The organism is Nonomuraea monospora (genome assembly GCF_039531895.1).
Classification (GTDB): domain Bacteria; phylum Actinomycetota; class Actinomycetes; order Streptosporangiales; family Streptosporangiaceae; genus Nonomuraea; species Nonomuraea monospora.
In genome coordinates this window covers 1-57,667 of record NZ_BAAAQX010000013.1, presented here as the reverse complement: position 1 = coordinate 57,667, position 57,667 = coordinate 1, and the positions used below count along the sequence as shown (strand labels likewise).

49 protein-coding genes are annotated in these 57,667 nt (G+C 72.6%); 28 read left to right on the top strand and 21 right to left on the bottom strand.

All coding sequences use genetic code 11. From position 1 onward, the window contains the following. Together ABD331_RS25265 and ABD331_RS25260 are read right to left on the bottom strand one after the other, a co-directional pair. Nucleotides 1-1,977, bottom strand: a 1,977-nt coding sequence (locus ABD331_RS25265) for a hypothetical protein (protein ID WP_425566039.1), incomplete at its 3' end; no start/stop codon positions are given. 118 nt (nt 1,978-2,095) lie between these two features. Then, entirely contained in the window at nt 2,096-3,145 is a 1,050-nt protein-coding gene (locus ABD331_RS25260) for a LacI family DNA-binding transcriptional regulator (RefSeq protein ID WP_344479251.1), read from the bottom strand. A 207-nt stretch (nt 3,146-3,352) separates the two neighbouring features. On the opposite strand from ABD331_RS25260, the gene ABD331_RS25255 reads away from it, so the two are divergent. Genes ABD331_RS25255 through ABD331_RS25240 form a run of 4 tightly spaced genes read left to right on the top strand, consistent with a single transcriptional unit; the run spans nt 3,353 to nt 7,694 of the window. Then, nucleotides 3,353-4,291, top strand: a complete 939-nt coding sequence (locus ABD331_RS25255; RefSeq protein ID WP_344479248.1) for a carbohydrate ABC transporter permease — start codon at nt 3,353-3,355, stop codon at nt 4,289-4,291. Nucleotides 4,292-4,345: 54 nt separating this feature from the next. Then, nucleotides 4,346-5,170, top strand: coding sequence for a carbohydrate ABC transporter permease (locus ABD331_RS25250; protein ID WP_344479246.1), 825 nt, complete (start codon nt 4,346-4,348; stop codon nt 5,168-5,170). 14 nt (nt 5,171-5,184) lie between these two features. After that, nucleotides 5,185-6,453 carry an ABC transporter substrate-binding protein gene (locus tag ABD331_RS25245; RefSeq protein WP_344479245.1) on the top strand — a complete coding sequence of 423 codons (1,269 nt, stop codon included), beginning with the start codon at nt 5,185-5,187 and terminating at the stop codon, nt 6,451-6,453. Then, nucleotides 6,450-7,694 carry a hypothetical protein gene (locus ABD331_RS25240; protein ID WP_344479244.1) on the top strand — a complete coding sequence of 415 codons (1,245 nt, stop codon included), beginning with the start codon at nt 6,450-6,452 and terminating at the stop codon, nt 7,692-7,694. Before ABD331_RS25245 ends, ABD331_RS25240 begins: the two co-directional genes overlap by 4 nt. Here ABD331_RS25240 and ABD331_RS25235 read toward each other — a convergent pair. Together ABD331_RS25235 and ABD331_RS25230 are read right to left on the bottom strand one after the other, a co-directional pair. Further along, nucleotides 7,649-9,283 (bottom strand): S1 family peptidase, encoded by a 1,635-nt coding sequence (locus ABD331_RS25235; RefSeq protein ID WP_344479241.1) that lies wholly within the window; start codon nt 9,281-9,283, stop codon nt 7,649-7,651. The two genes, ABD331_RS25240 and ABD331_RS25235, sit on opposite strands and share 46 nt — an antisense overlap. Before the next feature lie 179 nt (nt 9,284-9,462). Further along, nucleotides 9,463-11,400: a protein kinase domain-containing protein gene (locus tag ABD331_RS25230; protein ID WP_344479237.1), complete on the bottom strand. Its 1,938-nt coding sequence runs from the start codon at nt 11,398-11,400 to the stop codon at nt 9,463-9,465. A gap of 220 nt (nt 11,401-11,620) precedes the next feature. Between ABD331_RS25230 and ABD331_RS25225 the strand changes: the two genes are divergently transcribed. The 8 genes from ABD331_RS25225 to ABD331_RS25190 all read left to right on the top strand — a co-directional run bounded on the left by ABD331_RS25225 (nt 11,621) and on the right by ABD331_RS25190 (nt 20,760). Next, entirely contained in the window at nt 11,621-14,413 is a 2,793-nt protein-coding gene (locus ABD331_RS25225) for a helix-turn-helix transcriptional regulator (protein ID WP_344479235.1), read from the top strand. A gap of 79 nt (nt 14,414-14,492) precedes the next feature. After that, a complete protein-coding gene (locus ABD331_RS25220; protein ID WP_344479232.1) occupies nt 14,493-15,740 on the top strand; it encodes a M24 family metallopeptidase in 1,248 nt (415 codons plus the stop codon). Continuing rightward, nucleotides 15,737-16,159, top strand: a complete 423-nt coding sequence (locus ABD331_RS25215; RefSeq protein WP_344479229.1) for an SRPBCC family protein — start codon at nt 15,737-15,739, stop codon at nt 16,157-16,159. The genes ABD331_RS25220 and ABD331_RS25215 overlap by 4 nt, the downstream gene beginning before the upstream one ends. After that, nucleotides 16,159-17,148 carry an MBL fold metallo-hydrolase gene (locus tag ABD331_RS25210; protein ID WP_344479226.1) on the top strand — a complete coding sequence of 330 codons (990 nt, stop codon included), beginning with the start codon at nt 16,159-16,161 and terminating at the stop codon, nt 17,146-17,148. The genes ABD331_RS25215 and ABD331_RS25210 overlap by 1 nt, the downstream gene beginning before the upstream one ends. Before the next feature lie 73 nt (nt 17,149-17,221). Then, nucleotides 17,222-18,391, top strand: coding sequence for a glycoside hydrolase family 1 protein (locus tag ABD331_RS25205; protein WP_344479223.1), 1,170 nt, complete (start codon nt 17,222-17,224; stop codon nt 18,389-18,391). Nucleotides 18,392-18,449: 58 nt separating this feature from the next. Further along, nucleotides 18,450-18,842 carry a GntR family transcriptional regulator gene (locus ABD331_RS25200; RefSeq protein ID WP_344479222.1) on the top strand — a complete coding sequence of 131 codons (393 nt, stop codon included), beginning with the start codon at nt 18,450-18,452 and terminating at the stop codon, nt 18,840-18,842. Beyond that, the gene (locus tag ABD331_RS25195; protein WP_344479220.1) at nt 18,839-19,801 is read left to right on the top strand and encodes an ABC transporter ATP-binding protein; all 963 of its coding nucleotides are present in this window, start codon (nt 18,839-18,841) and stop codon (nt 19,799-19,801) included. Before ABD331_RS25200 ends, ABD331_RS25195 begins: the two co-directional genes overlap by 4 nt. Then, a complete protein-coding gene (locus tag ABD331_RS25190) occupies nt 19,798-20,760 on the top strand; it encodes an ABC transporter permease (RefSeq protein ID WP_344479217.1) in 963 nt (320 codons plus the stop codon). Before ABD331_RS25195 ends, ABD331_RS25190 begins: the two co-directional genes overlap by 4 nt. A gap of 66 nt (nt 20,761-20,826) precedes the next feature. On the opposite strand, the gene ABD331_RS25185 is transcribed toward ABD331_RS25190, so the two are convergent. Then, entirely contained in the window at nt 20,827-23,022 is a 2,196-nt protein-coding gene (locus ABD331_RS25185) for a glycoside hydrolase family 3 C-terminal domain-containing protein (protein ID WP_344479214.1), read from the bottom strand. 12 nt (nt 23,023-23,034) lie between these two features. Next, nucleotides 23,035-23,643, bottom strand: coding sequence for a TetR/AcrR family transcriptional regulator (locus ABD331_RS25180; protein ID WP_344479211.1), 609 nt, complete (start codon nt 23,641-23,643; stop codon nt 23,035-23,037). A 120-nt stretch (nt 23,644-23,763) separates the two neighbouring features. On the opposite strand from ABD331_RS25180, the gene ABD331_RS25175 reads away from it, so the two are divergent. The 4 genes from ABD331_RS25175 to ABD331_RS25160 are packed head-to-tail and all read left to right on the top strand — an operon-like array spanning nt 23,764 to nt 28,785. Continuing rightward, nucleotides 23,764-25,290 (top strand): ABC transporter substrate-binding protein, encoded by a 1,527-nt coding sequence (locus ABD331_RS25175; RefSeq protein ID WP_344479208.1) that lies wholly within the window; start codon nt 23,764-23,766, stop codon nt 25,288-25,290. Further along, on the top strand, nt 25,290-26,231 hold the full coding sequence (locus ABD331_RS25170) for an ABC transporter permease (protein WP_344479205.1): 942 nt from the start codon (nt 25,290-25,292) through the stop codon (nt 26,229-26,231). The genes ABD331_RS25175 and ABD331_RS25170 overlap by 1 nt, the downstream gene beginning before the upstream one ends. Beyond that, entirely contained in the window at nt 26,228-27,958 is a 1,731-nt protein-coding gene (locus ABD331_RS25165; protein WP_344479203.1) for a dipeptide/oligopeptide/nickel ABC transporter permease/ATP-binding protein, read from the top strand. The genes ABD331_RS25170 and ABD331_RS25165 overlap by 4 nt, the downstream gene beginning before the upstream one ends. Further along, nucleotides 27,955-28,785, top strand: a complete 831-nt coding sequence (locus tag ABD331_RS25160) for an ABC transporter ATP-binding protein (protein ID WP_344479200.1) — start codon at nt 27,955-27,957, stop codon at nt 28,783-28,785. The genes ABD331_RS25165 and ABD331_RS25160 overlap by 4 nt, the downstream gene beginning before the upstream one ends. On the opposite strand, the gene ABD331_RS25155 is transcribed toward ABD331_RS25160, so the two are convergent. Further along, nucleotides 28,758-30,227 carry a family 20 glycosylhydrolase gene (locus ABD331_RS25155; protein ID WP_344479197.1) on the bottom strand — a complete coding sequence of 490 codons (1,470 nt, stop codon included), beginning with the start codon at nt 30,225-30,227 and terminating at the stop codon, nt 28,758-28,760. The genes ABD331_RS25160 and ABD331_RS25155 overlap by 28 nt on opposite strands. 75 nt (nt 30,228-30,302) lie before the next feature. Between ABD331_RS25155 and ABD331_RS25150 the strand changes: the two genes are divergently transcribed. Together ABD331_RS25150 and ABD331_RS25145 are read left to right on the top strand one after the other, a co-directional pair. Then, nucleotides 30,303-31,067: a protein kinase family protein gene (locus ABD331_RS25150; protein WP_344479194.1), complete on the top strand. Its 765-nt coding sequence runs from the start codon at nt 30,303-30,305 to the stop codon at nt 31,065-31,067. Nucleotides 31,068-31,313: 246 nt separating this feature from the next. Then, nucleotides 31,314-32,438, top strand: a complete 1,125-nt coding sequence (locus tag ABD331_RS25145; RefSeq protein WP_344479189.1) for a HesA/MoeB/ThiF family protein — start codon at nt 31,314-31,316, stop codon at nt 32,436-32,438. A 46-nt stretch (nt 32,439-32,484) separates the two neighbouring features. Here ABD331_RS25145 and ABD331_RS25140 read toward each other — a convergent pair whose 3' ends face one another. Then, nucleotides 32,485-32,814: a hypothetical protein gene (locus ABD331_RS25140; protein ID WP_344479185.1), complete on the bottom strand. Its 330-nt coding sequence runs from the start codon at nt 32,812-32,814 to the stop codon at nt 32,485-32,487. Between the two features lie 62 nt (nt 32,815-32,876). Between ABD331_RS25140 and ABD331_RS25135 the strand changes: the two genes are divergently transcribed. From ABD331_RS25135 to ABD331_RS25110, 6 genes are all read left to right on the top strand, one after another. Further along, nucleotides 32,877-33,662 (top strand): SDR family NAD(P)-dependent oxidoreductase, encoded by a 786-nt coding sequence (locus ABD331_RS25135; RefSeq protein ID WP_344479181.1) that lies wholly within the window; start codon nt 32,877-32,879, stop codon nt 33,660-33,662. Nucleotides 33,663-33,736: 74 nt separating this feature from the next. Next, nucleotides 33,737-34,528, top strand: coding sequence for a S1C family serine protease (locus tag ABD331_RS25130; RefSeq protein WP_344479177.1), 792 nt, complete (start codon nt 33,737-33,739; stop codon nt 34,526-34,528). A gap of 44 nt (nt 34,529-34,572) precedes the next feature. Beyond that, nucleotides 34,573-35,562, top strand: a complete 990-nt coding sequence (locus ABD331_RS25125; protein WP_344479173.1) for an AAA family ATPase — start codon at nt 34,573-34,575, stop codon at nt 35,560-35,562. Between the two features lie 7 nt (nt 35,563-35,569). Next, on the top strand, nt 35,570-36,454 hold the full coding sequence (locus tag ABD331_RS25120) for a DUF58 domain-containing protein (RefSeq protein ID WP_344479169.1): 885 nt from the start codon (nt 35,570-35,572) through the stop codon (nt 36,452-36,454). Continuing rightward, nucleotides 36,451-37,434, top strand: coding sequence for a VWA domain-containing protein (locus ABD331_RS25115; protein WP_344479164.1), 984 nt, complete (start codon nt 36,451-36,453; stop codon nt 37,432-37,434). The genes ABD331_RS25120 and ABD331_RS25115 overlap by 4 nt, the downstream gene beginning before the upstream one ends. Then, complete coding sequence (locus ABD331_RS25110; protein WP_344479161.1) at nt 37,435-38,493, top strand: VWA domain-containing protein; 1,059 nt, start codon at nt 37,435-37,437, stop codon at nt 38,491-38,493. Here ABD331_RS25110 and ABD331_RS25105 read toward each other — a convergent pair. From ABD331_RS25105 to ABD331_RS25090, 4 genes are all read right to left on the bottom strand, one after another. Then, nucleotides 38,453-39,868 (bottom strand): cytochrome b, encoded by a 1,416-nt coding sequence (locus ABD331_RS25105; RefSeq protein ID WP_344479158.1) that lies wholly within the window; start codon nt 39,866-39,868, stop codon nt 38,453-38,455. The genes ABD331_RS25110 and ABD331_RS25105 overlap by 41 nt on opposite strands. 81 nt (nt 39,869-39,949) lie before the next feature. Beyond that, entirely contained in the window at nt 39,950-41,101 is a 1,152-nt protein-coding gene (locus tag ABD331_RS25100; RefSeq protein ID WP_344479155.1) for a hypothetical protein, read from the bottom strand. Then, nucleotides 41,101-41,613, bottom strand: coding sequence for an RNA polymerase sigma factor (locus ABD331_RS25095; RefSeq protein ID WP_148441796.1), 513 nt, complete (start codon nt 41,611-41,613; stop codon nt 41,101-41,103). Before ABD331_RS25095 ends, ABD331_RS25100 begins: the two co-directional genes overlap by 1 nt. Nucleotides 41,614-41,680: 67 nt before the next feature. Then, a complete protein-coding gene (locus ABD331_RS25090) occupies nt 41,681-42,052 on the bottom strand; it encodes an RNA-binding S4 domain-containing protein (RefSeq protein ID WP_344479702.1) in 372 nt (123 codons plus the stop codon). Between the two features lie 119 nt (nt 42,053-42,171). Here ABD331_RS25090 and ABD331_RS25085 point away from each other — a divergent pair, with 119 nt between their 5' ends. After that, nucleotides 42,172-43,791 (top strand): FG-GAP-like repeat-containing protein, encoded by a 1,620-nt coding sequence (locus ABD331_RS25085; RefSeq protein ID WP_344479147.1) that lies wholly within the window; start codon nt 42,172-42,174, stop codon nt 43,789-43,791. Between the two features lie 42 nt (nt 43,792-43,833). Here ABD331_RS25085 and ABD331_RS25080 read toward each other — a convergent pair whose 3' ends face one another. Further along, entirely contained in the window at nt 43,834-45,756 is a 1,923-nt protein-coding gene (locus ABD331_RS25080; RefSeq protein WP_344479144.1) for an FG-GAP-like repeat-containing protein, read from the bottom strand. A 143-nt stretch (nt 45,757-45,899) separates the two neighbouring features. Between ABD331_RS25080 and ABD331_RS25075 the strand changes: the two genes are divergently transcribed. Beyond that, nucleotides 45,900-48,677 (top strand): AfsR/SARP family transcriptional regulator, encoded by a 2,778-nt coding sequence (locus ABD331_RS25075; RefSeq protein ID WP_344479141.1) that lies wholly within the window; start codon nt 45,900-45,902, stop codon nt 48,675-48,677. A gap of 27 nt (nt 48,678-48,704) precedes the next feature. Further along, the gene (locus ABD331_RS25070) at nt 48,705-50,267 is read left to right on the top strand and encodes a hypothetical protein (RefSeq protein WP_344479138.1); all 1,563 of its coding nucleotides are present in this window, start codon (nt 48,705-48,707) and stop codon (nt 50,265-50,267) included. Between the two features lie 31 nt (nt 50,268-50,298). On the opposite strand, the gene ABD331_RS25065 is transcribed toward ABD331_RS25070, so the two are convergent. The 5 genes from ABD331_RS25065 to ABD331_RS25045 all read right to left on the bottom strand — a co-directional run bounded on the left by ABD331_RS25065 (nt 50,299) and on the right by ABD331_RS25045 (nt 54,785). Next, nucleotides 50,299-50,874 (bottom strand): DinB family protein, encoded by a 576-nt coding sequence (locus ABD331_RS25065; RefSeq protein ID WP_344479135.1) that lies wholly within the window; start codon nt 50,872-50,874, stop codon nt 50,299-50,301. 89 nt (nt 50,875-50,963) lie between these two features. Beyond that, the gene (locus ABD331_RS25060) at nt 50,964-51,866 is read right to left on the bottom strand and encodes a diacylglycerol/lipid kinase family protein (RefSeq protein WP_344479132.1); all 903 of its coding nucleotides are present in this window, start codon (nt 51,864-51,866) and stop codon (nt 50,964-50,966) included. A gap of 101 nt (nt 51,867-51,967) precedes the next feature. Then, the gene (locus ABD331_RS25055) at nt 51,968-52,732 is read right to left on the bottom strand and encodes an isocitrate lyase/PEP mutase family protein (protein ID WP_344479129.1); all 765 of its coding nucleotides are present in this window, start codon (nt 52,730-52,732) and stop codon (nt 51,968-51,970) included. 21 nt (nt 52,733-52,753) lie between these two features. Continuing rightward, nucleotides 52,754-53,773 (bottom strand): sigma-70 family RNA polymerase sigma factor, encoded by a 1,020-nt coding sequence (locus tag ABD331_RS25050; protein ID WP_344479126.1) that lies wholly within the window; start codon nt 53,771-53,773, stop codon nt 52,754-52,756. Between the two features lie 100 nt (nt 53,774-53,873). Next, on the bottom strand, nt 53,874-54,785 hold the full coding sequence (locus ABD331_RS25045; RefSeq protein ID WP_344479122.1) for a LysR family transcriptional regulator: 912 nt from the start codon (nt 54,783-54,785) through the stop codon (nt 53,874-53,876). A gap of 72 nt (nt 54,786-54,857) precedes the next feature. On the opposite strand from ABD331_RS25045, the gene ABD331_RS25040 reads away from it, so the two are divergent. Next, nucleotides 54,858-55,226 (top strand): cupin domain-containing protein, encoded by a 369-nt coding sequence (locus tag ABD331_RS25040; protein ID WP_344479119.1) that lies wholly within the window; start codon nt 54,858-54,860, stop codon nt 55,224-55,226. A 5-nt stretch (nt 55,227-55,231) separates the two neighbouring features. Here the strand turns inward: ABD331_RS25040 and prfH are convergent, their stop codons facing one another. The 3 genes from prfH to ABD331_RS25025 all read right to left on the bottom strand — a co-directional run. Further along, nucleotides 55,232-55,852: a peptide chain release factor H gene (prfH, locus tag ABD331_RS25035; RefSeq protein WP_344479116.1), complete on the bottom strand. Its 621-nt coding sequence runs from the start codon at nt 55,850-55,852 to the stop codon at nt 55,232-55,234. Then, nucleotides 55,849-56,991 carry an RNA ligase RtcB family protein gene (locus tag ABD331_RS25030; RefSeq protein WP_344479113.1) on the bottom strand — a complete coding sequence of 381 codons (1,143 nt, stop codon included), beginning with the start codon at nt 56,989-56,991 and terminating at the stop codon, nt 55,849-55,851. Before ABD331_RS25030 ends, prfH begins: the two co-directional genes overlap by 4 nt. Nucleotides 56,992-57,090: 99 nt before the next feature. Then, a partial coding sequence (locus ABD331_RS25025) for a serine hydrolase domain-containing protein (RefSeq protein WP_344479110.1) occupies nt 57,091-57,667 on the bottom strand: 577 nt, incomplete at its 5' end.

Genomic DNA, 57,667 nt, shown 5'->3' with positions numbered 1-57,667 from the left:
GCCTGCGTCCGGCGCGCCTGCGTCCGGCGTGCCTGCGCCCGATGTGCCTGCGCCTGGCGCGCCTGCGCCCGATGTGCCTGCGCCTGGCGCGCCTGCGCTCGGAGCGCTGGCGCCCGGTGCGCCTGGAGCGCCTGAAGCGCCTGCACCCGGCGTGCCTGCGTCCGGCGTGCCTGCGCCCAGCGTGCTTGCGTCCGGCGTGCTTGCGTCTGGCGTGCCTTCGCTCGGAGCGTCGGCCCCGGACGGGGCAGGCTCGTTGGTGAGCCAGCGCACGGTGTCGCCCTGCTCCAGCACGAGCGGGATGCGTTCGAAGAACGGCGTGGCGGCGCCGTCGATCCGCACCCGCAGCCGATCGCCCAGGGTCACCGACTTGGTGCCGCCCGCCGCCACGTACCGGATCTCCAGGTCGTCGAGGTCGCCCACCGCGTCCGGGTCCACGGGGGCGCCGTCGCGGAAGAAGGCGGGCACGGGCTGGTCGTAGGAGTCGAAGTGCACGCCGTCCGCCGCCGTCCAGCCGGTGCCCCACGACAGCTCGGCGTCCACCGGCCGGGTGCGCGGCGCGCCGGTCTGGGGCGCGTTCTGTCCTTGGACGACCACGCCGAGCCGGGGGTCGTACAGGTAGCTGAGCCCGAAGCGCTGGTTGTCCCAGAAGCCGTACTGGGTGTTGACGTGCTTGCCGAAGCCCAGCCCTGCCACGTAGCCGGGCCGCTTGGCGAAGACGAACCGCTGCCCGGTGACGGAGTCGGAGCGGTGCTCGGTGTACGCGGTCGCGGCGTAGGGGCGCAGCGTCTTGACGGCGGCCCGGCGTTCGGCCTCGGTGGGGTGGTACTCCTCGCCCAGCGCCACGTCGCGGATGACGGCCGGATCGAGGTAGGCCCAGGTCGGGGCGATGAGCGGGGCGACGGAGGTCTGCCAGCCGGCGCGGGCGAACGCGGCGCGGCGCTCCTCGGTCTCCTCCCGGGTGGCCGCGTAGGCGCGGGCCTGCGGGATGACCGCGCCCCAGAGGTTGTTGGAGCCGATCGGCAGCTCGCCGGCGTAGTTCCAGCCGCGGTGCCGGGAGTCGATGGCCGTGTTGATGAAGTAGCCGTCGAGCGCCTGGTCGTAGAGGAGGTTGTACTGGGCCCAGTCCAGGTAGCGGGCCTGCATCCGGTCGATGACCGGCCGGGTGGCGGGGTCGGCCCAGCCGGCCAGGTCCTCGGTCTCGACCTCGATGCTGTAGCGGTGGGCGACCGTCCCGTCCCTGAAGAAGCCGGCCTCGCTCTGGGAGACCCGCTCGTGCTCGGCCAGCCGTTCCTCGAACCGGGGGCGCAGCTCGGGGAAGCGGCCGAGCAGGCGGGAGATGCCGACCAGCCCGCCGGCGACCTGGTTGGCGAACTGCGCGCCGCGCGGCCCCCACACCTCCTCGTCCTCCAGGAACCAGGTGCTCGCCGCCTTCATGGCCGCGCTCACCTCCGCGACCAGGGCCGGGTCGAGCGTGCCGTCGGCGTCGAGCAGCTCCAGCATGATCGCGTACAGCTCCAGCGCGAACCCGGTGGCGGCGCGCGAGTGCAGGTCGCCGGAGCCCTGCGGGAACGAGCCGTCGGCGTTCTGGGTGCCGAGCAGGAAGCGCAGCGCCGCCTCCAGCCGGCCGCGCAGGGCCGCGTCGCGGTGGTACGGGTTCCATGGACGGTCGGCGGTGTAGAAGTAGGCGAGCGTCAGGACGTTCTCCATGACGCGGGCGTCGTTCGTCCCCTGGCCGGTGCGCCAGCAGTCGCAGGTGATGAAGCCGCGGGAGTCCACGCTGTTGGCCAGGCGGGCCAGGTTGCCCAGGTAGGGCGCGATCTGCTGTTCGAGCCCGGTGAAGCCGGCGAGGTCGATCGCGCCGGGGTCGAGGGCGGCGACCTCCGGCAGCGCCGAGGCCGTCGCGGCGGTGGCGGGTGATCCGGCGGTCAGCGCGAGCGCCGCGGTGACGGCCACCGAGGCGATCCGTTTCGAGCTCATGATGGTGCCTTCCGGGGGTGCCAGCGCGTCGTGACCTGCGCTGATGGGGCGACCATGATCGTGAATCGATTCACGACGAGGCGATACGGCGGAGCCTACGAGCGGCGTCACAGCCGTGTCAACAGCCGGTTTCGTCCACGGGGAACGACGTCTCGCGGACGACCAGCTCGGGCTCGAAACGCCCCAGCGAGTCGCGCTCGCTCTCGATGCCCAGCAGGATCCGCACGGCATGGGCCCCGAGCGCCGCCGACGGATGGCGGATGGTCGTCAGCGGCACGATGGCGAAGTCGGCGAACTCTATGTCGTCGTAGCCGACCAGCGACAGATCACCGGGCACCCGGACGCCGCCCATCATCAGCCCGTGCAGCAGGCCCAGCGCGAGCAGGTCGTTGCCCGCCACGATGCCGTCGGGGAAGCCGCCGGCCGGGCGTCGCAGCAACGTCCGCGCGACCGCCTCGCCGACCTTCGCGGTCTGCACCTGGATCCGGATGATCTCCAGCGAGGCGGGCTCCGCGAACTCGTCCACCGCCCGCTTGGCTCCCGCGAGCCGCAGGTCCACGTGCGGGTGCTGGCCGCCGATGAAGATCAGCCGCCGCCGCCCCTGGGCGAGCAGGTGGGTGGCCGCCAGGTGGCCGCCGCGCTCGTTGTCGCCGGAGATCGCCGGATAGGTGTGCGGCCCCGTCGCGGTGCCGACCAGGACGAACGGCGTGCCCCTGCGGCCGAGCCCGAGCAACTCCTCCGGCACGTCGCCGACGGGGGCCGCGAGGATGCCGCTCACCTGCTGCGACTCGAAGAAGCCCAGGTAGGCCCGCTCGCGCTCCGGGCTCTCGTCGCTGTTGGCGACGAGGATGAAGCGGCCGTGCGCGGCGGCCTCCGCCTCCGCGCCCGCCGCGAGCTCGGCGTAGACGGGGTTGCCGATGTTGGACACCAGCAGCCCCAGGGCCAGGCTGTGCCCCACGCGGAGCCGGCGCGCGGCCTCGTTGCCCACGTAACCCAGCTCGTCGGCGGCCTCGATGACCCGGCGCCGCAGATCGGGCGAGACCCGGGCGGGCTGGGTGAAGGTGTAGGAGACGGTCGCCCGCGAGACCCCGGCGCGGGCCGCGACGTCGGCCACCGTGGGGGCGGAAACCTCGGCCTTCGACTGCTTCGGCGCCGATCCAGCGGGCATCGGGCTCCTCACTCGCTCGTCCTGGGGTTCCTCAGCCTAGCGGACTCGTGAATGGATTCACGAAAATGTCCCGAAGGCCCGTGACGTCATTGACACCCGCGAGATCGCCCCCGTAATCTGCCCGAAACGTCGTGAATCGATTCACGACGCGTTGCCTCCGTCCAGCAGACCACGGGCCCCCATGGTCATCCGCGAGAGGAGCCACACGTGGCTGCCACTCCCGCGACGACGACACCGCCAGCCCTCCACCGCCCCGCCGAACAGGCGCCCGCCAGGCGCCGCCGCGTCGGGGTCCGGGCGCCCTGGTGGTTCGTCGTGCCCGCGATCTCGATCTACCTGTTCATCGTCGTCGTCCCCAGCGCCAACGGCGCGCTGTTCTCGTTCACCGACTGGAACGGCATGCGCCCCGACTGGTCGTTCGTCGGCCTGGACAACTTCACCTCCGTCTTCTCCGACCGCACGGCGCTAGACGCCCTGGTCAACACGCTCGTCCTAGCGGCGTCCGCCACGGTCGTGCAGAACGTCGCAGGGCTGCTCCTGGCGCTCGGCGTGAACAGCATGGTCAAGAGCCGCTACGTGCTCCGCGTCGTCTTCTTCGCGCCCGTCGTCCTCACACCCCTGGTCGCCGGGTACGTGTGGAGCTTCCTGCTGTCGCCCAACGGCGCCGTGAACGACGCCCTGCGCGCCGTCGGCCTGGGCTCGCTGGCCCACGACTGGCTCGGCGACCCGGACACGGCCCTGTACGCCGTCGTCCTGGAGATCGTCTGGCAGTTCTCCGGCTACTCCATGGTCATCTACCTCGCCGGTCTCCAGGCCATCCCCGCCGAGGTGCTGGAGGCGGCCACCATCGACGGGGCCGGCCCGTGGAACAAGTTCCGCCGGGTCGTCCTGCCGCTGCTCAACGGCGCCGTGGTGATCAACGTGATGCTCTGTCTCATCGGCGGGCTCAAGCAGTTCGACCAGGTCATGGCCATGACCGGCGGCGGGCCCGGCACCGCGACGGAGACGATCTCGACGGCCATCTACAAGAGCGCGTTCTCGCTCGGCGACTTCCCTTTCTCGATCGCGCTCGCGGTCGTGATGACCGTCGTCATCGCGGTCCTCGCGACCGTGCAGTTCCGCCTGACGCAGAGAAAAAGCCTCTGATGCAGAGAAAGAGCCTCGGATGCAGCTCCGCCTGACGCAGAGGAAGAGCCTCTGATGCACTCCCGATACACCTGGCGCACGCTGGTGCGCGAGCTGAGCCTGATCCTGCTCGCGCTGGCGTTCCTGGTGCCGCTCGTCGGCCTGCTCAACGTCTCGCTCAAACCGCAGGACAGCCAGACCGGCGCACTGGCCTTCGCCTTCCCGCCCACCCTGGACAACTACGCGCAGGCCTGGAACCAGGCCAGTCTCGGCGCGGCGCTGGCCAACAGCTTCCTCATCACGGCCGTCAGCGTCGTCCTGATCATCGCGTTCGCGTCGATGGCCGCCTACCCGCTGGCCCGCGTAACCAGGGGCTGGTCGCGATACACGTTCTACTTCGTCATCGGCGGCCTGCTCGTGCCCGGCCAGCTCGCCCTGCTCCCGCTCTACGCCACCATGCGGGACCTCGATCTGCTCGGCTCGCTCTGGTCGGTGATCCTGATCAACGTCGGGCAGCAGATCCCGTTCTCGGTCTTCCTCTACACGATGTTCCTGCGGGAGCTGCCGCTCGACTACGAGGAGGCGGCGCTGCTCGACGGCTGCGGGCCGCTGCGCTCGTTCGTCTCGGTGGTCTTCCCGCTGCTGCGGCCGGTCACCGGCACGGTCGTGATCCTCAACGCCGTCGGCATCTGGAACGAGTTCTTCACCCCGCTGCTGTATCTCGGCGGCAGCGACAACACCACGGCCCCGGTGGCGATCTACGGCTTCGTCAGCCAGTACGTCTCCCAGTGGCCCCTCATCTTCGCCGGCCTCGTGATCAGCGTGATCCCGATCCTCGTCGTCTACTTCGCGCTGCAGAAACACATCATCAAGGGCTTCGCCGGCGGCCTCAAAGGCTGATCTGGAGTACCGCAATGAAGATCGCTACAACGTTCGTCTCCGTCTGCTGCCTCACCGTCGCGGCGGGCGCCTGCTCGACCTCGGGCAGCCAGACCACCGCCACCCCCGGCGAGCAGGTGCTCACCCTCGCCGCCGCGGGGCAGGGCCCGGCCCAGGCCGCCGTGGACGCGTTCCAGAAGGCCAACCCGGGCGTCGTCGTCAAGACCACGTTCACCGAGGACGACGCCTCCTACCAGCAGCAGCTCCGCACCCAGCTCTCCTCGGGGACTGCCCCCGACGTGTTCCGCATGTGGCCGGGCGGCGGCAACACCATGGCCGTCCGCGACCTCGGCGCCGACGGCATGCTGATGGACCTGTCGGGGGAGGGCTGGGCGAGCGGCCTGAGCGCCGACCTCAAGGCCGTCACCAGCGACCCGGCGGGCAAGGTGGTGGCCGTGCCCGTCACGATCGGCGCCATCGGAGCCGTCTGGAACGACCAGGCGCTGGCCAAGGCCGGGCTGTCCAAGCCCGCGACCTGGCCGGAGGTGCTCACGTTCTGCAAGGACGCGAAGGCCAAGGGGGTCGTGGCGTTCGCGCTCGGGCTCAAGTCGGCCTGGGTCACCCAGCTGGTCCCGTACGCGCTGACCGCCTCGCTCGTCTACGGCCCGAACCCGCATTTCACGCAGCAGCAGCTCGACGGTCAGGCCACCTTCGCCAAGTCGGAGTGGAAGCAGGCGATGGAGAAGTACCTGCAGCTGCGCGACTCCGGCTGCTTCAACGACAGCCCCAACGGCGTCGGCTACGACGAGCAGATGCAGCTCCTCGGCCAGGGCAAGGCGCTGGGCGCCGTGCACGTGCTGTCCGCCGTGCAGTCGGCGCTCAACTCCGCGCCGCAGGGCACCACGTTCTCGATGACGCCGTTCCCGGCCACTGACAGCGCCGAGGCCACCTACCTCCCGGTGTCGGTCGGCATCGTGTACGGCGTCAACGCCAAGGCCAAGAACCCGGCCCTGGCCAAGAAGTTCATGCAGTTCCTCGCCTCGTCCGAGGGCCAGGCCCTCTACGCCGAGGAGTCCGGCAGCAGCCCCGCGCTGGACAGCCCGGCCTTCCAGCCCGACGCGCTCCAGCAGCCGGTGCTCGACGCGGTCAAGGCCGGAAAGTCCACCCTCTACCCCGACCAGGGCTGGCCCGGCCCGAAGGTGCAGCAGGAGCACCTGACCTCGGTCCAGGAGCTGTTCAACGGGACGATCGACGTGCCGACCCTGCTGGGCCGCATGGACCAGGCGTTCGGAGAGGCCAAGTGAACGTCGAGGCCTGCCTCTGGATCACCCCCAAGATCTTCGACGATCTGGACGATCCGGCTCCCGGTGTGGCGGCGTTCTTCGACCACCACGCCGGCTGGCTGGCCGACCGGCCCGTCACCATCGTGTTCTGCGCGGGCAACGGCGACCACGTGCTGAACTACGCCGGCCGCGACGCCTGGGACCACCGTTTCGACTGGGCCCGCTACAACTGCTTCGCGCTCGCGCCCGGCGGGCCCGCTGCCGCTGCCAGGGCGCACAACCGCGACTGGCTGGCCAGGGTGCGCGACGGCGGCGAGCGCTCGTCGAACCCGTACTCGGCGGGGCCCATGTTCACGCTGTCCGAGCAGCCGATGGACTACCGGACGCTGGCCGGCGTCTACGCGGCCGTGCGCGCCGAGGCGCGGCGGCGCGGCCTGCGGGTGAGCCTGCTGGAGTACCTGGAGCCGGGCCCGGAGTTCTGCCGCAGCGAGTGGAAGACGGAGCGGCACCCGGAGGTGGCCTCCGGCACCGCCGACGCCGGCGGGCACGTCGTGCCGGGCGTCATCGACGTGACGGCGCCGCTCGCGGCCGACCCCCGCCCGTACGCCGCCTTCCCCGGCGGCATCGCGGCCGGGCTGGCGGCCGGCGACTTCGTGGCCGCGCAGGCGGCCGCGTTCACGGCCGACTTCGAGCTGGACGGGATCATGCTCGGCAACCAGTTCGGCCTGGTCGGCTTCTGGCACCCGGACAACGCGCCGCCGCTCACGCCTGAGCGGTCGGCCGGGATCGAACGGTTCTTCCTGCGGCTGCGCGAGGCCATGGGCGACCGGCTCGTCTACTGGATGGACACGTACTGGCGGGCGGAGGTGGAACGGGCGGCCTGGGGCATGACGGACGCCGCCTACCGATCGCTCGACGCGATCCTGGTCAGCACGTTCGCCGTGCTGGTCGAGCGCACCGAGATCGTGCCCAACCTGCTCAGCAAGGCCGCGCTCGGCGGGCCGCGGACGCTGCTCGGGCTCGACTTCGTCGACCCCTGGTACTGGTACCGGACCTACCTGGACGACCGGCGTACCTACCTCTACCAGCGGGAGGTGCTGGCCGCCCACGCCGGCTCCGTGGCCGGGGTGTCGTTCTTCGCGAACGACACCTTCGGCCACTTCGTGCCGGAGCCCGAGCTGGCGGCCACCCTGGAAGCGGTCAGGAAGGCGGACGTTCAGGAGGGGCGGCCGTCCTGGTGGGGAGGCGAGAACTGGCCGTAACGGACGTCGCGCGTCTGGTCGCCGAGGTACGGCTGCCCCGCCTGCCCGTGCTGGTAGCCGTAGCTCCCGCCGTTGTACCCGTACGGCTGCACCGGGGGTGAGACGTGGGCCTGGTTCGCGGGAAGCTGGTGCTGCTGCCACGGGGGCGGCGGGATCGAGCCGTACGGGGGCGGCGTCGCGGCGGCCCGGCGGCGGCGCCGTCCGAGCAGCTTCACCAGCACCACGGCGAGCACGAGCACGAGCAGCGCGCCCGCCCCGATCAGCACCCACATGAGGACGGGGCGGGGCGACTCGTCCTTGCCCGCCGAGATCGCCGCCTGCGTGTCGCTGATGTACTTGGCCACGTACGGGTGGTTCGGGAAGAGCGCCTGCACCTCGCGGAACTTCGGCAGCGCGTCCTCGAAGTAGTTGCGGAAGTAGTCGTTGAGCGCCTCGTTGTACCGGGTCGTGGTGATGGCCTGGGCGGGCTTGACGTTCTTCTCGCCGAGCTTCTCCTTGACAATGCTCACCGGCAGCACGAAGCTCTCGCTCTCCGAGGCCTCGCCGCCCTCGCTCACCGTGCCGGCGATCAGCATGCCGATGACCTTGCCGTCCTTGCTGAACACCGGCCCGCCGGAGTTGCCGTGATAGGACGGGGCCTGCGTCTGGATGTACGGCACGCCGGTCTGGGTGGTGCGCTTGGCGTTGTACGGGCCCTCCGTCAGCGCCGGCTCCAGCTTCGACTCCAGGCTGAAGAACGGGGTGTTCGTGACCAGGCCGGGGAAGCCGCTGATGTAGAGCGTGTCGCCGGTGCGCACGTCGGCGTCGTCGCCGAGCGGGACGGTCGGCAGGTTCTGCTGGCCGTTCACCTTGAGCAGCGCGAAGTCCTTGCCGGGGTAGCTCTCGCCCACCGAGACCAGCTCGGCCGGGGTCGCCTTGGCGGTCTTGTCCACGCCGCCGCCCGGCAGGCTCTGCAGCACCGACAGGCTCTGCTGCAGGTTGCGGATCTTCATGTGACCGGTGTTGAAGGTGACGTAGATCTGCTGCGCGAGCTTGAGGATCTCCTCGTCGGCCTCGATGCCCTGCAGCCCCGAGATGATCTCCTTGGCGTCCTGCTCGTTGAACTTGGCCAGCGCCTGCTGCGCGAAGAGCCGGCTCAGCTCGGTCTCGCCGACCTGGACGCAGTGGGCTCCGGTGACCATGTACCCGTCGGGTGTGACCCACCAGCCGGTGCACAGGCCGCCGACCTCGGCCTCGACCGTGCGCTCCGGGGTGGTCTCGGTGAGGTAGGTGTCCACGTCGGCGGCGATCCGCTGGAAGAGCCACTTGGCGATGCTGCGCTCGTCCGAGGAGATCTTGCCTGCTTGCACGGCCTCGACGGCCTGCTGCGTGAGCCCGTTGAACGCGGTCTCGTTGATCGTGCTGGTCGGGACGGCGACCGTGCCGGTGTAGGTGAAGCTGGTCAGCTGGACCGCGGGCTGCGTCCGGGCCGCCAGCCAGGTGCCGACGGGGATGTCGGGCCGCTCGTCGGGCGCGGTGTCGGCGGCTGCCGGGAGGGTGGGCAGTGCCACCGCCACGACGGCCGTCGCGACCGCGGCGATCTTCGTCAACCTTGTCCTGAAATATCCGCTCACGTATGGAGATGGTGTGGGCGGGCTCTTGTCCATGGCTTGGAGCCGACTGGGAACGCGGCCGTTCGGAAGCTTTTGGTGCTCCAGTGGGCCCCCACTGGAGCGCCCTCAATCTAACGGCGGGCTGTCCGCTTTGTCTAGGTTTATTGTCAGGTGACTCAATTGAGGGTGTTGCTGATCTCCTCGTCCGACAGCGCCCGGTCCCAGAGCGCCACGTCGGCCACCGCGCCCGGCCAGAAGTCCACGGCGGTGACGTACGTGGCCCGCCCCAGATAGAAGGGGCCCGAAGCCTGGCGGGTCGGCTCGGCGATGGCCTTGGCGCCCTCCGGCCTGCCGTTCACGTAGATCCGGATCTCGCCGGCCGGTTGATCGTGCACCGCCGTCAGACGCACCCACGCGCCCAGCTCGGCGGTGGTGCGGGAGACGACCCTGGTCGCGTCGAAGTCGCTGGTGCCGTGCACGGAGAACGACCAGTACGCGCCCTCGGCCGGGCAGAAGCCGTCCGGCTCGCCCGCTCCCGTGCACCACATGTGCTGGAGGGTGTAAGAGAAGACGTCCTCGGTCGAGTCCTGGCTCAGCACGGCGGCGAAGCTCGACTCCTCCGGCAGCCGGTCGATGCGGGCTCGGGCCGTGACGGTGAAGCTGCGCGCCGGGTCGATGGTCGCTGCTTCCTCGGTGGCGGCGTAGGCCTTGACGCCGTCGAACAGCAGGGCGTTCGTGTTCGGGGCGGGCGAGTGGGGGGCCCAGCGGGTGCCGGTGCGTAACAGCAGCTCGGCCGGACCCGCCGAGTCGGCGGTACGCGTGCCTGTGCCTTCGTGGAGCAGCCATCGGTGGCGTGCGCCTGCCGGGGTGGTGGTGCCGGGGGTCGGGTTCCTGCCGGTGTTTCCGGGGCTGGCGGGGTCGGCCGTTCCCGCGGCGGCGCCGGTCGTGCGCGAGGCGGCGGGGTCGGCGTCGCCCGTGGCGGCGTACCGGAGGATGGCCACCGAGCAGGCGGCGAAGACGACCAGCACGGCGGCGACCGCCCCGACCAGCAGGCCCGTCCGCCGCCTCGCCGGCGCGGTGGGCGACTCGCCCGCCCCGCCACCCATCTCAACGCCCGCCCCGCCGCCTGCCCAAGCGCCCGGCCCGGTGCCGAGCCCGCCGCTCCACCCGGTGCCTGCCCGGGCGCCCGGTCCGCCGCCCGCCCCGGCGCCCGGCCCTCCGATTGGTCGCTGGGTGAGCACTCCGGGCGGAGGCGCTTGCTGGAGGGCGAGGCGCTGGGCCTCCGGCTCCACCACCGTGCCGTGGCCGATCAACGACTGCAGCACCTGGAGGGAGGTCGGCCGCTCGCCGGGGTTCTTGGCCAGGCAGCGCGCGAGCACGTCGCGCAGCGGCGCGGGCACGCCGTCCAGGTTCGGGGCGGCGTGCAGGATGCGGTGCGCCACCGCAGGGAAGGGCCCCTGGCCGAAGGGCGGGCCGCCGGTCGCGGCGAAGACCACCGTGGCCGCCCACGCGAACACGTCCGTGTGCGGCCCGGCGGGCTGCTCTCTGAGCTGCTCGGGCGCCATGTACGGCGGCGTCCCCAGCATGGAGCTCGTCATGTGCCCGTCGGACTCCAGAGCGCGGGCGATGCCGAAGTCCACCACGCGCGGCCCGTCCGGCCCGATCAGCACGTTGGCCGGCTTGAAGTCCCGGTGGACCACCCGCGCGCCGTGGATGGCCGCCAGCGCGGTGATGGTGTGGGTGGCCAGCCGTTCCAGCGCGTTGCCCGTGAAGACGCCGTTGCGTTCCACCGTCGCCTGGAGCGACAGGCCGGGGACGTACTCGCTGACGATGTAGGGCCGCTCGCCCAGCACGTCGGCGTCCAGGATCGCGGCGGTGTGCGCCTGCGGGACGCTGCGCGCGGCCTCCACCTCCCGCGCGAAGCGGGCGCGCGCCTGCGGGTCGGGCAGGCCGTCCGCCCTGAGCACCTTGATGGCGACCTGTCGCCCGCTCGGGTCGCGTCCGAGGTAGACGACGCCCTGCCCGCCGGCGCCCAGACGGGCCTGGACGGCGTAGCGGGAGATCTGCCGCGGGTCCTCGAGGGCGAGGGGGAGGAGGTCGGCTTGGTCGATCATGGCACCTTACTTGGGTCGCGGTGCGGGGCCGTGTTGCCACTTCGGCCCCATCTTTTCGTGGCTTGAGGGTTGGACGGGGAGAAATCGCCGACTCGGGACGCGGGACCATCATCTTGACCCACGGCCGACGCACCCTGGTGACGCCCGTCGGCCACCGCCCATCGCTACGGCTCCTCGGATGGTGGCCAGCCGCCCGCAGCCGGTGGGGGAGACTATGACCATGCTGCACGGCCGAGAGGCGGAACAGGCGACGATCGACCGGCTTCTCGCCGCCCGCACAGGCGTGCTGGTCCTGCGAGGTGAGGCAGGGATCGGGAAGAGCGCCCTGCTGGAACACGCGGCCACCACCGCCGAGGCCCGGGTGTTGCGGGTCAGCGGGATCGAGTCGGAGGCCGAGCTGCCGTTCGCCGCCCTGCACCTGCTTCTGCGGCCGATGCTCGACCACATCGGCGCGTTGCCGGAGCAGCAGGCGGACGCCCTCATGAGCGCGCTGGGCCTAGGGAGGGCGGCGGCCGGTGACCGCTTCCTCATCCGGCTCGCCACGTTGAGCCTGCTGACGGAGCTGGCGGCCGACCAGCCGCTGGTGTGCCTGGTGGACGACGCCCACTGGCTGGACCAGGAGTCCGCGGACGCGCTGCTGTTCGTGGCCCGCCGCCTGTACGCCGAGCCCATCGTGATCGTGTTCGCCGCGCGCGACGACGGAGGGAACTTCCTCACCCCGGGCCAGCCGGAGCTGCGGCTGACGGGGCTGGCACAGGAGCCGGCCGCCCGGCTGCTGGCGGAGCGGGCTGGGTGGCTCGCGCTGGCCGCACGCGAAGTGATCGTGGCCGAGGCCCAGGGCAACCCTCTGGCGCTGCTCGAACTGCCGCACACGCTCACGCCGGACCAGCGGGCCGGCGCCCTTGCCCCGCTGGCGTTCTCCCTCGGCGGCGCGGAACCGGTCGCCGGGCGGGTGCTGGCCGGTTTCCGCGTCCGGATCCAGCAGCTTCCCGCCGCTTCCCGGGCCTGTCTGCTGGTGGCGGCGCTGGACGACAGCGGCGACCTCGACACCCTCAACCGCGCCCTGCGCGGCATGGGAGTCTCGCTCACCGACTTCGCCGCCGCCGAACGCGCCGATCTGCTCCGCATCACGGGGGCGGGCGTGGTCTTCCGCCATCCCCTCGTCCGTACGGCGGCGCGGCTGGCGGCGGACGTCGCCCAGCGCGTGGCGGCGCACCAGGCTCTGGCCACGGCGACCGACGAGGACCGCAGGGCCTGGCATCTGGCGGCGGTGGCCATGGGCCCCGACGAGCAGGTGGCCGGGGCGCTGGAGGAGGCCGCCGTCCGCGCCGCGAGCCGCGGTGGCCGTGCGGCCGCGTCGGCGGGCTACGAGCGGGCGGCCCAGCTCTCCGCCGAGCCGGCCGCGCGGGCCCGCCGCTGGGCCGCGGCAGCGTCGGCCGCCCTGGACGCCGGCCTCTGGCGGCGCGCCGAAGAACTCACCCGCCGCGCCTCACCCGCCGGCTCCCCGGCGGGCTCTCCGCCCATGCCGCAGACCGTGCCGCCTGCTGCGCCGTCTGGCGTGCTGCCGACCGTGCCGACCGCGGCGGTGCCGGGCGCAGCGTTTGGACCGGCGGTGTGGGCCGAGCTGGCGCGGGTACGTGCGATGCTGGCCTTCCAGGACGGCCGGCCGCTGGAGGCCACCCGCCTGCTCCACGGCGGCGTCGAAGCCCTGGGCCAGACCGACCCGGAGACAGCGCTGTCCATGCTGAGCCTGGCCATCATCTTCACCTGGAGCAGCCCGCCCCACCCCGACCAGATCGCCCTGTCCCGCCGCACCGCCGAGCTCATCCCGCTCCTCGAAGGACCGCTGGGTGTGATCGACGAGTTCAACCGGGAGGTGTGCGGTCTGCTGGAGGGCGACGACATGGCCGCGATCACCTCGCCCACCGGGGCCGGGCTGAGCGAGCCGACGCTCCCGTTCGAGCTGCGGGTCATGGCCACGAATCTGGGTTTCGTGCACGGCAGCCAGCGCGCGATGCTGGCCGACGCGGGTGACCTGGTGGCGGAATGCCGCCGGGCCGGACGGGTCGGACGCCTGCCGCAGGCCATGATGCTGCAGGCTGCCGCGCAGATCATCAACGGCCGGCATCACGCCGCGCGGTCGAGCGTGAGCGAGGGGCTGCAGATCGCCGCGGACATCGACCAGCCGTACTGGCACAACTACCTCACCGGCGTCTCCGCGTGGCTCGCCGCGGTGGCCGGCGCGGAGCAGGAGTGCCGGGAGCTGATGGAGCGGGCGCTCGCGGCCGAGACGTGGATGACCGGCGCGGGCTGGGCCGGCTACGCCTTCGTCATGCTGGACCTGGGGGCGGGCCGTTACGCCTCGGTGCTGGACCGCATGGACCGGATCGCCGCCGGCCCGGCGCGGCACGCCTTCATCTGGCGCTACGCCTGCCCGGACGTCGTCGAGGCGGCGGTCCGGGCCGGGAGCGCCGAGCGGGCACACCCGGCGCTCGATCGTTTCACCGCCTGGGCGCGGGCCACCGGGCAGCCGTGGGCGCTGGCCGTACTGGAGCGTTGCCAGGCCCTGGTGACCGGTGACGGTGCGCGTTACCAGCGGGCCCTCGCCCTGCACCGCGAGGCGGAGCACCCGTTCGAGCAGGCGCGCACCGAGCTGTTGTACGGCGAGTGGCTGCGCCGCCATCAGCGCCGCGCCGAGGCGCGCGCCCATCTGAACGCCGCCATGGAGACTTTCGCCAGGCTCGGCGCCCACCCGTGGGCCGACCGCGCGGCGGCGGAGCTGCGCGCCACCGGAGTGTCGCTCGCCTCCCGCGAACGCGACCGGGATCCGCTGGCCGCGCTCACCCCGCAAGAGCTGCACGTCGTACGGCTGGCCGCGGCCGGTGCCTCCAACCGGGAGATCGGCACGCAGCTCTTCCTCAGCCCGCGCACCGTGGCCTACCACCTGTACAAGGCCTTCCCCAAGCTGGGCATCACCACCCGGGCCGAGCTGGCCAGGCTCGTGGTGACCTAAGCACGCCGGGGTGCCGTCGCGGTCACTACCGTCATGTGACGGAGGCGGTCGTACGGCACGGCTTCCTAGCCTCGGCGGCATGAACATCCCCACCTATTCACTGGCGGAGCGGGACCGCCGCTGGGCGCTCGCCCGCGAGATCATGGAAGCGGAGGGCGTGCAGGCTCTCATCGTGTACGGCGAGCACGAGTGCGCGGACCTGGCGCCGTTCGCGCCGGACGTCTACTTCACCAACGACCGCCCCGGCGCGATCGTCATCTTCTGCCGCGACGCCGACCCCATCGAGCTGACCTGGTCCACGCTCCCCGTCGCCGACCACATCGAGGCCGGCCGGCGCGGCGAGACGCTGTGGATGCCGCCGGAGCGCATCCGCGTCGCCAGGCACGCGGCGGGCGTGGTGGAGGTGCTGCGGGAGCACCATCTGGAGACGGCGGCGGTCGGGGTGCTGGGGCTGGACCCCTACCCGCCCTTCCACATCAACCCGATCATGCCGCACGGGTTGTGGAGCCAGGTGCTGGCCGAGCTGCCCGAGGTGAGCTTCAGGCCTGTCGGGCTGAGCTACCTGTTCGCCACGATCTGCCAGTCGGAGGAGGAGCTGGCGGTCGTCCGGCATGCGGCGCGGACCGGGGACGCCATGGCCGAGGCGATGCTGGCGGCGGCCCGGCCGGGTGTCAGCGAGGCGGAGGTCTACGCGGCCGGCATGGCGGCGGCGTTCCGGCGCGGGCTGGCCGCCCCCGGCATGTTGTTGTCGTCCGGTCCGGGCTTCGTCTCGTGGGGACCGCCCGCCTGGTCCTACCGGCCGCAGGCGCCGCGCGTCATCGAGGAGGGCGATGTGGTCATGGCCGAGGTGTTCTGCCGCTTCGGCATGAAGGAGACCCAGCACCAGGTCGCCATCGCCGTCGGTGAGCCGCACCCCGACATCGAGGCCGGCGCGAAGGTGGCGCGGGCGAGCTACGAGGCGGGCCTGGCCGCGGCCCGTCCAGGCAACACCTTCGGCGACGTGGTGGAGGCCATGCGGGCGCCTTTGAGCGACGCCGGCGCCTGGAACGTCCACCCGCTGATCCACACGCTCAACCCCATGGGCCCGGTCTGCGGATTCGGCGCCGGTCTGCACCGGCTGCCCGAGGCGGCGCGGTACGGCCGGCTGTTCGACGTGCCGACCATGGGGGGCGAGTTGCCCCTGGCACCCGGGATGACGTTCGCCTTCGAGCCCAACGCCGTAATCGGCGATCACCTGACCAATCTCGGCGGAACCGTCGTGATCGGCAAGGACGCCCCGATCGAGCTCAACCCCTTCACCGCTCAGCTCCTGAGGAGCCACCCGTGATCACCATCGAGCACGCCGCCGGCTACCCGTACTCCCCGGAGGCCGTTTTCGCCGTCCTGTCCGATCTGGAGGGGTACCCGGCCTGGCAGGCGGACGTCCTGGAGGCGCGCGTGGACGGGCCGCCGCGCGAGGGCGCGGCGGTCGCGCAGGTGCGCAAGGTGATGGGACGGCGCACCGAGCTCGACCTCACCGTCACCGAGTACGTCCCTGGAGAGCGGCTCACGATCCGGACCGCCGAGGGCGTCCGTCCAGGAGTGACCCAGAGGTACGCCGTGCGCCCGTCCGCCGGCGGGTGCCGGGTGGAGTTCGGGCTGGAGCTGGACGGGGTGCCGAAGATGGCGGAGCACCTGGTCCGCGCCCAGCTCGGCAAGCAGGTGCCGTTGCTGTTCGAGCGCCTCGGCGCACTCCTGGAGGCATGATGACGGCGCACATCCCGGACCGCGAGCTGGCCGAGCGGCCGAGCCGGTACTCCGGGCCCAATCTCTCGCCCGCGGGCCTGCGCCTGACGCCCACCGCCCTCGCGGACGGCGTGCACGCGCTCATGGCCACGATCCCGCCCAAGGACAACAACGGGCTTGTCGCCGGCCGGGACGCCGCCCTGGTCATCGACGCGGGGATCACCCCGGAGGTGTCCACGCTCATCCAGGGCGTGGCCGCCGGGCTGACCGACCGGCCGCTGCGCTACCTGGTCAACACGACCTACCACGGCGACCACACCTTCGGGAACCTGGCCTTCCCCGAGGACACCGTCATCGTGTCGTCGCGGGCGAACAAGGAGAACATGGCCGATCTCGGCTACGAGAAGCAGCTCAGGTCGGGCAACATGTACGGCGACGAGTCCCTGCTGGACGCGGTGACCCGATGGCGCAGGCCGGACGTCGTCTTCGACGCCTTCGCCGAGATCGATCTGGGTGGGCGGACGGTCGAGCTGTGGCACTTCGGCCCCGGGAACGGACCCGGCGACACGGTCGTGCACGTTCCCGACGCGCATGCCGCCTGGACGGGGAACCTGCTGTGTCACGCGGGCATCGCGCACATGCTGCTGCAGGGCGGTCCCGAGCCGTACGTGGCAACGCTGCGCAGGATGAAGGAGGCGCTGCCCGGCCTGGAGACGATCGTGCCGGGGCACGGGCCCGCCGGTAACGGCCACGCCGCCATCGACGCCCTGCTCGCCTATCTGGAACGGTTGCACGACGAGGTTTTGGCCGCGGTGGAGTCCGGCCGCACGCTGGAGGAGACGACGGCCGCGTGCACCGACCCGTGGGCGGACGGCCTCGATCCGGTGCTGACGGCGGCGCTGGCCGCGTACCGGATCCCTCAGGACGTCGTCGGCCGGGCGATGCTCGACCTGTGCCGGAACCTGCACCGGCTCAACGTCCTGGCCACGTACCGCCTCTACACCCGCTGAGCCGGACCTCATTCCACCGTTTCTAACCACCTGGTAAGTTTTGCATCTACTGCAATGACGAAGGGACGGTGGGATGGGGATCTCGTTTCCTCAGGGCTTCCTGTGGGGTGCGGCGAGCAGCGCGCACCAGATCGAGGGCAACAACGTCGCCAGCGACCTGTGGGGGCTGGAGAGCCGGCTGCCCGAGCGCAGCGGCGACGCGTGCGACAGCTACCACCGCTGGCCGGAGGACCTCGACCTGGTGCGGGACCTCGGCCTGACCGCCTACCGGTTCGGCGTCGAGTGGGCGCGCGTCGAGCCGGTCGAGGGGCAGGTGTCGCGGGCCCACCTCGCGCACTACCGCCGCATGGTGGAGGGCTGCCTGGAGCGGGGCATCACCCCGATCGTGACGCTGCACCACTTCACCAGCCCGATGTGGTTCCAGCGGGAGGGCGGGTGGCGGTCCGGCGCGGCGGCCGGGCGGTTCCGCGCGTACGTGCGGGCCGTGCTGCCGATCCTCGACGGCGTCCCCTGGGTGTGCACGATCAACGAGCCCAACATGCTCGCGATGATGGCCGAGGCGATCAGGGACGGGCACCGCGAGCCAGGCGTGGCCGGCGCCATGGCGGCCCCCGACCAGGCGATGGCCGACGCGCTGGTCGCCGCGCACCGGGCCGCCCGCGAGGAGCTGGGCGCGGCGGGGCTGCGGGCGGGCTGGACCATCGCCAACCAGAACTTCCAGGCCGAGGACGGCGCCGAGGCCGAGCGGGACGCGTGGGCGTGGCCCCGCGAGGACCAGTTCCTGGAGGCGGCCAAGGGGGACGACTTCGTCGGCGTGCAGGCGTACACGCGGGTGCGGATCGGCAGGCAGGGCGCGCTGCCCGTGCCCGACGGCGCCCGCCGCACGCTCACCGGCTGGGAGTTCTACCCGGACGCGCTGGGCGACGCCGTCCGGCACACCGCGGGGAAGCTGCCCGGCGTGCCGATCCTGGTGACGGAGAACGGCATTGCCACCGCCGACGACGCCGAGCGCGTGGAGTACACGAGCGCGGCGCTGGCCGGGCTGCACGCGGCCCTGGCGGAGGGGGCCGACGTGCGCGGATACCTGCACTGGTCGCTGCTGGACAACTACGAGTGGGGCTCGTGGGCGCCGACGTTCGGGCTGGTGTCGGTGGACAGGGAGACGTTCGCGCGGGACGCCAAGCCCAGTGCGCGGTGGCTGGGCGAGGTCGCTCGTTCGAACGGACTCCGAGCCGCCGGTTGACACGGGGCGGGCACGTCCAACACCCTTTCACTATTCGATTAGTGAAAGGGTGTTGCGGGTGATCGAGTTCAACCTGGACAAGGGTTCGGGGGTGGCGACCTACTTTCAGCTCGTTCACCAGGTGAAACAGGCGTTGCGGCTGGGCACGTTGCGGCCAGGCGACCAGTTGCCCACCGCTCGCGAGGTGGTCGAGAGGCTGGCCATCAACCCCAACACGGTGCTCAAGGCGTATCGGGAGCTGGAGCGCGAAGGGCTGGTCGAGGGGCGGCCGGGGATGGGGACGTTCGTCCGGCAGGGCATCGCGGGCGCGACGCTCGCCGAGCACACGCGGCTGCGGCGCAGTCTGGAGGTCTGGGTGCGTGAGGCCCGCGCGGCCGGGCTCGATCAGGAGGATCTGCGGGCGCTGTTCAGCGTGGTGACGGCCGATGCCGCGAAGGAGGGCGCGGCGTGAGGTTCGGCAGAGGAGGGCGCGAGGTGGCGTCGGGCAGGGGACGGCGCGGCGTGGTGTCCAGCGGAGGAGGGCGCGGCGGGACGCCCGCGCTGGAGGCGACCGGGCTGGGGGTGCGTTACCGCCACACGTGGGCGTTGCGCGACTGCTCGCTGTCGGTGCCCGCCGGACGGGTGGCGGCGCTCGTCGGGCCGAACGGCGCGGGCAAGACCACGCTCATGCACGCGGCCGTCGGCCTGCTGCGTCCCGCGCGGGGCAGCGTCCGCGCGGCCGGCGAGGTGGCGTTCGTGGCGCAGGACAAGCCGCTGTACGAGGGCTTCACCGTCGCCGAGATGCTCACCTTCGGCCGCCGCATGAACCACCGTGTGGACCACCGCTGGGGCGGCCGCATGAACGGCCGCTGGGACGGCAGTGCAGCCGCTGCCCGGCTCGCCCGGCTGGGCATTCCGCTGGAGCGGAAGGTGAGCGCGCTGTCGGGTGGGCAGCAGGCGCAGGTGGCGGTCACGCTGGCGCTCGCCGTCCGGCCGGACCTGCTCGTGCTGGACGAGCCGCTGGCCAACCTCGACCCCCTCGCCCGCCACGACGTGATGCGCTCGATCATGGCGGAGGTGGCCGATCGGGAGCTGACCGTGCTGCTGTCCTCGCACGTCGTCTCAGATCTGGAGGAGACGTGCGACTGGCTGGTGGTGCTGAACGGCGGCCGGTCGCAGGTCAGCGGCGACATCGAAGAGCTGCTCGACGGGCATCTCGTGCTGACCGGCCCGGACGGGGCGTCGGCGGCGGGGGCCCAGGTGGTGAGCGCGAGCCGTACCGGCAGGCAGGTCAGCATGCTGGTCAGGGGCGCCTGCCCGCCCGATCCGCGCTGGCAGGCACGGCGCCCTGGGCTGGAGGAGCTCGTCATGGGCTATCTGCGCAGCCCTGAGGCGGCGGCGCTGCCCGCTCCGACGGGGGTGGACGCGTGATCTGGGTGACCTGGCGCCAGCACCGGGCGCAGATCCTTGTGACGGCGGGCTTCCTGGCGCTGCTGGGCGTGCTGCTGCTGGGCTCGGCGATCGAGGCGAGCCGGTACGTGGCCGAGCACGCCCCGCCTGGCTGCCCGGGACCCGCCGTGGCGTGCGGTGACGTGGCCGTGGCGCTCGGGCAGCGCTACGACGCGGTCTACTCGGTGTTCGGCTGGATGCCGCTGGTTGCCCCCGCGCTGATCGGGGCGTTCTGGGGAGCGCCGCTGCTCGGCCGCGAGTACGAGCGCGGCACCCACCGCCTGGCCTGGACGCAGTCCGTGCCCGTGTGGCGGTGGCTGGCGGTCAAGCTGTCGGTCCTGGGCGCGGCGGTCGTGGCCGGGGGGCTGCTCCTGTCGCTCATGGTGAGCATGTGGCGGCCCGTGTTCAGGGCGGGAGTCGACTCCGCGTTCGGCAACATCGGTGTGTTCAACATGGTCGGGGTGGAGCCGGCGGCGTGGTGGCTGTACGCGTTCGCGCTGGGCACGCTGGCCGGCACCCTCTTCCGGCGGACGCTGCCCGCGATGGCGCTGGTCGTCGCCGGGGTGGTGGTGACCATGTTCGCGCTGTTCCAGGTGAGCGACCACTACGCCGAGCCGGTGCGGATCGAGCTGTCCGGCACCGTGCTGCTCGACGATCCCGATGCCCGGCTGGTGAGCTCCGCCTGGGTGGAGCCGTCAGGGAAGGAGGTCGCCGAGCCGGTCGGCACCGGCTGCCCGCGCCGGGTGGACGCGGGACAGAGCAGCAGGAACGCGGAGGCTTGGCAGGCGTGCCTGTTCGAGAAAGGGTATCGGTACGCGATATACCACCATCCGGCGTCCCGGTTCTGGCGCTTCCAGTGGACCGAGGCGGGGATTCTGGTACTCGCCTCGATGGCCTTCTGCGGCCTGGCCGTGCGCCGCACCCTCCGCAGCCCCGGTTGAAGGCCGATGGGTGACAGGGGCGGATGGGGGAGCGGCGGTTGACGGCACCGGCGGTTCGAAAGGCGTTCAGGACCCGGCCCGGACGGCGGCGAGGAGGTCGTCCACGACCTGGGCCGTCAGACCCAGCCCGAACGTGCGGAACTTGATCAGCGGGATGCCGAGCGCCAGCCCCAGCAGCGCCGGGTCCGCCTCGGCGAGGCCCGCCGCCGCCCCGCTCAGCCGCTCCTTCAGCACCCGCCCGCCCACCGGGTGCGCCAGCCACTCGCCCAGAGTGGACATCGCGGTCAGCGGCGTCACGTGGCCGTCGCCCGGCGTGCGCACCTCGGCCCGCAGCCGGATGTCCCTGGAGGACGCGCCGACCTCGACGAGGAAGGAGCCGGGCTCGATCCGCCAGCCGCCGCGCTCCACCGACCACTGGGCCAGGTCGCGCCCGGTGAGCGGCAGCCGCACCCGCTCGCTCGCCCCCGGCGCGGGCCCGACCTTGGCGAAGCCGCGCAGCGTGTGGCGGGGACGGGTGGGCCGCTCCTCCTCGAAGGCCACGTAGAGCTGCGCGACCTCCTGCGCGTGCCGCTCCCCGGTGTTGGTGACGGTGAACTCCACCTGCCACTCGTTCCCGCCGGTCTCGCGGACCTCCAGGTCGGAGTAGGCGAAGCTGGAGTAGGTGAGGCCGTGGCCGAAGGGGTAGGCCACCTCGGTGCCGAGCGTGTCGTGGTGCCGGTAGCCGACGTAGCGGCCCTCGCCGTACAGGACGTGCCCGTCGGAGCCGGGGAAGTGCAGGTGGCAGGGCACGTCGGCGAGGCGCAGCGGGATCGTCTCGGTGAGGCGTCCCGACGGGCTGTGCGTGCCGAGCAGCAGGTCGGCGAGCGCGGCCCCGCCCGCCTGGCCGAGCAGCCACCCCTCCAGTACGGCGGAGGCGTGCTCCTGCCAGCCGGCGACCGAGACGACGCCGCCGTTGGAGAGCACGACGACGACCTTCCGGCAGGCCTCGGCCACCCGGCGCAGCAGCGCCACCTGGCCGGCGGGCAGGTCGAGGCTGGTGCGGTCGAAGCCCTCGGACTCCTCGGCGTCCGCCAGGCCGAGGAACACGACGGCCACGTCGGCGTCGGCGGCCGTGCGCACCGCCTCGTGCTCCAGATCGGGGTCGGGTGTTCCGTCGGGCCGGTAGCCGGGGGCGAACGTCACGTCCATCGCGGTGCGCAGCGCGTCCAGGGCGTTGTCGAGCTTGGTGGGGACCACGTGGGAGCTGCCGTGGCCCTGGTAGCGCGGGCTGCGGGCCTGCTCGCCCAGCACCGCGACGCGCAGGCCGGGGGCGAGCGGCAGGACGCCGTCGTTCTTCAGCAGCACGGCCGAGGCGCGGGCGGCCTCCCGGGCCAGCTCGTGGTGCGCGTCGGCATCCCAGGTGTCATGGCGTGGCCGGGCGCGCACCCGTTCGGCCAGGCGGAGCACCCGTCCGGCCGCCACGTCCAGGACGGACTCGGCCAGGCGCCCGTCCCGCACCGCCGCCACGATCTCGTCGTCGGTGCCTGTGGGCGGCATCTCCAGGTCGAGCCCCGCCTCCAGCGCCGCCACCCGATCGTTGACCGCACCCCAGTCCGACATCACCAGCCCGTCGAACCCCCACTCCCCGCGCAGGAGGTCGGTCAGCAGCCACCGGTGCTGGCTGGCGTGGACGCCGTTGACCCGGTTGTAGGCGCACATCACCGCGTACGGCCCCGCCTCCCGCACGATGTGCTCGAAGGCGGGCAGGTAGATCTCGCGCAGCGTCTGCTCGTCCACGTCGGCGCTGACCCGCATGCGGTCGGTCTCCTGGTTGTTGACCGCGAAGTGCTTCACGCACGCCCCGACGCCGAGCGACTGGACGCCGTTCACCACGGCCGCCCCCATCACGCCGGTGAGGTGCGGGTCCTCGGAGAAGTACTCGAAGTTGCGACCGCACAGCGGGGAGCGCTTGATGTTCACGCCGGGCCCGAGGACCACGTCCACGCCGAGCGCGACGGCTTCCGCGGCCAGGGCGGCGCCCACGCGCCGGGCGAGCGCGGGGTCCCAGGAGGAGCCGAGCGCGACGGCGGGCGGGAAGCAGGTGGCGGGCACGCTCCTGCGCAGCCCCAGCGCGTCGCCGTCAGCGGGGGAGCCGCCTTGACGGCGGATGCCGTGCGGGCCGTCGGACAGCGTGAGTGCGGGCACCACGTCGCGCACCGCCGTGGTGTGCCAGGTGCCGCTCCCGGACGTCAGCGACGCCTTCTCCACCAGGGTGAGTTTCATCCGAGCATCCTTTTAGGGTTTGGGGTCCAGTCCGAGCTGCCGCAGGAACGTGATCACCGCGGCGCGCATGTCCACCTGGTCGGGGTCGAGCAGCCACTGCGTCTGCAGCCCGTCGATGAGCGCGATGAGCTGGGCGGCGACCGCGCCAGGATCGTGCGGCAGTGGCGGTGTGGACCGCGCGAACAGGATGCCGAGCAGCCACGCCGCCTGCCGCCGCAGCCTGCGGTAACGCTTGACGAAGTAGTCGTGGGCGGGATGGCCGGGGTCGGCCGCCTCGCCGGAGATCTTGACGTAGAGGCCGACGAGGCCGGGGGTGCCCATGTTCCTGGCCACCTGGTCGACGATGCGGTCGAGCAGCTCTTCCGGTGACAGGTCGACGTCGCGCCCGTGCATCAGCTCGCCGTCCACCTCGTCGCGGCGGCTGAGCACGTCGATGAGCAGGCTCTCCTTGCCGGGGAAGTGGTGCAGCAGGCCGGCGTGGGTCAGCCCGGCGTGCGCGGCGATGTCGCGCAGCGACACGGCGTGGAAGCCGGAGCGCGAGAACAGCTCTGTGGCGGAGTCGAGGATGCGCGCGCGGGTGCGCTCTCCCTTGCTGCCTCGACGTGGCGTCGGTTCGCTCACCGGCCTGCCCTTCTGCGGTTACGTGCCGTGGTAGGGCGAGAGTAGCCCGCGAGAATTAAACCTACCACGTGGTTAGTTTTGCGGTGTATGCTCCCCGGCAAACGAGACGGAGTGAGCGCCATGAAGAGATCCGCCACCGCAGCCCTCCTCGTCACCGCGAGCCTGATCGCCGGCTGTTCCGGCCCCGGAGGCGGCGGTACGGCGGGCGGCGCGCGCACGACACTGGACATCGCGACGATGACCCTGCCGCAGAGCCTCGACCCCAAGGACGCCAACGGCAGCGCGCTGCCGTTCTTCCAGGCGGTCTACGACACGCTGATCAAGCGCGAGCCCGACGGCACGTACAGCCCGATGCTCGCCACCGAGTGGTCCTACGACGACGCGCTCACCAAGCTGAGCCTCACCCTGCGCGGCGACGTGAAGTTCGACGACGGCACGCCGTTCGACGCCGAGGCCGTCAAGGCGAACATGGAGCGCTTCCGCGAGGGCGGCGGCGCCCAGGCCAAGACGCTCGACGACGTCAAGAGCATCGACGTCGCCGACGCCACCCACGTCACGCTCGTGCTGAGCAAGCCCAACCCGGCCATGCTGTACTACCTGAGCGACGCCGCCGGCCTCATGGCCAACCCGAAGGACTTCGCCCAGGACGACACCCTGAAGACCAAGCCGGGCGGCACCGGGCCGTACGAGCTGGACCAGGGCCAGACCGTGATCGGCACCAAGTGGGTCTTCACCCGCACCGCCCGCTACTGGGGCGCCGAGCTGCCCTACGACACGATCACGATCAGCTACTTCGACAACGAGACCGCCATCGTCAACGGCATCAAGACCGGGCAGCTCAACGCCGCCCTCATCCAGGACGCCGACCAGCAGATCAGCGTCGAGAGCGACCCGAAGGTGAAGACCGCCAAGCAGGAGTTCGACTTCCAGGGCGTGTTCCTGTTCGACCGGGCCGGGGCGGTCACGCCCGAGCTGCGCGACCCCCGCGTCCGGCAGGCGCTGAACTACGCGATCGACCGCCCCACCATGCTGGCCAAGATCCGCCAGGGGCGCGGCGCCGTCACCAGCCAGGTCTTCGGGCCCGCCACGGCCGCCTACAAGCCGGAGCTGGACACGTACTACACCTTCGACCAGGCCAAGGCCCGCGCGCTGCTCAAGGAGGCCGGCCACGAGAGCGGCTTCACGCTGAAGCTGCCGCGCATCCCGGCCATCGTCTCCGACGCGCTGGCCGCCTCGCTCCAGGCCGACCTGGGCGCCGTCGGCGTCAAGCTGGTCTGGGACGACCTCGACCCCGGCTCCGCCGTCCAGCGCATCTTCAAGGACCGCGCCTACTCCGGCATGGTCATGAACATGGGCCAGTCGTCGGCCGACTGGGTGGCGGTCGGCGAGGTCGTGCTGCCCGGCGCGTTCAACATGTTCGGCTACACCGACGACACCGTGAAGAAGCTGCTGCCCAGGATCCAGGGCAGCACCGCGCGGGACGCCAAGGCCGACCTCCAGGCGCTCAACGAGCACCTCGTCGCCGACGGCTGGTTCATGCCCTTCTACCGGATGACGTACCTGCACGTCTCCGACGGAAGCGTGACGATCAAGCCGCAGGACGGCATGGCCGTGCCCGCCATCTACAACTACGCGCCCGCGCAGTGATGCTCGGCTTCGTCCTGCGCAGGCTCGCGGCCGGGCTCCTCCTCGTGCTGGTGATCTCCTTCCTCTCCTACACGCTGCTGTCGATCCCCGGCCTCGACGTGGGCAGGCAACTGCTGGGGCAGAGCGCGTCCCAGGAGCTCGTGGACGCCAAGAACGCCGCGCTCGGCCTGGACAGGCCCGTCCTCGTCCAGTACCTGGACTGGCTCGCCCACGCCGTGCGCGGCGACCTCGGCACCTCCTGGTTCACCAGCGAGAACGTGGTCCGCGCCGTCGCCAACCGGCTGCCCGTCACGATCAGCCTGATGGCCGGGGTCACGCTCGTCACGGCGGTGGCCGCGTTCCTGCTGGGCGTCTGGGCGGGGGTGCGGCGCGGCGCGGTGGACCGGTTCGTCCAGGTCTTCTCCGTGCTCGGCTACGCGCTGCCGAACTTCCTGGTCACGCTGGTCATCGTGCTCGTCTTCGCGGTGCGCCTGCGGTGGTTCCCCGCCATCGGGTACGTCGGGATCGGCGAGTCCTTCACCGGGTGGCTGTCCACGGTGCTGCTGCCCGTGCTGTCACTGTCGGTCGGGTCAGTCGCGGGCGTCGCCCAGCAGGTCAGGAGCTCGGTGATCGAGGTGCTGCGCCAGGACTACGTACGGACCCTGCGCGCCAGGGGGCTGCCGCCGTCGCGCGTCGTCGGCAGGCACGTGCTGCGCAACGCCTCGGCTCCCGCGCTGGCCGTGCTCGGCATGCAGTTCGTCGGGCTGCTCGGCGGCGCCGTCCTGGTGGAGCAGATCTTCGGGCTGCCGGGCATCGGCAGCATGACCGTCACCTACACCACGCGTGGCGACATCCCGGTCATCATGGCGCTGGTCATGCTCACCGTGATCGGCGTGATCGCCGTCAACCTCGTCGTGGACGTCCTCATCGGCTGGCTCAACCCGAAGGCGAGGCTCGCATGAGCACCTTCGTGCGGACGTTGCGGCATCCGCTCGGGCTGGTCTCCGCGCTGGTCCTGGCCGCGATCCTGCTCGCGGTGCTGTTCGCGCCCGCGCTCAGCCCGCAGCCCCCGGACGCCTCCAGCCTGCGGGACGCGTTCGCCGGGCCGTCGGCCGGCCATCCCCTCGGCTTCGACTCGGCCGGCCGGGACATCCTGGCCCGCCTGCTGCACGGCGGCCGCAACACCCTCGGCGGCGCGGCGCTGGCCCTGGCCGTCGCGCTCGCGCTCGGCGTGCCCACGGGGCTGCTCGCCGGGTACTACGGCGGCTGGTTCGACTCGGCGGCGAGCTGGACCGTCAACCTGATCATGGCGCTGCCCGCCATGGTGGTGCTGCTCGCCTCACGGGCGATCCTCGGCTCCACCGTGTGGGTGCTCATGGTGGTGCTCGGCTTCCTCGTCGCGCCCGCCTTCTTCCGGCTGGTACGCGGCATCGTCGCGGGGGTGCGCAACGAGCTGTACGTGGACGCCGCCAGGGTGTCGGGGCTCAGCGACACCCGGATCGTGGCCCGGCACATCCTCGTCGTGGTGCGCGCGCCCATCATCATCCAGATCGCGCTCGTCTCCGGGATCGCCATCGGGCTGCAGGCGGGGCTGGAGTTCCTGGGCATCGGCAGCGGGGACGTGCCCACGTGGGGGGCGATGCTGAACGAGGCGTTCAAGAACATCCAGCGGGCGCCGTTGCTGTTGCTGTGGCCGGGGCTCGCGCTGGGGCTGACCAGCGGGGCGCTGGTGCTGCTCGCCGCCGCGCTGCGCGACGCGCTGGAGGACAGGCGGCCCGCCCCGGCCGCGCCTGCGCCTGCGCCTGCGCCTGCGCCTGCGCCTGCGCCTGCGCCTGCGCCTGCGGCTGCGGCTGCGTCCGCGTCCGCGTCCGCGTCTGCGCCCGCTGTGGTGGCCGCGATCCCGGGTGAGCCGCGTGAGGGCCTGCTGTCCGTACGGGACCTGGCCGTCGCCTATCCCGGACGCGAGGTCGTCCACGGGGTGGACCTCGACGTACGAGCGGGAGAGATCGTCGGCCTGGTCGGCGAGTCGGGATCGGGCAAGACCCAGACCGCGTTCGCCATCCTCGGCATCCTGCCCGAGACCGGCCGGGTCGCGCGCGGCAGCATCACGATCGAGGGCACGGAGATCGTCGGCCTGCCAGAACGCCGCCACCGGGCGCTGCGCGGGACCGTCGTCGCCTACGTCCCCCAGGAGCCCATGAGCAACCTCGACCCCGCCTTCACGATCGGCAGTCAGCTCGCCGGGCCGATCCGTCACAAGCTGGGCCTGAGCAGGGCCGAGGCCCGCGCGCGCGTCCTGGAGCTGCTGGCGCAGGTGGAGATCGCCGACCCCGAGCGGGCCTTCCGCTCCTACCCGCACGAGATCTCCGGCGGCATGGCCCAGCGCGTGCTCATCGCGGGCGCCATGTCGTGCGACCCGAAGCTGCTCATCGCCGACGAGCCGACAACCGCGCTCGACGTCAGGGTGCAAGCGGAGGTGCTCGGCCTGCTGCGCAGGCTGCAACGCGAGCGCGAGCTGGGCGTGCTGCTCGTCACCCACAACCTGGGCGTCGTCGCCGACCTGTGCGACCGGGTGGCCGTCATGCGCGAGGGCCGCATCGTCGAGACCGGCACGGCCGGGCAGGTGCTGAGCGCCCCTGAGGACCCCTACACCCGCAAGCTGCTCGACGCAGTGCTGGAGGTTTCTTGAACGCCCTGCTCACGGTCGACGACCTGCACGTCTCCTTCCCCGGCAAGGGCCGGCGGGCGCCGCGTACGCGGGTGCTGCGCGGGGTGTCGCTCGACGTCGCGCCCGGCGAGACGCTGGGCCTGGTGGGGGAGTCGGGCTCCGGCAAGACCACGATCGGCAGGGCCGTGCTCGGCCTCGTGCCGGTCGCGTCCGGGACGATCACGTTCGGCGGGCGGCGCATCGACGGCCTCACCGGGCGGCGGCGCCGGGAGCTGGCCCGCGACCTCCAGGTGATCTTCCAGGACCCGTACACGTCGCTCAACCCGTCCAGGACGATCGGCGACACGCTCGCAGAACCCCTGCTCGGGCTCGGCGCCCGCGTCGCGCGCGAGCGGGTGGCGCGGCTGCTCGACCGCGTTCACCTGCCCGCCGACGCCGCGCGGAGGCTGCCCAGGGAGTTCTCGGGAGGACAGCGGCAGCGGGTGGCGATCGCCCGCGCGCTGGCGATCGACCCCAAGCTGATCGTGTGCGACGAGCCTGTCTCCGCGCTCGACCTCACCACCCAGCGGACGGTGCTCGACCTGCTGCTGGAGGTGCAGGAGCAGTCGGGGGTCTCGTACCTGTTCGTCTCGCACGACCTCGCGGTGGTGCGGTTCATGGCGCACCGGGTGGCCGTGATCCATCGGGGTGAGATCGTGGAGACCGGCTCGGCGGCGGAGGTGACCGGCGAGCCGCGCCACCCGTACACGCGGGGCCTGCTGCTGGCCGCCCCGGTCGCCGACGTCGCCGCCCAGCGGGCGCGGCGCGAGGCGTTCGAGGCCTACGCGAAGAGCTCGGCGGAACGGTAGTAGCCGTCCCAGCCCAGCCGTTCCCACCAGGAGACGTGCCCGGCGGCCCGCTCGCGGAAGTCCTCCCACGCCGTGGCATGCTCCGTCCACGCCTTCTCCGCCACCCCCGCCAGCCGGGGCAGCAGCAGGAACGCCAGGTCGTCGAAGCTTTTCACCGTCTCGCACCACACGGCGGCCTCCACCCCGGCCAGCCGGGCGCCGTCAGGGATCTCCACCAGCTCGCCAGGCTGCCACCCGAAGTACTCCCTGCTGGTCATCGGCCGGTAGGAGGCGAACCCGACCCGTTCCCGCCGCTCGTTCTGCTCCGCCAGCACGGACGGCTCCGCGTACCGCCGGTCCAGGTACAGCACCCGGCTCGGCGACGCCAGCACGGCGGCCCCCGCCTGCACCGCGGCGGGCACGTCGTGCGGCGCCTGCTCGAACGCGCGCGCCGCGAGGTCGATGAGCGCGTGATAGCTCGGCGGCGCCGTCTCGCGCGCGGCCTCCGCGTCGAACGCGTCCCCGTCGCCCACCCAGCACTGCGCGACGTCGGCGGCGGTGAGCGCCCCCGAGCGGCTCACCTCCTGCCAGCCCACGACCCGCTTGCCCGTCGCCCTGGCCAGGCCGAGCGCCCGGCTCACGAACGCCGCGTACAGCTCCTCCGGCATCCCGAACGCCTCGTCGCCGCCAATGTGCAGGTACGGCCCCGGGGTGAGGGCCGCGACCTCGCCGAGCACGTCCGCCACGAACCTCCACACCACCTCCGCCCGCGGGTCGAGGAACGGCACGAGCGGATGCGCCGGCTCGTCCCGGCCGCCCAGCTCGGGATAGGCCTGGACGGCGGCCAGCACGTGCCCCGGCATGTCGATCTCGGGCACCACCGTGACGAACCGGTCGGCCGCGTACGCGACGATCTCGCGGTAGTCGTCCCGCGTGTAGTGCTCCCGGCCGGTGAGCCGGGGCCACGCGGCGATCTCCAGCCGCCACGCCTGGCTGTCGGTGAGGTGCAGGTGCAGGACGTTGAACTTGTACAGCGCCAGCAGGTCGATGACCTTCTTGACCTGCTCTACGGTGAAGAAGTGGCGGGCCACGTCCAGCGACAGGCCGCGCCAGGCCAGGGCCGGGCCGTCGCTCACCCGCACGCACGGCACCGTGCGGCCCGGGGTGACGAGCTGGGCGAAGGTCGTCGCGCCCCGGAACAGGCCCTCCGCCGTTCCCGCCGTGACCGTGGCGCCTTCCCCGGTCACCACCAGCTCGTACTCCTCGCCCTCACCCGCGCCGAACGCGAGCACCAGCTCAGCCTCACCGCCCACCCGCGCCTCACCGCCATCGATCAGGGACGCGACGATCCGGCCGAGGCCGAGCAGGTCGTCGGACGGCACCGCCACCCGTGGTGAGCCGGGCAGCGTGAGAGCGCCGAGCCCGGTGGACGACAGGAGACGAGGAAGCGGAACCACGTACATCCCCATTTTCTACCACATGGTAAGAAAGCATGTCCTGGCCTTGATGGGGGTGCGGTCGCCAGGCACGATGCCCTCATGGCGGGGGAGCGGCTCGGCGGGGGCAACGACGCGGGCGCGGTCCGCGTCGGCGCCACCGTCCGGCGGCCGGTGCGGGAGTGGACGGCCGCGGTCCACGCCTTGCTGCGCCACCTGGAGCGCAAGGGGTTCGCCGGAGCGCCCCGCGTGCTGGGCGTGGACGACGACGGGCACGAGGTGCTCACGTACCTGGAGGGCGACACCACGGGCGACGCGGCGGTGTGGCCCTCGTGGACCCGCAGCGAGGACACGCTGGTGCAGGTCGCGCACTGGCTGCGCGCCTACCATCGGGCCGTGGCCGACTTCGTGCCGCCTCCGGACGCGCGCTGGCGCACCGGCGCGCGCTGGTCGCCGGGCCTGGTCATCGGCCACAACGACGCGGGCCCGTTCAACGCCGCCCACCGGGGCGGGCGGCTGACCGGCTTCTTCGACTGGGACTTCGCCGGGCCCACCACGGTGGACGCCGAGGTGGCGCTGGTGGCGCACTGCTGGGTGCCGCTGCACGCCCGTCACGTGGACGCCTTGACGGGGTTCACCGCGTTCGAGACCCGGCCCGCCAGGCTGCGCCGGTTCCTGGACGCGTACGGGTGGCGGGGCCGTCCCGAGACGCTCGTCAGGAACGTGCAGGTGCAGATGGCCGAGCGCGCCGCCAGGATCCGCCGCCTGGGCCACACCGGCGAGGGCCTGTACGGGCGGCTGCTGCGGTGCGGGGTGGCCGAGGAGCTCGACGCGGGGGTGCGCGAACTCAACGAGTTTTCCCGGTGAAAAATGCTCAGTAAGACTCTATGTCGAACAACCCCGAACTCGGCATGATATGCGGCGGGACGATATCAGCAGGAGAAAGGGAAGCGATGGAGCGACGACCCGCGATGGTCAAGGTCGAAGAAGTCCCGCTGCGCGTCGGTGCCGTGACCGCGTCGAACTCGCACGGAAACTGAAACGCCGGCTCGGGTAGCGTCCTGTGGGTGAAGCATTACCGGCTTCACCCACAGCCGTGTAGGAGGCATGTCCGTGGCCGACACCGCATCGCGCCCACGCCTGCGTGACAGCGTCATCGTGCAGGCGGACGGCGGCACGCTGCTGTTCCTGTGCCTGGCCGAGCGGACCGTGAAGAGATTCGCCTGCGACGAATTCGTGAAAGACGTGGTGGTCCTTCTCGACGGTACGCGCACCATCGACGAGATCGGCGCGCTCGCCTGCGCGGGCGCCGCCGACGCGGGCCGCCGGGTGGCCGAAGTCGTGCGAATACTGGAGCATGAGCGGCTGTTGAGCGGGGTGGCCGCCCCGGAGCGGGAATTTCGCCTTTTAGGTGTGGCGCGCGCCGAATTCTACGACCGCCAGCTACGGCTCTTCCAGGACTTCTGCGACGTGGGCTGGTCCCCCGAGACGAGCGGCGCCGCCCTCCAGCGCCGCCTCGGCGAGGCGACCGCCGTCATCTGCGGCGTCGGCGGCCTGGGCGGCTGGGTGGCGCTCGCCCTCGCCGGTGCGGGCGTCGGCCGCATCCGCGTCTGCGACTTCGACCGCGTCGAGGTCTCGAACCTCCACCGTCAGGTGCTGTTCAGGATGGCCGACGTGGGCGCGCCCAAGGCGGACGCCGCCGCCGCCCGGCTGCGCGAGGTCAACCCGTTCATCGAGGCCGAGGCCGTGGAGTTGCGCATCGGCGGCGCCGCCGACCTCGCCGGCGTCGTCAAGGGCGCCGACATCGTCATCAACGCCGCCGACCTGCCCACCCCCAACGACGTGGCGGGCTGGGTCAGCGAGGCCTGCTGGCCCGACATCCCGCACATCATGGGCACCGGCTACGCCTACCACATCGGCGTGCTGGGCACCTCGATCATTCCCGGCCGCACCGCCTGCTGGTCCTGCGTACGCGCCGAGACCTTCGCCGACCACGGGCGGGACGGCATGGAGACCCTGGTCGGCAAGCGGGACCAGGCGGGCGCGATGGGGGCGCTGTCGGGTCTCGTCGGCAACATCCTGGCCTGGGAGGCGATCCGCATCCTGGCCGGGTTGCCGGCGGCGCTGGGGGATCGGTGGAGCGAGGTGGACTTCTGGCCGCTGGAGATCCACTCCCGAGCCGTCCCCCAGCGGCCGGGCTGCCCGACGTGCGGCGCGCGCAGGCCCGGTGGCGCGTGACTGACTGTGTCGCGCACGCCCGATGGTGAGTGACGGAGTGGCGGCGTCAACCTCTCGCCAGGCTGATACGCCAGCGCATCAGCACCGCGGCACCTATCGTGACGCCACCGGCCGCCATGAGCACGATCGCCGGAATCCGGACCAGACTCCGCACGTCCCGGCACTCGTCCATGAGGAAAGGCCAGGCGTAGGAAGCGATCGGGGAGAGGATCTCATCGGGCACGGCCTCGACGAACGCCGACCCGCACTCGTGCCCGCCCGCCGTGACGGGGAGAAACCCGGTGAGAACGCCGGCGCCGATCAGAACCAGAGCGACGAACGCCACGATCTTGGGACCCATGCTGACGAATCCTGCCATGAGGATGCGCCCCGCCACTTGCCGAATATCGTTCTAGTATCGCCCTGAGGAGCAATCCCCGAGACGGCGAGAGGGCAGCCATGGGCGCACTGAAGGGCAAGGTCGCGGTCGTCACCGGAGCGAGCAGAGGCATCGGCGCCGCCATAGCCGTGCGGCTGGCCGCCGAGGGGGCGAAGGTCGTCGCCGCCGCCCGTACCGTCGAGGCGGCGCAGAGCCGGCTCGAAGGCACGCTCGGCGACACCGTCGCGGAGATCGAGGCGGCGGGCGGCACCGCCTTCGCCCAGGCCACCGACCTGTCGCGCGAGCAGGACAGAGTGGCGCTCGTCCAGGCCGCCGAGGAGCGGTACGGCCCCGTCGACATCCTGGTCAACAACGCCGCCGTCACCTACTTCGCGCAGGTCCGCGACTTCACCGACCGCCGCTACCGGCTGATGTTCGAGGTGCAGGTGAACGCGCCCTTCCACCTCGCCCAACTGGTCATCCCCGGGATGCGGGAGCGGGGCGCGGGCTGGATACTCAACATCTCCTCCATCGCCGCCCGCCACCCGACCTTCCCGCCCGGCGCGTACGCCGGCATCGGCCTGACGGTGTACGGCATGTGCAAGGCGGCCCTCGAACGCTTCACCACCGGCCTGGCCGCCGAACTGTACGCCGACAACATCGCGGTGAACGCGCTCTCCCCGAACCAGGTCGTCCCCACCCCTGGCACCCTCTTCCATCACCTCACGACCGAGGACGCCCCCGACAACGAGCCGCCGGCGGTGATGGCCGACGCCGCTCTGGCCCTGTGCCATCGGCCCGCCGCTGAGCTGACGGGGCGCATCGCGTACTCGCAGGATCTGCTCGCGGAGTTGAAGGACGGCTGACGCTCGACCGGTTCTCATGGAGTTCTCAGGTGGAGTTTGTGGCACTTTGAGCAGAGATTTACGACTATGGAGCGATGGAGCACGTGCCGCAGCAGGCGGGTGCGGCCGAGGCTCACCAGGCCGAGGCTCACCGAGCCGGGGCCGGAAAAGCTCGCCTGTGGGGCGCCGGGGCCGGGGCGCTGGTCGTCGTGGCCGTGCTGGCGTACTGGCTGGGCAGCGCCACCGGCGGCGGTGAGGCGGCGCCGAGGCCGAGCCCGACGCCGACGCCGAGCGCGTCGCTGACGGTGCCGGACGTGTACAAGAGGGTCGGCCCGTCGGTGGTGGTGATCCAGGCAGGGAAGTCGCTCGGCACCGGGGTGATCGCGGCCGAGGACGGGACGGTCCTGACGGCGCATCACGTGGTCAAGGGCGCCAAGGACGTCAACCTGACGTTCGCCGACGGCACGAAGGCGAAGGCCGTGGTGACGTCGTCGAACCCGAAGCGGGACGTGGCGACCCTGAAGCCGGCGAAGCTGCCGGAGATCGTCGTGCCGGCGACGATCGGCGGCGGCGTGTCCGTCGGGGCGCCCGTGGTGGCGATCGGGAACCCGCTGGGGCTGGCGTACAGCGTCTCGACGGGCGTGGTGTCGGGGCTGAACCGGTCGGCTGAGAAGGGCGATCTGAGCGGGCTGATCCAGTTCGACGCCTCCGTGAACCCGGGCAGCTCCGGCGGGCCGCTGCTGGACGCGCGCGGCCTGGTCATCGGGATCGTCGTCTCGATCGCGGACCCGGGCGGGGACGAGGCGTTCGCCGGGATCGCGTTCGCGGTGCCGATCGGCGTGGCCCTGGGCGACGAAGGGGACGGCGAGCCGGGGCCGGAGATATGACGCAGCAGGAACACGACGGCCGCCGACACGAGCGAAGGAACGGTATGACCTCGACGAACCCCCTGGAGTCCGCTCATCCGCTCGAACAGGTGCTGTTCGAGGTCAAACGGACGATCGTCGGCCAGGACGTGCTGCTGGAGCGCATGGCCGTCGCGCTGATCGCCGACGGGCACCTGCTGGTGGAGGGGGTGCCCGGCCTGGCGAAGACGCTCGCGGTGCGGTCGCTGGCCGCCGCGATGGCCGGGAGCTTCCAGCGCGTGCAGTTCACCCCCGACCTGGTGCCGGCCGACCTGGTGGGCACGCGGGTCTACCACCAGCATTCCGGGGAGTTCAAGACGGAATTGGGTCCGGTGTTCGCGAACCTGCTGCTGGCCGACGAGATCAACCGCGCGCCCGCCAAGGTGCAGAGCGCCCTGCTGGAGGTGATGCAGGAGCACCAGGTGACGATCGGGCGTGAGACGTTCCGGGTGCCTGAGCCGTTCCTGGTGATGGCGACGGAGAACCCGATCGAGTCGGAGGGCACGTACCCGCTGCCGGAGGCGCAGGTCGACCGTTTCATGATGAAGGTGGTCGTCGACTATCCGACGCAGGCCGAGGAGCAGGCGATCGTCGGCCGGGCGCTGCGCCCGCCGGAGCCGCCGCAGCCGATGGTGACGGCGGAGGAGCTGATGGCGATGCGGGCCCGCGCGCGGGAGGTGTACGTCGATCCGGCGATCGTGAACTACGCCGTCCGGCTGGTGTCCGTGACGCGCTCGCCGGCGACGGCCGGGCTCGGCGAGCTGGAGCGGTACGTCACGTACGGGGCGAGCCCGCGGGCGTCCATCGCGCTCGTCACGGGCGCCCAGGCGCTGGCGTTCCTGCGCGGACGCGACTACGTCCTGCCGCACGACCTGTCCGAGCTGGCGCTGGACGTGCTGCGGCACCGCCTCGTGCTGTCGTACGAGGCGCTCGCGGACGACGTGGACGCCGACACGATCATCACCAGGGTGCTGGGGGCCGTCAGGGCGCCCGACGTCGTCCTGCAGAACCGCTGAGCCCGCCATGGTCACCGCCCCAGAGAAACTCCTGCTCCGCCTGGAGTGGAAGGTCGTCCGCAGGCTCGACGGCCGGCTCCAGGGCGACCACCGCACGACGTACCGAGGCACCGGGATCGACTTCACCGGGCTGCGCGCCTACACCGGCGGCGACGACGCCAGGCACATCGACTGGAACGTCACGGCCCGGCTGGACGAGCCGCACGTGCGGGTGTTCACCGAGGACCGCGAGCTGACGGTGTGGCTGGTGCTGGACCGTTCGGCGTCGATGGCGGCCGGGCGGCCGGGGCGCGGCAAGCACGACGTGCTGGCCGAGCTGGCGCTGGTCCTGGCCCGGCTGTTCGGGCGCGGCGGGAACCGGGTGGGAGCGCTGTTGTACGACACCGGGATGGTGCGGGTCGTGCCGCCCGGCACCTCGCGGCGGCACGCGCTGCGGATCGGCGCCGAGCTGGCACGCACGGCGCGGGCGAGCGGCGGCGCCACGACCGACCTGGCGGAGATGCTGGAGGCGGCCGGGCGGCTCGCCCGCCGCCGTGCGCTCGTCGTGGTGCTGTCGGACTTCATCGGCGAGGGCGACTGGGAACGCTCGCTGCGCCGCCTGGCCAGAAGGCACGAGGTGGTCGCCCTGCGGATCGTGGACACCGCCGACGACGTGCTGCCGGAGGCGGGGCTGATCGTGGTCGAGGACGCCGAGACCGGCGAGCAGCTCGTCGTGGACTCCGCCGACCCGCTGCTGCGGGTCCGTTTCCGCGAGGCCGTGGACGCCCGCGACGCCGAGCTGACGGCGGGCATGCGCAGGGCCGGCGTGCCCGTCCACCGCGTGGACACCGACCGCGACCTGGCCGAGGCGCTCGTCGAGGTCGTCACCAAGACCAGGGAGCGGTCGCCATGACCGACGGGCTCGATGAGGGGAGCCTCGTGACCCTGTCCTCCCCGCTGCTGCTGGTCCTCGGGCTGCTGGTCACGGTGGCGCTGGCGTGGGCGGCCGTCGTGTCGGCGCGCAGGCGGCGGGCCGCGCTGGCCGCCGCGGGAGTGTCACTGACGGGTGGCCGGCGGGCGTCGCTCGGCGTCGGCCTGACGGTGGCCGGCGTCGGGGTGCTCGCGGTCGCCGTGTCGGGGCCGACGGCCATGGTGCCGGTCCCGCGCGCCTCGGGCACCGTCATACTCGCCGTGGACGTCTCCAACAGCATGGGCGCCGACGACGTCACGCCCACGCGGCTGGCGGCGGCGCAGCGGGCGGCGCGCGCGTTCGTGGAGGCGCAGCCCACCAGCGTCGACATCGGCGTCATCGCGTTCGAACAGGGCGCCCTCACCGCCGCCAGGCCGGACGCCGACCACTCGATCGCGCTCAAGGCCATCGACCGGCTGCGGATCACCGGCAGCACCTCACTGGGGACGGCCATCCTGGGCTCGCTGACGGCGATCACCGGCAAGCAGGTGGCGATCGGCCGCGACGGCGCCGCGCCGGACATCGGCTACTGGCCGTCGGCGACGATCGTGATGTTCTCCGACGGCCAGAACCAGAGCGGCACGGACGTCGTCCAGGCCGCCGAGGTGGCGCAGAAGGCGGGCGTGCAGATCCACACCGTCGGGATCGGCACGACCAACGGGGCGACGGTGGAGGTGGACGGCTTCCACCTGCAGACCTCCCTCGACGAGGACGCCCTCGCCACGATCGCGCAGACCACCGGCGGCGCCTACCATCCCGCGCTCGACGCGGCGCGGCTCGACGGGATCGCCGACTCGATCGACCTGCGGCTCACCGTCTCCGACGAGCCGCTGCCCCTCGCCGGCGGGCTGATCTGGCTCGCCCTCGCGCTGCTCACCGCAGGAGCGGCGTTCACCGTGCTCCGATCTGGACGGGTGATCTGAATGACGTTCTCCTGGCCGTGGGCGCTGCTGACCGCGCTGCTCATCCCGCTCATCTTCGCCATCCGGTGGTGGGCGCGGCGCCGCCGCAGGCGGGCCGCCGTGCGCGTGACGTCGATCGCGCTGGTACGCAGCGCGCTGCCCGGCCGCACCCGCTGGACGAGGAGGATCCCGGCGGCGCTGTTCGTGGCGGGGCTCGCGCTGCTGGCGGTGGGGGCGGCCAGGCCGCAGGCGACGGTGCCGGTGCCGCAGACGTCGGCGACGATCCTGCTCGCGCTCGACATCTCCGGCTCCATGTGCTCCACGGACGTCGATCCCAACCGGCTCACCGCCGCGCGGAAGGCGGCGGCGAAGTTCATCGAGTCGCAGCGGGACGGGCCGAAGATCGGGCTGGTCACGTTCGCCGGCACCGCGGGGCTGCTCGTGCCGCCCACCGACGACACCGACGAGCTGATCGAGGCGCTGGAGAACCTCACCACCTACCGCGGCACCGCGATCGGCCAGGCGATGCTCGCCTCGATCGACGCGATCGCGCAGACCGACTCCTCGGTCGCGCCCACCGGGGCGGACCCGGGCGAGGCCGGGGAGGGCTACGCCAGCGCCGCGATCGTGGTGCTCACCGACGGCGCCAACACCCAGGGCGTCGATCCGCAGACCGCCGCGCAGGAGGCGGCGCTGCGCCGCGTCCGCGTCTTCACCATCGGCTTCGGCACCACCACCCCGTCGCCGATGGTCTGCGACAGCTCCCAGGTCGACAGCGGTTTCGGCAACTGGGGCGGCGGCGGCTTCGGCGGTCGCGGCGGCTTCGACAGGGGCCGCAGCCCCCGCGTCATCGACGAGCCCGCGCTCCAGCAGATCGCCAAGACCACCGGCGGCGCCTACCACCGCGCCGAGAACGCCGACGAGCTGGAGACCGCGCTCGGCACCCTGCCCGGCAGCTTCACCGTCATCCGGGAGCAGGTCGACACCGCCGCGGTCTTCGCCGCGGGCGGTGCCGTCCTGATCGCCGGGGCCCTGTCGCTCAGCCTCTGGTGGAACCGGCCTCGATCGCCGGCCCGCTGACGCCCCCCGCGCCCACGGGGACCGCCGCCGGCTCCAGCCGCTCGTGGAAGCCGCCGTCCGGCGACCGCGTGATGATCCCGGTCTCCACGCCGTGCTCGGCCTCGTGCCGCTCCGACTGCTGGAGCGCCAGGCAGATCCAGCGGGTGAGCACGAAGGCGACGACGGGGCCGATGAGCACGGCCCACCTGAAGAAGACCGTCACGGTGTTGACGTTGAGCTGGAACTGGTGGGCGAGCTGGTCGTTGGCCGCCGCCGCCCACAGCAGGCCGTAGAACGCGATCCCGGCCGCCGCGATGGCCGTCTTCACCGGGGTGTCGCGCGGCCGGTCGAGCACGTCACGCCCGCGCTTCTCGCTCGCCAGGCGGCTCGCGCTCTTCGGCCGTCCCAGCGGGTCGCGGCGCTCACGCCGCGCCGCGAGCAGGCGTTCGGCGATCGGGTACGCGGCCAGCGCCGTGAAGAACGCCCCCGGCACGACCAGCGTCGGCACCAGCACCGCCAGGCTGAGCGTGTAGTCGCCGAGCGTCAGCTCCCACCCGGGCATGATCCGCAGGGCGCCGTCGAGGAAGCCCATGTACCAGTCGGGCACCGAGCCCGCCGAGATGTGCGTCGGCTTGGCGGGGCTGTACAGCCAGATGGGCGCGATCTGGAAGCCGAAGCCGAGGATGATCAGCATGCCGAACGTGGCGACCGCCATCAGCGGGCGGGCGTTGCGCCGCCCCGGCAGCGAGGCGACGAACCGCGAGTGGCCGTTGCGCCGCACCAGCAGCTCGCGGCCGATCAGCAGCGCGCCCATGACGAGCGGGATGACCAGGTGCGCGCCGTACAGGACGGGGATGATCGTGTCGCCCGGGAAGCCCGAGCCGAACAGCAGCGACATCGCCCAGCTCCCGACCACCGGGATCGACTGCACGACCGACAGCATCAGCCACAGGCTGCCGCCCGACAGCATGTCGTCGGGCAGGGCGTTGCCGGTCTCGCCGGCGGCCATGGCCAGCGCGAGCAGCGTCACCCAGAGCAGCCACTGCCCGGTGCGCGGCCGGCGGAACGCGCCGGTCAGGAACATGCGCAGGAGCTGCAGCGCGACGGCCGCCACGAAGACCAGCGCCGCCCAGTGGTGCATCTGGCGGATCAGCAGGCCGCCGCGCACCTCCAGGCTGAGGTGCATGGTCGAGTCGAACGCCGCGCTGACGAACAGCCCGCGCAGCGGCCCGTACGAGCCGTCGTAGGTCACCTGCGCCATGCTGGGCACGTAGACCAGCATCAGCAGCGCGCCGGTCACCAGCAGGACGACGAACGACCAGACGGCGATCTCGGCGAACATGAACGACCAGTGGGAGAACTGGAAAGAACGGCGTTTGGCCGACAAAGTACGCATCCGAGGCTCCCTTTATGTTGCCTACACACAAGACGCGATCGGCACCGGTTCTGTGACGCCGCTGAAGGTGAAACACGTCACTCAGTACCGGCCGGAGCACTCACGGCAGCCCGGCGGCGGCGTCGGCCGGGCGTCGGTCCAGGCTCTGCGCACGATGCTCGTGACGACGTCCGGGACGCCCGCAGCGAGGCCGGGCACAGGCGCCACCTGCTGGGCCGCCCACAGCGCGCCGCTGTCCGGATCGATGACGAGCTGACTGCTGACCACGCCGCGCACCGGCGCCTGAAGGGTCACCGCCCGCCGACCGGCCGGATCGCGGACGTCGTCGCGCACGCTCGCCCCCGGCAGCCCGGCCAGCACGCGGTAGGCCGCCGCCTGGGTGCCCGGCGTGGTCGGGAGCTCCACGACGAGCAGGCGAGCGGCCTGCGCCAGCCACTGGTCCCGGCTCTCGTCCGAGCCGTCCGGGTAGCGCCTCAGCAGCTCGGCCTTGAGTGCCGCCGCCTCCCGGGGCAGCGCGAGCAGCTCGGGCAGCGTCGCCGTCCAGCCCGGAGCCACCGCCAGGGGGCGGCTCATGGACCGGGAGGGATAGACGGGCAGGTTGGGGTCGCAGCCCCGGCCGGGGCAGAGCCTGGGGGAGCCGGAACGCCGCCACGCCTCGGTCGCGGCGGCGCCGTAGGGCTTGGTGGAGACGGGCTCGTACCAGGTGTACCAGTCGCCGTCCCGGCCGATCGCCACGACCTCACTGGCGCGCTCCTCGACGAGGTGACCGTCGGCGCCCTTCGTCCGGCGGACGATCTCGGTCTCCTGCCGCCAGTAGCGCAGGACGGCGTGCGGCTGCGCGGCCAGCCTGTCCGCCGCCGCGTCGAGCCGCTGGCGTGGTGTGAGGGTGGCCGGGGCGGGCGCGGACCTGGGCAGCAGGACGGCGACGGCGCCGATCACGAGGATCACGGCCGCCGCCACCAGCGTCACACCCCGCCACCCGCCTGACAGCACACCCCGCCACCCGCCGAGCGACCCGCCTGGCATCCCACCCCGCCGGCTGCGCGGCGAGCCGCGCCGCCCGCCTGACGTCACGCCCCTCCTGCCGCGCCGCCCGGTCGGCCGCACATCCCTCCTGTCGCCCACCGAGCCGTGACCGTGCTCGAGGAGGCGGGCGCGGACCGCCGCCCGCTGCTCGGGCGTGGCCGGCGGGACGTCCGGCATCACCCGGTCGATGAACTCGAACTCCCTCATCACGCCTCCACTCCCAGCGTCGCCCGCAGCTTCGTCCTGGCCCGGTTCAGCCGCGACGCGACCGTCCCCTCGGCGATCCGCAGGGCGGCGGCCACCTCCGCGTAGTTCAGCCCGCCGTACGCGACCAGCAGCACCACGTCCCGCTCACCGGCGGACAGCCCGGCCAGCGCCCCGGCCAGCCGCCCGACCGTCACCTCGGCGGTCAGCCGGTCGACCACCCGCTCGTGCGGGCCGTCGTCGTCGGGCGGCGGCCCGCTGCGCGCCAGCGCCCGGTAGCGGCGCAGCTCCGCGCGCCGGTGCCGGCCGAGCAGGTTGGTGGCGATGCCGTACAGCCAGGGCCGGACCGCGCCGTACGCCGGGTCGTACGCCGCGCGCCGGCCGAAGGCGATCAGGAAGGTCTCGGCCGCGAGGTCCTCCGCCACGTCGAGGCCGACGCGGCGGCCGAGGTAGCGGCGGATCTCCTCGTAGTGGGCGTCGAAGACGGCTTCGAACGTGTCAGGGACAAGGATCACTCAGGGACTCCCGGATGAGATGGACATCCCTACTTGCCCGCTGGAAGCCCGCCCTTCCGGAAATTTCCTAGTTTTCTGCTTCCGGCCGTGCCCGCCGCCCGAGCAGCTTCTCGATGCTGCGGCGCTCCCGCTTGGTGGGACGGCCCGCGCCACGGTCGCGTACGGCGACGGGCACCCTCTCCTCGCGCGGGGGAGGCGGCGGGCTGTTGTCCACGTAGCACTCGGCGGCCACGGGGGCGCCGACGCGCTTGGTGATGATCCGGGAGACGACCACGACGCGTTCGCTGCCCTCGTGCCGGAGCCTGACCTCGTCACCGGCCCTGATGACGTGCGCGGGCTTGACCCGCACCCCGTTGACGCGGACGTGCCCGCCCCGGCAGGCGTCGGAGGCGATCGAGCGCGTCCTGGTGAGCCGCACCGACCAGATCCAGACGTCCACCCGCGCGCTCACCTGCTCACCTGACACCCCGCCACTGTACTGAGTGCCGCCGGGCCCCGTCGATCGAGCGGGCCTGGAGGACATACCGGCGGCATACCGCCCTTGCCTAGGGTGCGGCCGTGATCACAGGATTCCTGAACCCGGGCAGGGCCCGCCGCCTGCTCGCCGCCGCGGGCCTGGGCGCCTCCATGGTGTGCCTGCCTCATCCCGCCACGGCGAGCGCCTCCGGCCTGAGCGCGTACGACAAGCTGGTGCTCGCGCACCGGCCGGTCGCGTACTGGCGGCTCTCGCATCCCGCGGACGTCACGGAGACGGACCGCACCGGCAACGGCCACAAGGGCACCTTCCGCAACGTCGGCAGCACGGTCGAGCTGCCCAACAACGACGGCGCAGCCGTCTTCAACGGCTCGTCCGGATATTTCGAGGTTCCTACGGCGAAGTCCTTCCACATCTCCACCACGGGCGCGTTCACCGTGGAGGCCTGGATCAGGCCGCACACCCTGCAGTTCCCCGACGAGGAGCAGACGGGCTACGTCTACTTCATGGGCAAGGGCACGAAGTCGGGCAGCGGCGGGAACCGCGAGTGGGCGGGCCGCATGTACTCCAAGACGAACGACGAGAACCGGCCCAACCGCATCTCCGGCTACGCGTGGAACCTGGACGGCGGCTTCGGCGCGGGGGCCTACTTCCAGCAGCCGGTCCAGGCGAACCAGTGGATCCACTACGCGATCACGTTCGACACCGCGGAGGGCTCGTACGGCAAGGTGCGCGTCTACCGTGACGGCGTGCTGGCGGGCACGGACAACCTGGCCTACCGCCCTGGAACGGCTGATCAGGTCATCATCAAGCCCAAGCCGGGGTCGGCGCCGGTCCGGGTCGGCACCCGCGACGGGGCGTCCTGGTTCAAGGGCGCGGTCGGCAAGTTCGCGATCTACAACCGCGAGCTGCCGGCGACGGAGCTGCGCTCCCACTACGTCGCGATGACCGGCACCGCCACGCCGGACTTCAACACCGACGGCGTCGGCGACCTCTTCTCGGCCGCCACCGGGACGCTGACCGTCTGGAACGGGCAGGGCGGCAACAAGTTCGGCCCCGCCATCGCGGTCGGCGGCGGCTGGGGCGGCTTCTCCCGGCCGGTCGCGGGCGACGTCAACGGCGACGGCCGCACCGACCTGCTCGCCGTGACCAAGGACACCCACAAGCTGCACGTGTGGAACGGGGAGGGCGGCAACGAGTTCGGCCCCGGCACCGAGCTGGGGCCCGGCTGGGAGCCGTACGCGGACACGCTGACGTCCCTGGGAGACGTCAACCAGGACGGCTACACCGACCTCGGCGCCGTGCACGCCGAGACCGGGGTGTTCACCGTGTGGAACGGCAAGGGCGGCAACGGCTTCGGGCCGGGCACGCCGATCGGCGGCGGGTGGACGGCCTTCAGCCGGCCGATCGCCGGCGACTTCAACGGCGACGGCGTCGGTGATCTGCTCGCGGTGCGGAAGGACACCAATGTCCTGCACGTCTGGAACGGCAGGGGCGCCAACGACTGGACCGGCGCGACCGCGCTGGGGCCGGGCTGGGCGCCGTACGCGGCCTCGCTGATGTCTCTCGGCGACGTGAACGGGGACGGCCACGACGACATCGCGGCGGCGAACGGCGGCACTCTCCACGTCTGGAACGGCAAGGGCGCGAACAAGTTCGGGCCCCGCACCGCCCTCGGCATCCCATGGGCTCAGCCCTCCTGACCGGCATGCGAGAACCCCCGGACGCCCGGGGGTTCTCCGCTGTCAGAAGGAGGTCTTCCAGCCGGTGCTGACGGCGAGCCCGGAGCCGAACTTGTTGCCGCCCTTGCCGTTCCACACGTACAGGGTCCCGGTCTCGCCGTTCACGGCGGCCAGGTCCGCGCGGCCGTCCCCGTTCACGTCGCCCGGCGACGTCAGCGAGGCCGCGTACGGCTCCCACCCGCCCCCGACCTCGACCGCGGCGGCGAAGTTGTTGGCGCCCCTGCCGTTCCAGACGTAAAGGACGTTGGTGTCCTTCTTCACGGCCATCAGGTCGCCGATGCCGTCGCCGTTGAAGTCGCCGGCGATCGGCCGGGAGAAGAGCAGCCAGCCGCCACCGATCTTCGTGCCTGGCCCGAACCCGTTGGCCCCCTCGCCGTTCCAGTAGAAGAGGGCGCCGGTCTCGGCGTTCACGGCGGCCAGGTCCGTACGGCCGTCCTGGTTGATGTCGCCCGCAGACACCAGCGAGTCCGCGTACGGCTCCCAGCCGGGCCCCAGCTCGACGGCGGCCCCCAGCTCGTTGCCGCCCTTGCCGTTCCAGACGTGCAGTCTGCCGGTTTCCTTCTGCACGGCGACCAGGTCGGTGAGCCCGTCGCCGCTGAAGTCGCCGGCGACCGGCCGGGAGAAGCCGCTCCAGCTTCCGATCGCGGTGGCGGGGCCGAACTTGTTGCCGCCTTCGCCGTTCCAGACGGTCAGCGTCCCGGTGGCGGTGGAGAAGAGGTCGCCCACGCCGTCGGCGTCGAAGTCGGGCGTGGCCGACAGGCCCATCCCGGCGTACTGCGGGTTCCGCGCGTGGGTGAGCGTCTCCCAGGCCAGGAAGTGCGACATCCCGACCGGGCGCTTGCGCTCCACCCACTGCGTGGCGTCCGGCATGTCGTCGTAGCCGAGCCGTTCGTGCAGCGCGTTGTAGCCGACCTCGTAGTGCGCGCCGAGGTCGAGCGTGGCCTTGCCGCCGCACAGCCACGACGGCACAGTGCCGCTCTGCTGCACGCGGGCGTGCAGGTCCATGGCGCGGCGCAGCCGGTGCTTGGCCGTGGAGTACAGGTCCACGCCCTGGTGACCGGCCGTCTCCGCGACGTGCGCGATGGCCGCCAGGCCCCAGCCGGTGTGCCAGAAGTCGCGGCACGTCTCCTGGGTCAGGCCGTCCACGAACGTCGTCTGCCCGTGCCAGTAGTCGATGATCTCGGCCTTGGTGTCGTACGTGCTCTTCGGCGGCGCCTTGGGCAGCGAGCCGTCCGTCGTCAGGTAGACGTAGGCGGGCAGCCTGCCGCGCCAGGTGGCCACGGCCTTGTCGAACGAGGCCCGGTCGTCCAGGTGCACGGCGATGCCGATGGCGGCGTCCGTCATGATCAGTTCCCAGTTGCCGTTCTTGTTCGGCGCGCCGGCGAGCACGGCCGGCAGGTAGACGGTGCGCAGCTTGCCGGCGAAGCGGGCGGCCTGGGTCCAGCCGGTGTAGGTGTGCTTGACCAGCTCGGCGGCGCGGGAGAAGTTGGCGCCGGCCCAGCCGGTCTGCAGCGGCGCGTTGCTCCCGGTGTGCTTGCTGATCACGGCCGACCAGGCGTCCATGATCTGGATCGCCTTCACGGCGTGGCGGGAGTCCTTGGTGAGGTACCACTGCAGGGCGTGCGTGTAGGCCGCCATGGAGTCGTTGCGCTCGTCCGAGCAGCCGTTGTCGGGGGTCGAGCTGGGGCCGCAGTCCACGACCGCGCGCGGCTCGGCCGTGTAGGACAGCGAGGCCTGGGCGCTCTTCTGCAGGGAGCTCCACGCGGACTTCCATGGCTCGTTGCCGAGGTTGGCGCGGACGAAGTCGAGCTGCGCGCGGCTGACCAGCACGCCGGGGTGCTTGAACACGGCCGCCTGCGCGGGCTGCGGGACGCATAGGACGGCGACCGCCAGGACGGCGGCGGCCGCGATACGAGCTGGACGCACGGGTTTCCTTCCACAAGTGAGGTCGCCCATTCCGCCAGCCGTCCGAACGGCCTGTCAATCTCAGCGCGGCCGGATATACCCGCCGTATACCGGCGCGACGACATACCGGCGATATACCGCCTCTTACTAGGCTTTTTCCCCTGATGACAGTGGAGATCGGGTTCCTCGGGTCCTGGCAGACCAAGGTGGACGGCCAAGCGGTGCGGATCGCGGGCCGCCGCCGCATCGCCGTGCTGGCGCGCCTGGCGCTGGACACCGGCCGGCCCGTCAACGCCCGCCAGCTCGTCACCGACGTCTGGGGGCAGACCTCGACGGCCACCGCGGCCAAGCAACTGCACATCGTGGTGTCCAAGCTGCGCGACACGCTCAACCCCGGCCTCATCGCGACCGTGCCCGGCGGCTACCTGCTGGACCTGCCCCGCGACCAGGTGGACGCGCACCACTTCACGCTGCTGGCCGGCCAGGCGCGGATGGCGCGCGACCGGCGCGAGCCCGGCACCGCCGACGAGCTGTTCCGGCGGGCGCTGGCCCTGTGGCGGGGGCGGGCGCTGGCCGAGCTGACGGAGCCGTGGGCGCAGATCGAGTCCAAGCGTCTGGAGGAGGAGCGCCTGGCCGTCTTCGAGGACCACGTCGAGCTGCGGCTGGCCGCGGGCGACCACCACGCGGTGGTGACCGAGCTGGTGCGGCACGTCCACGCCCACCCCCTGCGGGAGGGGCCGCGCGCCCAGCTCATGCTGGCGCTCTACCGGGCGGCCAGGCCGTCCGACGCGCTCGCGGTCTACCAGGAGGGCCGCGTCGCCATGGTGGAGGAGCTCGGCCTGGAGCCCGGCGCGCGGCTGCGCCGGCTGCAACACGCCATCCTCACCAGGGACCCCGCGCTGGAGCTCGGCGCGCCCGCGCAGTCCGCCACGGTCGTCCCCGCCGAGCTGCCCGCGGACACCCGGTCGTTCACCGCCAGGCACGAGGAGGTGGAGTGGCTGCGCGAGGCGCTGCTCCAGCCGGGCACGGCCGTCGTGGACGGGCCAGGCGGCGTCGGCAAGTCGGCGCTGGCCGTCCACGTCGCGCACGCGATGGCCGGACGGTTCCGCGACGGCGTCATCTACGTCAACCTCAACGGCTCCACCCCGGGGCGGCGGCCCCTGCCCGTGCCCGACGCCCTCGGCCACCTGCTGCGCTCGCTCGGCCTCGACGGCTCCGCCGTGTCGGCGGACCCGCGGGAGGCGATCGCCCGCTACCGGTCGCTCACCGCGGCCGGCGACCTGCTCGTCATCCTCGACAACGCCCTCGACGCCGACCAGGTGCGCCCGCTCATCCCCGCGGGTCCCGGCTGCCGGACCGTCGTCACCAGCCGCCACGACCTGGCCGGCCTCGACGGCGCCCGCCACCTGCACCTGGCGGGCCTCGCCGACCGCGACGCCGTCACCCTGCTCGCCAGGGTCGCCGGCCCCGACCGCGTCCAGCGCGAGCCGGAGGCCGCCGCCGGGATCACCGGGCTGTGCGGCGGCTTCCCGCTGGCCATCCGGGTCGCCGGCGCGCGGCTGCGTGCACGTCCCGACTGGCGGCTCGCCGACCTCGCCGACCGCCTGGCCGACGCCGCCCGGCGGCTGGACACCCTGCAGTACGACGATCTCGCCGTACGCGCCAGCATCGCGGTCAGCCACGAGCACCTGCGCGAGGAGCCGAGCGGCCAGGACGCCGCGCACGTCCTGCCGCTCCTCGGCCTGCTCGACACGCCCGCCCACACCCCCGCCGCGACGGCCGCCCTGGCCGGCTGGCCCGAGTCGCGGGCGGAGGCGGCGCTCGAACGGCTCCGCGGCGCCCGCCTCCTGGAGTCCGTGGGGCGCGGCCGGTACCGCTTCCACGACCTCATCCGCCTGTACGCCCGCGAGCAGGCCGGCCACGAGCTGCCCGAGCGGGAGCGCGCGGCGGCGCTGCGCCGCGGCCTGCACCACTACCTGGCCACGGCCAACACCGCCACGCTGCTCGTGCACCCCCAGGCCCTGGAGCCCTACTACGCCGCCGACCAGCCCGGCGTCGCCCTCGCCGACGCGGGGGCGGCCAGGCGGTGGACCGAGGCCGAACGCGACAACCTCCTCGCCGCGGCCCGCCAGGCGGCCGAGTCCGCCGACCCGGACACCGCCATCGGGCTGGCGCTGGGCCTGCACATGCCGTTCAACTACCGCGGCTGGGTCACGCACCTGACCGACGTGCACCTCGGCGCGATCCGGCTGGCGGAGCGGTGCGGAGACCTGGCCGGCCACGCGCAGGCGCAGAGCTACCTGGGCTGGGTCTACCGCGACCAGGGACGCTACGAGCAGGCTATCCACCACCTGGAGCAGGCGGTGGTGAGCTGGGAGAAGGCGGCCCTGCCGCACCGGCGGATCGGATCGTTCAACAATCTCGGCATCATCTACACCGTGCTGGGACGGCTCGACCTCGCCGACGCCAACCTGTCACGCGCCCTGAAGATCGCCGACGAGATCGGCGAGCGCTACGCGCGCGGCGCCGTACTCAACAACCGCGTGCACGTGCTCTTCCGGCAGCAGCGGTTCGAGGAGGCCATCGCCCAGGGCAGGATCGCCGTCGCGGAGTGGAACAGCAGCCTGTACGGCGAGGGTTCCAGCCGCGCGAGCCTGGCCCGCGCCCTGATCCACGCCGGACGGCTCGCGGAGGCGGCCGACACCTACCAGGTGGCGCTGGCACTCCTGCGCGAAGCCGAATACCGCATCGGCTACGCCGTGACCGCCTGGTGGTCCGGCCAGACCCTGCACGCCCTGGGACGGCACGCCGAGGCCCGCCGCGACTGGCACGCCTGCTTCACCACCCTGCTGGAGACGCGCCTGCTGACCCGCGCCGAGGTGGACGAGCTGCTGGAGCAGCCCGTACCCGAGATGCCGATGCCGATCCGGCACATGCTGTAGGACCGATCACAGGAGAGACAGCCTTCCATGACCCCGGATTTCCGCTGGTTCGCCAAGCGGCTCGGCCCGGACCTCGCCAAGTCCGCCCTCCTCCTCACCGGGGACGAGCGGCAGGCCCTGTCCCTGGTCCGGCACGCTCTCGTCGAGGTCGGCAACGGGCGCGGGCTGCCCGCCGCGTCCGCCACCGCGGCCAGGCTGGCGCTCTACCGCAAGGCCATGGCCGACGGCGTGCCGACGGAGCGCGTGGTGGCGGTCGCGCGTGGTCGTGACGGCGTGTCGGCCGAGGACCTCATGTTCGACCTCTCGCTCGGCCACGACGAGCTGACCCCCGCCACCGTCCCCGCCGCCGTCCCTGCTGCCGCCGTCCTAGCTGACCCGCCCGGCCTCGACGTCGCCGACACCGTCCGATCTGCCGTCGCCGCCGTACGGCGGCGCAAACGCCTGCGCGCCTGGATCGCTGTGGCCGCCGTCGTCGCGGTGGCGGCGGGCTACGCCGGGATCCGGCTGGCGAGCCGGGACCCGGCGGTCGTCGCCTCCGGCACCTTCTCCCTGACCGAGGACGGCGCCCTGCGCACCGAGGTCGAGCAGGGCCTGATGACGCACGAGCCGGACTCCCCGAGCGCCTTCACCCTGCGCTTCGGGCTGCCGTACGGCGAGTGGCCTGCCTGGACGCCGCCGCTGACCACCGCCCGCATCCGGTACGCCGAGGAAACCGCCTGCCCCAACGACACGGGCACCGAGACCAAGCCCGGCGACGTGCTCTGCGCCGGGTGGGGCCTGATGTTCGACACCACCCAGAAATGGTCCGACAACCTCAGCAACGTGAGCTGCGCCTCCCCTCCAGGGTGCCGCGGCACGTCCCTGATCACCGACGCGGCCGTGCGCATCCTGGAGTCCGATGGCGACGGCGGCCCGGGAACGGCCTGGACGCCGTCCGTGGCCGTCAGCGCGGACGGCTACAAGGTCGCCTACCTGGACGCGCTCAGGCACCGCTGGGTCGTCGCGGACCTGGACGGCAACCAGGTCAGGGACCTCACCCCCCAGCTCACCGCCGAGCAGCTCGCCCAGGAGTCCACGGCGATGTTCTCCCCGGACGGGGGCCACGTCGCCGTCCGCCTCACCGGGCAGGGCGAGACGTTCCACACCGAGCTGGCATCCGGCAGGACCACGCCCATGAGCCACGCCTGCGAGAGCCTGCTCTCGGTCGCCCGCGACGGCGTCACCTGCGACGGCAAGGACACCTCGCCGCCCTTCACCGTCCGCCTCGACGGCAGCGGCACCACCGCCGACCGGATGACCGCGGGCGGCGTTCCGTCCCCCGACGGGAAACTGCGCGCCACGGAGACCGACGGCGTGATCAGGCTGACCGACGCGGCCACCGGCGACGTCGTCGCCGAGCACCAGGCGCGGGCGCCGGGCGGCGAGAGCGACGTCACGCTGCTCGGCTGGGCGGACGACCGGCATCCGCTGATCCACCTGGACGGCTACGGCTGGTTCTCCCTCGACGCCGGCACCGGCGCCCTCACCCCCTCACCCGTCCTGCCCGCCGACCTCGACCCGCACCGGACCGTCCTCGGCTTCCTGGGCTGATCCGGTGCTGCTGGAGCGAAGATCGGAGTGCTCAGGCTCCTTGCGCTTGCCGGGCCGCCCGCTCCAGCCGCCCCCGGTACTCCTCCCACCAGGACGCTTCATCGCTCGGCAGCACGTCACCACTCCGCCGGCCGACGGCCCCGTCGATGAGCTCCCTGACGATGTCCGCGTGACCGGCGTGCCGGTTGGTCTCGGACAGCACGTGGACGAGGATGCGGTGCAGGGTCACGGGGTTGCGATCGGCCGGCCACCAGGCCACGTGACCGGCCGCGTCCAGGGACAGCTCCTCGATGGTGGCGTCCGCGTGCGCCCAGGCCCGCCGGTACAGCGCGACGATCTGCTCCCTGGACTCGTCGGGCGTGGCCCACATGTCCGCGTTGTCCTCGGCCGCCTTCTCGATCCACGGCAGGGACTCGCCGTGCGGCCGGTCGAAGCAGTCGCCGAAGTAGCCGAGCTCGACGCCGGCCAGGTGCTTGACCAGGCCGAGCAGGTTGGTGCCCGTGGGGGTGAGCGGGCGGCGGACGTCGTACTCGGCCAGGCCGTCGAGCTTCCACACGAGGGACTCGCGGGCGGCCCTCAGGTAGGAGTGCAGATCCGATTTGTGCATGCCGGGCATTGTGCCAGGCGGCCGGGCGCGGCCTCCGAGCCGAGGGCCGCGTTCCGGTACGAGCGGCGTGACTCGTCCCCCCCGTGGTGCTACGCCGTCCCCGGCTGGGTGCGGGTCACGGCCAGCCGCCAGGCGCGGGGCTCGACGGTCCAGGTACGCCCGGAGATGGGCCCGGCCAGCTCCCCGTCGGCGTTCAGGTGCAGGGCGGGGCCCGAGACGCGGATGCGCGCGCCGCGCACCGCCGTCACCTCAGGCCGGCCGGTGTGCCGCCCGAGCCGGAGTAGCACCCCGTACAGCAGCCGCTGCAACGGGCCGGTGGCGAACGAGACGACCACGTCGGCGAGGCCGTCGGAGAGATGGGCGTCGGGGGTGAGCGGGGTGCCGCCGCCGATGGACCTGCCGTTGCCGATCCCGGCCATCAGCACCCTGCGCCGTCCGTCCGCGACCACCCGGCCGTCCACCTCCACCCGCAGCGGCACCCCCTTGGTCCTGACCCCCGCGATCACGCTGCCCACCGCGTACGCGAAGCGGCGCAGCACCGGCTTGAGCGGGGTGGCCGTCCTGGCCGCCTCCACGCCGACACCGAGATGCACGGCGTTCACCACGATGCCGCCCTCGTCGTCGCGCAGCAGGTCCAGCGGCCGGGGCTCGCCGAGGGCCGCGGCGCGGGCCGCCTCGGCCGGGTCCAGCGGCACGCCCAGCGCGCGGGCCAGATCGTTGCCGGTGCCCAGCGGGATCAGCCCGACCGTGCGCGTGCCCAGCTCGCCCCGCTCCGCCAGCACCTCGACCAGGCGGTGCAGCGTCCCGTCGCCGCCCAGCACGACCGGATCCCGCTCCGGATGCTCCGCCAGCGCCGCGGGCAGGTCCGCCGGGTCGGCGATGCGGGCCTCCACCGTGTCGGCGTGCCCGGCCAGCACGGCCAGCACCTCGGACACGACCTCGTCGTCGGCGCTTCCCGCCGCCGAGTTGACGATCGCCAGCAACCGGCGCATCCCGCCCTCCCCTTCTCACCTCTCAGGTGCAGGCGTCTACCCGCCCGGCCCCTCGGCATACGTGCCTCAGGCCGCAGCCTGATCGGGGCCCGCCACCGTGCCTATGGGGCTGAGCCGGAAGCCACGGCCGCCAGCAGAACGGAGTCGAAGGTGCCGTACAGGCGTCGTTGCAGAGCGGGCCCGAAGCTCACCCGCGCGACACCGGACGCGGCGAGCTCCGCGATCGACGACTGCCCGTTGCCGAAGGCCACGTTGACCGGCCCGGGAATGCCCTTGGCCAGCTCCCGGACCGCGTCGGGTTCGCTCGCGCCGATGGGATAGACGCAGTCCGCACCGGCCTGGAGGTAGCGCGCGCCACGGTCGAGCGAGGTGGCGAGCCGCGCCTCCGGCGGCCCGGCCTGGCGCAGGAACGCGTCCGTGCGCGCGTTGATGACCAGGTCCACGCCGAGCGACAGGGCCGCGGCGCGGACCGCGGCCAGGAAGTCCGCCTGCTCGCCGGCGTCCAGCATCTCGCCGGTCGGCGGGTGCGAGTCCTCCAGGTTCAGGCCGGCGGCTCCGGTCGCCGCGAACCGTTCGGCCAGCTCGGCCGGGGCGAGGCCGTAGCCGCGCTCGAAGTCGACCGTCACCGGTACGGATACGGCGCGCACGATCCGCTCGGCCGCGGCCAGCATCTCCTCGACGGGCGCCGCCTCCCCGTCGTCGTAGCCGAGCACCGCGGACACGGCGGCGCTGCTGGTGGCCACGACGGGGAACCCGGCCGCCTCGACCATCCGGGCCGAAACCGCGTCCCAGGCGTTGGGCAGCACCAGCGGGTCACCCGCGACGTGCAGCCTGCGCAGCCTTTCCGCGGCGTCGATGTCACTCATGAGATTCCCTCCAAGGTCGAGTCAGGCGCGCAGCGAACGCGGCAGCCCGAACGCGGTCAGCAGCGAGTTGTCCACGAACCGGGTCAGCGCGGAGATCCGGTCGCCGGTCAGCGTCAGTACGAGAACTCCGTGCGCGTGCAGGATCGGCGTCCGCCGGTCACGCAGGTAACAGCCGAAAGCCGGTTGCCCGTTGGCCCGCGTCGCGACGAGCACGTGCCCACGGCAGCCGTCCAGCGCGACCGTGGCCAGGAAGTGCCGGACGTCCGCCAGCCCCTGATATTCCAGCGGCAGCGGCGGCATGGTCAGCTTCACGTCGCTCGTCAGCATGGCCACGACGGCCTCGACGTCCCCGGCCTCGAACGCGCGGGCGAACCCCTCCACCAGCCGGCGTTCCTCCGGCGAGCCCGGCAGCGGAGCGTCCTGCCCGCCACGCTCCGGCAGCGCGCCGCGGGCCCGTTTCAGCGCGCTGGTCACCGCGCTCTCGGTGGCGCCGAGCATGTCCGCCACCTCGGCCGCGCGGAACCCCAGCACGTCACGCAACACCAGGACGGCCCGCTGGCGCGGCGGCAACCGCTGCAACGCCGCCAGGAACGCCAGCGACACCGACTCCCTGGCCTCGTACCGCGCCTCGGGGCCTGGCAGGTCGTCGGCGATCTCGTCGAGCAGCACGTCGGGGTAGGGCTCCAGCCAGATCGGCTCGGCGCGGCGGTGCGACGGCTCGGGCAACGCGACCTCCGGTCGGTGAGCCGCGGACGGGTGGGGGCGGCGCGCGTCCGCCCGCAGCGCGTTCAGGCAGCGGTTGGTGGCGATCCGGTAGAGCCAGGTGCGCACCGACGCGCGTTCCTGGTAGCCGCCGATGCCGCGCCACGCCGCCAGCAACGTCTCCTGCAGCAGGTCCTCGGCGTCCTGTACGGAGCCGAGCATGCGGTAGCAGTGCACCTGCAGCTCGCGCCGGTACGGCTCGACCAGCTCGCGGAACGCCTCGCCGTCGCCGCCGCGCGCCGGCGCGAGCAGGTCCTCCGCCGGCGGCATGCCTCGCATGGTGACTCCTTCCGTCCGGTGTCCCTCTCCCCTGTACGGACACCGCCGGAGCCGGAAACTGGGCGCCCTGGCTCAGGCCGATCGCAGCCGTGACCATGGCTCAGGCCGATCGCAGCCGCGCGGCCACCGACCGCAGGTGCTCGATCATCGCGGCGGCGGCGGGCAGCCGGTGCTCCTGGGCCGGGGTGGCGGTCAGCACGGTCCTGGTCAGCGCCGGCTCGTCCAGCGGGCGTACCACCAGGTCAGGCGCTGTCGCGGGAAGCGTGAGGAACGGCGCGAGCGCCACCCCGAGCCCCGCCGCGACCAGCCCGCGCACCGTCATCTGGTCGTCGGTCCTGAACGCGATGACCGGCTCGAACCCCGCCTGCCTGCACGCCCCCGGCAGCACGTCGAGCGTCGAGCCCCTGCGCACCCCCTGGATCCACCGCTCGCCGGCCAGGTCGGCGAGCCGCACGCGGGCCCTCCCGGCCAGGCGGTGACCCGGCGGCAGCGCGATGTGCAGCGCGTCCACGAGCAGCGGGCGCGTCTCGACGTTCGCGGGCAGCACCAGCGGCACGGCGGGGAACTCGTACACCAGCGCCAGGTCCAGCTCGTGCGCCGCGACGGCGGCCACCGCCTCGTCGCGGTCGGCCTCGACCAGCTCCACCGAGACGCCGGGCCGCTCGCGCAGGAAGGCGCGCACGGCCAGCGGCATGAGCGTGGCGTTGGCCGTCGTGAACGAGCCGAACCGCAGCCTGCCGCCCTCCCCTGAGCCGATCGCGGCCAGCGTGCTCTCGGCGGCGCGCAGCTCCGTCATGATCCGCTCGGTGTGGGCCAGCAGCGCCCGCCCCGCCTCGGTCAGCCGGACGCCCCGCGCGTGCCGTTCGAGCAGCCGGGCCCCGGCCTCCCGCTCCAGCACGGAGATCTGCTGCGACAGTGCCGAGGTGGTGTACGACAGCGCGGCGGCGGCGCGCGTCAGCGACCCGTGGCGGGCCACCTCCCGCAGCACCCTGAGCCTGGCCAGGTCGAGCATGCGGAAACGCTAAACCCTTCGTTAAGAAGCTGTCGATTGTCCTTAACGGTGGGCCGTGTCCATGCTGGCGGCATGCTGACCACTCTGAACGCCATCCCGCCCACCCGGATCTGGCAGGACGTCCTGGCCCGCGTCATCCACGGCGAGCAGCTCACCCTGGCCGTCGTCGAGCTTCCGCCCGGCGGCCTGGTGCCCGAGCACCGGCACGTCAACGAGCAGCTCGGCCTGTGCCTCCAGGGCACGGTCACCTTCCGGGTGGGGGAGGAGACCCGGGAGCTGGGGCCCGGCGGCTCGTGGCGCGTCCTGGCGAACGTTCCCCACGAGGCTCAGGCGGGGCCGTCGGGAGCGGTCGTGGTGGAGGTGTTCGCCCCGGTACGGGACGACTGGGCCGGTCTCGAACAGGCCGAGCCGGGCCCGCCTCGCTGGCCCTCGACAGAATAATGAGGTCAGGCGGGGCGGGTCGGGCGTTCGACGCGGACGGGGTCGCCGCGTACCAGCTCGTCGTGCACCCGCCACCGCGCGGCGGTGACGGCGCGCTCGGCCGCCTCGTCGTCCCGCTCCAGCCGCTCCCGCAGCAGCCGCATGGCGATGCGGCGGTTGAGGCTGAGCTGCCGCTCGGTGTCGGCCACGACGACGATCCCGGTGGGCCGGTGGGTTGCCCGCACGGCGGTGCTCGCCTTGTTGCGGTGCTGGCCGCCCGGCCCGCCGGTGCGGACGGCGACCACGTCCACGTCCGCCTCGCTGAACGTGGTGCGGGGCGCGTCCACCTGGCACGGCCGGGCGATGACGTACCAGTTCTTGCGCCCGGCGGTGGCCCGGTACGGGCTGGGGGCCTGCCAGCACAGCGTGCCGGTCCACGAGGCGGCGAACGTCTCGGCGTCCGCACCCGTGATGCGCACGAGCACCGACCGGTAGGTGCCGGGCCGGTCGCCGGGCACGGTGTGGGCGCGGTGGGTCTCCAGGCGCTGCCGGGCGGCGTCGGCCTCCAGCCGGCGCAGCAGCTCGGCCAGCGCCCAGGCGCACTCCTGCGGGCCGCGCCCGGCCGACATCAGCAGGTGAACGCTCACGCGCGCCCCCGCCTGCGCCGCCGGTCCCGCTGCGGCGCCGACCCCAGATCCGGGGTCTTGTACGTGACCAGCGGGATCGTCGTGGCCACCGGCGTGGCCAGCTCGTGCCGCACCAGGTCGTCGATCACCTGCTCGATGCGCTTGTACGCCGTCGGCGCCTCCTCGAACAGCAGTTGGCGGTCGCCGCACACCACCAGCGACCCCACCGGCGTCCGGCGCAGCTCCTCGACCGTGTGCTTGGCCCGCCCCCGCCGCAGGGCGTCCGCGCGCGACATCTTGCGCCCCGCCCCGTGCGCCACGGAGAACCCGGCCTCCGGCCCGGCGCGACCGGCCACCAGGTAGGAGGGGGTGCCGCGCGTCCCGGCGATGAGCACGTCGCCGCCGTCGCCCGGCGCGGCGCCCTTGCGGTGTAGGTACATCCCGTCGCGCACCTCGACGGAGTTGTGGCATTGATCGACGATCGGCTCGGCGGGCTCGAACCCGAGCGCGTGGGCGACCCTGGCGGCCAGCAGCCGCCGGTTGAGCGACCCCCAGCGCACGGCGTCGTCGTGCGCCGCCAGGTAGGCGGCGGGATCGGGCGCCGGGCCCGCGCCGTGGACCTCGGTGTGCGCGCGCAGGATCCGCTCGCCCAGCCCGCGCGAGCCGCTGTGGACGATGAGCACCAGGTCACCGGCGGCGAGGCCGAGCCGGTCGGCGTGATCTGGCTCGAAGACGGTCGCGACGCGGGCCAGCTCGACGAAGTGGTTGCCCCGCCCGACCGTGCCGAGGCCGTCGAGGTGACCCGCCGGGATGTCCTCCCGCACCTCCGCCCAGGCCGGGTCGTCGGCGTCCTGCTCGGGGTCCAGCGCGCGGTCGAGGTCGGGGAAGCGGGCGGCGAGCTTCTCGGGCACGGCCCGCTTGAGCTTGACGGGGAACACGGCGATCCCGCACCCGATGTCGGAGCCGACCAGGAACGGGTACAGGACGCGGGACGTCATGGCGGCGCCGATGGGCGCGCCCTTGCCGGGGTGCAGGTCCGGCATGCCGGCCACGTGCGTCATGCCGTCGAGGGCGGCCACCTGGTGGCACTGCGCCACGGCGTCGGACTCGATCCAGCTCTCGGGGGAGGCGAAGACGGTGACCGTGGCGGTGGTAAGCATGGGAACACGTTCTCGAAGCCCTGCCCTGTGAGGCAAACGATTTTCCTGACGCATACGGCCGCGGGCAACCCCTCCCGCGGCCTTTGCGTGTCAGCCCGTCTACTGCCCGAACGCCTCCTGTACGAGCCGCTGCAGGGCCTGCTGGAACGCCGCGCTCAGGGACAGCGCGGCGTCGTCCACGTAGTTCAGCGCCGCGGTCAGGGTCTTGCTCCCGTCGGGCAGGCTGAACATCAGCGCCGCGTGCCCGCCGGCGCCGCCGTTGTGGGTGATGAGGGTGCCGCCGCCCGGCGCCTGCTGCACGAACACGCCCAGGCCGTAGCTCGCCTTCGACTCCGGCGTGAACATCTCGGCCAGCAGCTCGGCCGGCACCAGCTTGCCGCCCACCAGCGCGGTGATGAACGTCTGCAGGTCCCGGGTGGTGGAGATCATGTCGCCCCCGCTGGAGATCCAGGACGGGTTCACCCGGGTGACGTCCACCGTCTCCTCCTCGTGGCGATAGTAGGCGTGGGCGTGCGGGGCGGGGATGTCCGTTTCCGCGGACGGCTGGACGGTGCCGGTCAGGCCGAGGGGGCCGATGATCAGCCGTTGCATCTCCTGGGCGATGGTGCGGCCGGTGACCTTTTCGATGAGGAGCCGGGCCAGGACGTAGTTGGTGTTGGCGTAGCTCCAGTCGGTG

Coding starts and splice junctions, on each gene's coding strand:
- ABD331_RS25260 (WP_344479251.1), bottom strand. CDS start 3,145: ATGCCCGCTGGATCGGCGCCGAAGCAGTCGAAGGCCGAGGTTTCCGCC.
- ABD331_RS25250 (WP_344479246.1), top strand. CDS start 4,346: ATGCACTCCCGATACACCTGGCGCACGCTGGTGCGCGAGCTGAGCCTG.
- ABD331_RS25245 (WP_344479245.1), top strand. CDS start 5,185: ATGAAGATCGCTACAACGTTCGTCTCCGTCTGCTGCCTCACCGTCGCG.
- ABD331_RS25230 (WP_344479237.1), bottom strand. CDS start 11,400: ATGATCGACCAAGCCGACCTCCTCCCCCTCGCCCTCGAGGACCCGCGG.
- ABD331_RS25225 (WP_344479235.1), top strand. CDS start 11,621: ATGCTGCACGGCCGAGAGGCGGAACAGGCGACGATCGACCGGCTTCTC.
- ABD331_RS25220 (WP_344479232.1), top strand. CDS start 14,493: ATGAACATCCCCACCTATTCACTGGCGGAGCGGGACCGCCGCTGGGCG.
- ABD331_RS25210 (WP_344479226.1), top strand. CDS start 16,159: ATGACGGCGCACATCCCGGACCGCGAGCTGGCCGAGCGGCCGAGCCGG.
- ABD331_RS25205 (WP_344479223.1), top strand. CDS start 17,222: ATGGGGATCTCGTTTCCTCAGGGCTTCCTGTGGGGTGCGGCGAGCAGC.
- ABD331_RS25185 (WP_344479214.1), bottom strand. CDS start 23,022: ATGAAACTCACCCTGGTGGAGAAGGCGTCGCTGACGTCCGGGAGCGGC.
- ABD331_RS25175 (WP_344479208.1), top strand. CDS start 23,764: ATGAAGAGATCCGCCACCGCAGCCCTCCTCGTCACCGCGAGCCTGATC.
- ABD331_RS25170 (WP_344479205.1), top strand. CDS start 25,290: ATGCTCGGCTTCGTCCTGCGCAGGCTCGCGGCCGGGCTCCTCCTCGTG.
- ABD331_RS25165 (WP_344479203.1), top strand. CDS start 26,228: ATGAGCACCTTCGTGCGGACGTTGCGGCATCCGCTCGGGCTGGTCTCC.
- ABD331_RS25155 (WP_344479197.1), bottom strand. CDS start 30,227: ATGTACGTGGTTCCGCTTCCTCGTCTCCTGTCGTCCACCGGGCTCGGC.
- ABD331_RS25150 (WP_344479194.1), top strand. CDS start 30,303: ATGGCGGGGGAGCGGCTCGGCGGGGGCAACGACGCGGGCGCGGTCCGC.
- ABD331_RS25135 (WP_344479181.1), top strand. CDS start 32,877: ATGGGCGCACTGAAGGGCAAGGTCGCGGTCGTCACCGGAGCGAGCAGA.
- ABD331_RS25130 (WP_344479177.1), top strand. CDS start 33,737: ATGGAGCACGTGCCGCAGCAGGCGGGTGCGGCCGAGGCTCACCAGGCC.
- ABD331_RS25125 (WP_344479173.1), top strand. CDS start 34,573: ATGACCTCGACGAACCCCCTGGAGTCCGCTCATCCGCTCGAACAGGTG.
- ABD331_RS25120 (WP_344479169.1), top strand. CDS start 35,570: ATGGTCACCGCCCCAGAGAAACTCCTGCTCCGCCTGGAGTGGAAGGTC.
- ABD331_RS25115 (WP_344479164.1), top strand. CDS start 36,451: ATGACCGACGGGCTCGATGAGGGGAGCCTCGTGACCCTGTCCTCCCCG.
- ABD331_RS25110 (WP_344479161.1), top strand. CDS start 37,435: ATGACGTTCTCCTGGCCGTGGGCGCTGCTGACCGCGCTGCTCATCCCG.
- ABD331_RS25105 (WP_344479158.1), bottom strand. CDS start 39,868: ATGCGTACTTTGTCGGCCAAACGCCGTTCTTTCCAGTTCTCCCACTGG.
- ABD331_RS25100 (WP_344479155.1), bottom strand. CDS start 41,101: ATGAGGGAGTTCGAGTTCATCGACCGGGTGATGCCGGACGTCCCGCCG.
- ABD331_RS25075 (WP_344479141.1), top strand. CDS start 45,900: ATGACAGTGGAGATCGGGTTCCTCGGGTCCTGGCAGACCAAGGTGGAC.
- ABD331_RS25070 (WP_344479138.1), top strand. CDS start 48,705: ATGACCCCGGATTTCCGCTGGTTCGCCAAGCGGCTCGGCCCGGACCTC.
- ABD331_RS25065 (WP_344479135.1), bottom strand. CDS start 50,874: ATGCACAAATCGGATCTGCACTCCTACCTGAGGGCCGCCCGCGAGTCC.
- ABD331_RS25060 (WP_344479132.1), bottom strand. CDS start 51,866: ATGCGCCGGTTGCTGGCGATCGTCAACTCGGCGGCGGGAAGCGCCGAC.
- ABD331_RS25055 (WP_344479129.1), bottom strand. CDS start 52,732: ATGAGTGACATCGACGCCGCGGAAAGGCTGCGCAGGCTGCACGTCGCG.
- ABD331_RS25050 (WP_344479126.1), bottom strand. CDS start 53,773: ATGCGAGGCATGCCGCCGGCGGAGGACCTGCTCGCGCCGGCGCGCGGC.
- ABD331_RS25045 (WP_344479122.1), bottom strand. CDS start 54,785: ATGCTCGACCTGGCCAGGCTCAGGGTGCTGCGGGAGGTGGCCCGCCAC.
- ABD331_RS25040 (WP_344479119.1), top strand. CDS start 54,858: ATGCTGACCACTCTGAACGCCATCCCGCCCACCCGGATCTGGCAGGAC.
- ABD331_RS25030 (WP_344479113.1), bottom strand. CDS start 56,991: ATGCTTACCACCGCCACGGTCACCGTCTTCGCCTCCCCCGAGAGCTGG.